This window comes from Spiractinospora alimapuensis, assembly GCF_018437505.1.
Lineage (GTDB): Bacteria > Actinomycetota > Actinomycetes > Streptosporangiales > Streptosporangiaceae > Spiractinospora > Spiractinospora alimapuensis.
Genome location: NZ_CP072467.1, coordinates 2,116,396 through 2,174,066 on the forward strand (window position 1 = coordinate 2,116,396; position 57,671 = coordinate 2,174,066).

Annotated in this window: 47 protein-coding genes; 27 read left to right on the forward strand and 20 right to left on the reverse strand. The window is 69.3% G+C overall.

The window, feature by feature from the left end; all coding sequences use genetic code 11:
* Positions 1 to 47: 47 nt before the first annotated feature.
* From J4H86_RS09690 to J4H86_RS09705, 4 genes are all read left to right on the forward strand, one after another.
* A complete protein-coding gene (locus J4H86_RS09690) occupies positions 48 to 1,475 on the forward strand; it encodes a BNR repeat-containing protein (protein WP_236543176.1) in 1,428 nt (475 codons plus the stop codon).
* A 75-nt stretch (positions 1,476 to 1,550) separates the two neighbouring features.
* The gene (locus J4H86_RS09695) at positions 1,551 to 3,605 is read left to right on the forward strand and encodes a bifunctional aldolase/short-chain dehydrogenase (RefSeq protein WP_236543177.1); all 2,055 of its coding nucleotides are present in this window, start codon (positions 1,551 to 1,553) and stop codon (positions 3,603 to 3,605) included.
* 84 nt (positions 3,606 to 3,689) lie between these two features.
* The gene (locus tag J4H86_RS09700) at positions 3,690 to 5,144 is read left to right on the forward strand and encodes a rhamnulokinase (protein ID WP_236543178.1); all 1,455 of its coding nucleotides are present in this window, start codon (positions 3,690 to 3,692) and stop codon (positions 5,142 to 5,144) included.
* 436 nt (positions 5,145 to 5,580) lie between these two features.
* Positions 5,581 to 8,388, forward strand: coding sequence for a CDP-glycerol glycerophosphotransferase family protein (locus J4H86_RS09705; RefSeq protein ID WP_236543179.1), 2,808 nt, complete (start codon positions 5,581 to 5,583; stop codon positions 8,386 to 8,388).
* 81 nt (positions 8,389 to 8,469) lie between these two features.
* On the opposite strand, the gene J4H86_RS09710 is transcribed toward J4H86_RS09705, so the two are convergent.
* The 3 genes from J4H86_RS09710 to J4H86_RS09720 all read right to left on the reverse strand — a co-directional run bounded on the left by J4H86_RS09710 (position 8,470) and on the right by J4H86_RS09720 (position 13,239).
* Entirely contained in the window at positions 8,470 to 9,720 is a 1,251-nt protein-coding gene (locus tag J4H86_RS09710) for a heparan-alpha-glucosaminide N-acetyltransferase domain-containing protein (RefSeq protein ID WP_236543180.1), read from the reverse strand.
* Between the two features lie 380 nt (positions 9,721 to 10,100).
* Positions 10,101 to 11,234 (reverse strand): CaiB/BaiF CoA transferase family protein, encoded by a 1,134-nt coding sequence (locus J4H86_RS09715; RefSeq protein ID WP_236543181.1) that lies wholly within the window; start codon positions 11,232 to 11,234, stop codon positions 10,101 to 10,103.
* Between the two features lie 52 nt (positions 11,235 to 11,286).
* Entirely contained in the window at positions 11,287 to 13,239 is a 1,953-nt protein-coding gene (locus J4H86_RS09720) for an acetoacetate--CoA ligase (protein ID WP_236543182.1), read from the reverse strand.
* A gap of 360 nt (positions 13,240 to 13,599) precedes the next feature.
* On the opposite strand from J4H86_RS09720, the gene J4H86_RS09725 reads away from it, so the two are divergent.
* The 5 genes from J4H86_RS09725 to thiD all read left to right on the forward strand — a co-directional run bounded on the left by J4H86_RS09725 (position 13,600) and on the right by thiD (position 19,442).
* A complete protein-coding gene (locus J4H86_RS09725) occupies positions 13,600 to 14,712 on the forward strand; it encodes an SGNH/GDSL hydrolase family protein (RefSeq protein WP_236543183.1) in 1,113 nt (370 codons plus the stop codon).
* Positions 14,713 to 14,745: 33 nt separating this feature from the next.
* Positions 14,746 to 16,374: a serine/threonine-protein kinase gene (locus J4H86_RS09730; RefSeq protein WP_236543184.1), complete on the forward strand. Its 1,629-nt coding sequence runs from the start codon at positions 14,746 to 14,748 to the stop codon at positions 16,372 to 16,374.
* Between the two features lie 98 nt (positions 16,375 to 16,472).
* Positions 16,473 to 17,597 (forward strand): serine/threonine-protein kinase, encoded by a 1,125-nt coding sequence (locus tag J4H86_RS09735; RefSeq protein WP_236543185.1) that lies wholly within the window; start codon positions 16,473 to 16,475, stop codon positions 17,595 to 17,597.
* A gap of 13 nt (positions 17,598 to 17,610) precedes the next feature.
* Complete coding sequence (locus J4H86_RS09740; protein WP_236543186.1) at positions 17,611 to 18,561, forward strand: DUF368 domain-containing protein; 951 nt, start codon at positions 17,611 to 17,613, stop codon at positions 18,559 to 18,561.
* 56 nt (positions 18,562 to 18,617) lie between these two features.
* Complete coding sequence (gene thiD, locus J4H86_RS09745) at positions 18,618 to 19,442, forward strand: bifunctional hydroxymethylpyrimidine kinase/phosphomethylpyrimidine kinase (RefSeq protein WP_236543187.1); 825 nt, start codon at positions 18,618 to 18,620, stop codon at positions 19,440 to 19,442.
* A gap of 156 nt (positions 19,443 to 19,598) precedes the next feature.
* On the opposite strand, the gene J4H86_RS09750 is transcribed toward thiD, so the two are convergent.
* The 3 genes from J4H86_RS09750 to J4H86_RS09760 form a co-directional block, all read right to left on the reverse strand.
* Positions 19,599 to 21,092 (reverse strand): alanine/glycine:cation symporter family protein, encoded by a 1,494-nt coding sequence (locus J4H86_RS09750; RefSeq protein ID WP_449451346.1) that lies wholly within the window; start codon positions 21,090 to 21,092, stop codon positions 19,599 to 19,601.
* A gap of 212 nt (positions 21,093 to 21,304) precedes the next feature.
* A complete protein-coding gene (locus tag J4H86_RS09755; RefSeq protein ID WP_236543189.1) occupies positions 21,305 to 21,562 on the reverse strand; it encodes a DUF6457 domain-containing protein in 258 nt (85 codons plus the stop codon).
* Positions 21,563 to 21,827: 265 nt separating this feature from the next.
* Complete coding sequence (locus J4H86_RS09760; protein WP_236543190.1) at positions 21,828 to 23,087, reverse strand: pyridoxal phosphate-dependent aminotransferase; 1,260 nt, start codon at positions 23,085 to 23,087, stop codon at positions 21,828 to 21,830.
* A gap of 127 nt (positions 23,088 to 23,214) precedes the next feature.
* On the opposite strand from J4H86_RS09760, the gene J4H86_RS09765 reads away from it, so the two are divergent.
* Positions 23,215 to 24,147, forward strand: coding sequence for a LysR family transcriptional regulator (locus J4H86_RS09765; protein WP_236543191.1), 933 nt, complete (start codon positions 23,215 to 23,217; stop codon positions 24,145 to 24,147).
* On the opposite strand, the gene J4H86_RS09770 is transcribed toward J4H86_RS09765, so the two are convergent.
* From J4H86_RS09770 to J4H86_RS09780, 3 genes are all read right to left on the reverse strand, one after another.
* Entirely contained in the window at positions 24,137 to 24,442 is a 306-nt protein-coding gene (locus tag J4H86_RS09770) for a hypothetical protein (protein WP_236543192.1), read from the reverse strand. The genes J4H86_RS09765 and J4H86_RS09770 overlap by 11 nt on opposite strands.
* Before the next feature lie 114 nt (positions 24,443 to 24,556).
* On the reverse strand, positions 24,557 to 25,900 hold the full coding sequence (locus tag J4H86_RS09775) for a glycosyltransferase (protein ID WP_236543193.1): 1,344 nt from the start codon (positions 25,898 to 25,900) through the stop codon (positions 24,557 to 24,559).
* A gap of 17 nt (positions 25,901 to 25,917) precedes the next feature.
* Entirely contained in the window at positions 25,918 to 26,841 is a 924-nt protein-coding gene (locus J4H86_RS09780) for a DMT family transporter (RefSeq protein ID WP_236543194.1), read from the reverse strand.
* A gap of 342 nt (positions 26,842 to 27,183) precedes the next feature.
* Here J4H86_RS09780 and J4H86_RS09785 point away from each other — a divergent pair, with 342 nt between their 5' ends.
* On the forward strand, positions 27,184 to 28,581 hold the full coding sequence (locus tag J4H86_RS09785) for a putative sodium/potassium/calcium exchanger (protein ID WP_236543195.1): 1,398 nt from the start codon (positions 27,184 to 27,186) through the stop codon (positions 28,579 to 28,581).
* Positions 28,582 to 29,298: 717 nt separating this feature from the next.
* Here the strand turns inward: J4H86_RS09785 and J4H86_RS09790 are convergent.
* The gene (locus tag J4H86_RS09790) at positions 29,299 to 30,492 is read right to left on the reverse strand and encodes a fumarylacetoacetate hydrolase family protein (RefSeq protein ID WP_236543196.1); all 1,194 of its coding nucleotides are present in this window, start codon (positions 30,490 to 30,492) and stop codon (positions 29,299 to 29,301) included.
* Between the two features lie 287 nt (positions 30,493 to 30,779).
* Between J4H86_RS09790 and J4H86_RS09795 the strand changes: the two genes are divergently transcribed.
* Positions 30,780 to 31,607 (forward strand): ABC transporter ATP-binding protein, encoded by an 828-nt coding sequence (locus tag J4H86_RS09795; protein WP_236543197.1) that lies wholly within the window; start codon positions 30,780 to 30,782, stop codon positions 31,605 to 31,607.
* Between the two features lie 155 nt (positions 31,608 to 31,762).
* Here the strand turns inward: J4H86_RS09795 and J4H86_RS09800 are convergent, their stop codons facing one another.
* A complete protein-coding gene (locus tag J4H86_RS09800; RefSeq protein WP_236543198.1) occupies positions 31,763 to 33,319 on the reverse strand; it encodes an ATP-binding cassette domain-containing protein in 1,557 nt (518 codons plus the stop codon).
* 272 nt (positions 33,320 to 33,591) lie between these two features.
* Here J4H86_RS09800 and J4H86_RS09805 point away from each other — a divergent pair, with 272 nt between their 5' ends.
* The 13 genes from J4H86_RS09805 to J4H86_RS09865 all read left to right on the forward strand — a co-directional run bounded on the left by J4H86_RS09805 (position 33,592) and on the right by J4H86_RS09865 (position 44,652).
* Entirely contained in the window at positions 33,592 to 34,023 is a 432-nt protein-coding gene (locus tag J4H86_RS09805; RefSeq protein WP_236543199.1) for a hypothetical protein, read from the forward strand.
* Positions 34,024 to 34,573: 550 nt separating this feature from the next.
* Positions 34,574 to 35,068 carry an SMI1/KNR4 family protein gene (locus J4H86_RS09810; protein WP_236543200.1) on the forward strand — a complete coding sequence of 165 codons (495 nt, stop codon included), beginning with the start codon at positions 34,574 to 34,576 and terminating at the stop codon, positions 35,066 to 35,068.
* Positions 35,069 to 35,245: 177 nt separating this feature from the next.
* Positions 35,246 to 35,998, forward strand: coding sequence for a CPBP family intramembrane glutamic endopeptidase (locus tag J4H86_RS09815; RefSeq protein ID WP_236543201.1), 753 nt, complete (start codon positions 35,246 to 35,248; stop codon positions 35,996 to 35,998).
* 63 nt (positions 35,999 to 36,061) lie between these two features.
* Positions 36,062 to 36,859 (forward strand): DUF817 domain-containing protein, encoded by a 798-nt coding sequence (locus J4H86_RS09820; RefSeq protein ID WP_236543202.1) that lies wholly within the window; start codon positions 36,062 to 36,064, stop codon positions 36,857 to 36,859.
* Between the two features lie 132 nt (positions 36,860 to 36,991).
* A complete protein-coding gene (locus J4H86_RS09825; RefSeq protein ID WP_236543203.1) occupies positions 36,992 to 37,984 on the forward strand; it encodes an SAM-dependent methyltransferase in 993 nt (330 codons plus the stop codon).
* Positions 37,869 to 38,363, forward strand: coding sequence for a TspO/MBR family protein (locus J4H86_RS09830; RefSeq protein ID WP_236543204.1), 495 nt, complete (start codon positions 37,869 to 37,871; stop codon positions 38,361 to 38,363). The genes J4H86_RS09825 and J4H86_RS09830 overlap by 116 nt, the downstream gene beginning before the upstream one ends.
* A gap of 167 nt (positions 38,364 to 38,530) precedes the next feature.
* Positions 38,531 to 38,803, forward strand: a complete 273-nt coding sequence (locus J4H86_RS09835; protein WP_236543205.1) for an HPr family phosphocarrier protein — start codon at positions 38,531 to 38,533, stop codon at positions 38,801 to 38,803.
* 3 nt (positions 38,804 to 38,806) lie between these two features.
* On the forward strand, positions 38,807 to 39,640 hold the full coding sequence (locus tag J4H86_RS09840; protein WP_236543206.1) for a PTS sugar transporter subunit IIA: 834 nt from the start codon (positions 38,807 to 38,809) through the stop codon (positions 39,638 to 39,640).
* A 12-nt stretch (positions 39,641 to 39,652) separates the two neighbouring features.
* Complete coding sequence (locus J4H86_RS09845; RefSeq protein ID WP_236543207.1) at positions 39,653 to 41,200, forward strand: PTS ascorbate transporter subunit IIC; 1,548 nt, start codon at positions 39,653 to 39,655, stop codon at positions 41,198 to 41,200.
* Positions 41,201 to 41,487: 287 nt separating this feature from the next.
* Complete coding sequence (locus J4H86_RS09850; protein WP_236543208.1) at positions 41,488 to 42,327, forward strand: CPBP family intramembrane glutamic endopeptidase; 840 nt, start codon at positions 41,488 to 41,490, stop codon at positions 42,325 to 42,327.
* Positions 42,324 to 43,478, forward strand: coding sequence for a sensor histidine kinase (locus tag J4H86_RS09855; RefSeq protein WP_236543209.1), 1,155 nt, complete (start codon positions 42,324 to 42,326; stop codon positions 43,476 to 43,478). The genes J4H86_RS09850 and J4H86_RS09855 overlap by 4 nt, the downstream gene beginning before the upstream one ends.
* The gene (locus tag J4H86_RS09860) at positions 43,475 to 44,134 is read left to right on the forward strand and encodes a response regulator (protein WP_236543210.1); all 660 of its coding nucleotides are present in this window, start codon (positions 43,475 to 43,477) and stop codon (positions 44,132 to 44,134) included. The genes J4H86_RS09855 and J4H86_RS09860 overlap by 4 nt, the downstream gene beginning before the upstream one ends.
* A 56-nt stretch (positions 44,135 to 44,190) precedes the next feature.
* Positions 44,191 to 44,652 (forward strand): NUDIX hydrolase, encoded by a 462-nt coding sequence (locus J4H86_RS09865; protein ID WP_236543211.1) that lies wholly within the window; start codon positions 44,191 to 44,193, stop codon positions 44,650 to 44,652.
* Positions 44,653 to 44,703: 51 nt separating this feature from the next.
* Here the strand turns inward: J4H86_RS09865 and J4H86_RS09870 are convergent, their stop codons facing one another.
* Complete coding sequence (locus J4H86_RS09870) at positions 44,704 to 45,516, reverse strand: alpha/beta fold hydrolase (protein WP_236543212.1); 813 nt, start codon at positions 45,514 to 45,516, stop codon at positions 44,704 to 44,706.
* Between the two features lie 92 nt (positions 45,517 to 45,608).
* On the opposite strand from J4H86_RS09870, the gene J4H86_RS09875 reads away from it, so the two are divergent.
* Complete coding sequence (locus tag J4H86_RS09875; protein WP_236543213.1) at positions 45,609 to 46,247, forward strand: TetR/AcrR family transcriptional regulator C-terminal domain-containing protein; 639 nt, start codon at positions 45,609 to 45,611, stop codon at positions 46,245 to 46,247.
* Positions 46,248 to 46,636: 389 nt separating this feature from the next.
* On the opposite strand, the gene J4H86_RS09880 is transcribed toward J4H86_RS09875, so the two are convergent.
* From J4H86_RS09880 to J4H86_RS09910, 7 genes are all read right to left on the reverse strand, one after another.
* On the reverse strand, positions 46,637 to 48,376 hold the full coding sequence (locus J4H86_RS09880) for a pyruvate dehydrogenase (protein WP_236543966.1): 1,740 nt from the start codon (positions 48,374 to 48,376) through the stop codon (positions 46,637 to 46,639).
* 207 nt (positions 48,377 to 48,583) lie between these two features.
* Positions 48,584 to 50,008, reverse strand: a complete 1,425-nt coding sequence (locus J4H86_RS09885) for an aspartate ammonia-lyase (RefSeq protein WP_236543214.1) — start codon at positions 50,006 to 50,008, stop codon at positions 48,584 to 48,586.
* Complete coding sequence (locus J4H86_RS09890; protein ID WP_236543215.1) at positions 50,005 to 51,171, reverse strand: M20 family metallopeptidase; 1,167 nt, start codon at positions 51,169 to 51,171, stop codon at positions 50,005 to 50,007. The genes J4H86_RS09885 and J4H86_RS09890 overlap by 4 nt, the downstream gene beginning before the upstream one ends.
* Positions 51,161 to 51,829: a DUF1028 domain-containing protein gene (locus J4H86_RS09895; protein ID WP_236543216.1), complete on the reverse strand. Its 669-nt coding sequence runs from the start codon at positions 51,827 to 51,829 to the stop codon at positions 51,161 to 51,163. The genes J4H86_RS09890 and J4H86_RS09895 overlap by 11 nt, the downstream gene beginning before the upstream one ends.
* Positions 51,826 to 52,248, reverse strand: coding sequence for a RidA family protein (locus tag J4H86_RS09900; RefSeq protein ID WP_236543217.1), 423 nt, complete (start codon positions 52,246 to 52,248; stop codon positions 51,826 to 51,828). The genes J4H86_RS09895 and J4H86_RS09900 overlap by 4 nt, the downstream gene beginning before the upstream one ends.
* A gap of 75 nt (positions 52,249 to 52,323) precedes the next feature.
* Positions 52,324 to 53,580: a flavin-containing monooxygenase gene (locus tag J4H86_RS09905; protein WP_236543218.1), complete on the reverse strand. Its 1,257-nt coding sequence runs from the start codon at positions 53,578 to 53,580 to the stop codon at positions 52,324 to 52,326.
* Between the two features lie 334 nt (positions 53,581 to 53,914).
* Positions 53,915 to 55,264 (reverse strand): MFS transporter, encoded by a 1,350-nt coding sequence (locus tag J4H86_RS09910; protein WP_236543219.1) that lies wholly within the window; start codon positions 55,262 to 55,264, stop codon positions 53,915 to 53,917.
* A gap of 287 nt (positions 55,265 to 55,551) precedes the next feature.
* Between J4H86_RS09910 and J4H86_RS09915 the strand changes: the two genes are divergently transcribed.
* Positions 55,552 to 56,460 (forward strand): LysR substrate-binding domain-containing protein, encoded by a 909-nt coding sequence (locus tag J4H86_RS09915; RefSeq protein WP_236543220.1) that lies wholly within the window; start codon positions 55,552 to 55,554, stop codon positions 56,458 to 56,460.
* Positions 56,461 to 56,502: 42 nt separating this feature from the next.
* On the opposite strand, the gene J4H86_RS09920 is transcribed toward J4H86_RS09915, so the two are convergent.
* On the reverse strand, positions 56,503 to 57,534 hold the full coding sequence (locus J4H86_RS09920) for an ECF transporter S component (protein WP_236543221.1): 1,032 nt from the start codon (positions 57,532 to 57,534) through the stop codon (positions 56,503 to 56,505).
* Positions 57,535 to 57,671 lie beyond the last annotated feature (137 nt).

The window sequence follows — 57,671 nt, forward strand, 5'->3', positions numbered from 1 at the left end:
CCCATGACCGGCGGCGTCGCCGCCTTCCCGGCCACACGATCGCGGGCGTGCTCGCGGCCGTACTCGGGTTCTTCGCGGCGCCCCCCACGCACGCCGACACCGCACCTGAATCCAGCGGCGCACCGTCCAACGCGGGCGTCCACATCGAACCGCTGGGTACGACCACACTGGATGACAACGCCATCTTCTTCGTGTCCTTCGACGGGCTGGTCAACAACGCGTCGTACCAACAGTCGGGGATTCTCACGCATGAGGGGTACCAGTACGCGGCGTGGTGGACCGAGAACCGGAGCCCCGTTCTCGCGCGCCGCCCAACCTCTGACAACAGTGAAACACGACCGTGGGAGACCCTGGAACTCGACCACGAACTCACCCAGGACAACTCCCACAACACCATCTCCCTGGGGATCTCGGTCAACGATGGGCGCCTGCACGTCGGGATGGACACCCACAACAATCCGATCTTCTACACGCGCTCAGAGGAGAACCTGCTCGACGGCGACACCGCCTGGGACGCCGAGAGCTTCGAGCCCATCACGCGGGACCTCCTCGGACTCGACCTTGGCTCGATGACCTACCCACGATTCGTCCCCACACCCGAGGGAGACCTGCAGTTCAACTTCCGCACCGGCCAATCGGGGAACGGCACGCAGGAACTCGCGGAGTACTCGGATGGTCAGTGGACCCACCTCGGCGGATGGACGTCTCCTGAGGGGGAGTATCGCGCCAACGGCAGTGTCAGTGACTCTCGCAATGCCTACCTGCATGGGCTTCACTACGACCAGGCCGGTCGTCTCCACGCCGCGTTCACGTGGCGGGAGACGGCGGTGGGAGGCGACATCCTCTGTCACCCCGGTGGGTTGAGCAACCACGACACGGGCTACGTGTACTCCGATGATCGGGGACGTACCTGGCACACCGGCGATGGCGCGACCGCCGCCGTGACGGGAACCAGCACCCGGGTATCGGTGGACACCGCGAACCACGTGGTGGATCGGCTGGAACTCGACTACGCCCTGATGAACCAGGAGTCGCAGGCGACCGACTCCCACGGCGACCCCCACGTCATGATCAGCTACCGACCGGGACGGTTCGGCCACTGCTCCACTGACTTCGTGGGCGACCGTGAGGACAACGGTCGTGTCTTTCATCTGTGGCGTGGCCCGGACGACACGTGGCGGAAGACAGAGTTGCCTGAACCCCTGGCCGCGTTCGGACGCAGTCAGCTGGTCATGACTCCCGACGACACGGCCTACGCGGTGTTGCCCTACGGCCGGATCATGGCCGCGACCGCCGATTCGGGATGGTCCGACTGGTCCATGGTCCACGACGGTTCGGACATGAACGCCTTCGGCGAGGTGCTTGTCGACCGGTCCCGCGTCGAGAGCGACGGGGTGCTCAGCGTCATGTATCAGGAGCCCGGAGGCGGCTCGGGGGCATCGCCGCTGCGGGTCGCCGATTTCCGACTGGAGTGACCTCCGAGCCGAGACCCGCCGACACGAGCACTCGGCGGGACCACACTTCACACGGGGAAAGGACGTGACCGATCAATGGCGACCCATCCCGAGGTCCACGCGCTACTGGAACGATCGCACCGCCTGGGCGCCGACCCGCGGAACACGAACTACGCGGGCGGGAACGCGTCGGCGAAGGGGCGGGAGACCGATCCGGTCACGGGTACACCGGTGGAGCTCATGTGGGTCAAGGGTTCGGGGGGAGACCTCGGGACCTTGACCGAATCCGGACTCGCGGTCCTGCGCGTGGATCGGATACGTGCTCTCCAGGACGTCTATCCGGGCGTGGACAGGGAGGACGAGATGGTGGCCGCGTTCGACCACTGCCTGCACGGCAGGGGTGGCGCCGCCCCGTCCATCGACACCGCGATGCACGGCCTCGTGGACGCCAACCATGTCGATCACCTGCACCCGGACTCCGGGATCGCCCTGGCCTGCGCCGCCGACGGCGAGGCTCTGACCCGAGAGTGTTTCGGTGACCGGGTGGCGTGGGTGCCGTGGCGTCGTCCCGGGTTCCAACTCGGGCTGGACATCGCGACGATCCGGCGGGAGCACCCCGACGCCGTCGGCGTCATTCTCGGTGGACACGGAGTCACGGCATGGGGTGACACCTCGGAGGAGTGCGAACGCAACTCGCTGACGATCATCCGTGAGGCCGAACGCTTCATCGCCGACCGCGCGGCCCGCGAGGAGTCCGCGGGCCACCCGCTCGGTGCGGTGGTCCCTGGCTTCGAACCACTCCCCGGACCCGAGCGGCACGCACGGGCCGCGGCGCTCTTCCCCGTCATCCGCGGCCTGGCGTCGACGGACTCCCCTCAGGTCGGGCACTTCACCGACTCCGGCCCGGTGCTGGACTTCCTGAGCCGGAGCGCCCACCCCCGCCTCACCGCGCTGGGCACCTCCTGCCCGGACCACTTCCTGCGCACCAAGGTGCGTCCGCTGGTGATCGACCTTCCCGCCGACGCCGCCCTCGATGACGTGACGGACCGCCTCCGCGCGCTCCACGCCGCCTATCGCGAGGAGTACACGGCCTACTACCAGCGTCACGCCACCGAGGACTCACCCGCGATGCGGGGCGCCGACCCCGCGATCGTGCTGGTTCCGGGGGTCGGCATGTTCTCCTTCGGCAGGAACAAGCAGACGGCACGCGTAGCCGGAGAGTTCTACCTCAACGCCATCAATGTCATGCGCGGAGCCGAGACCGTCTCCACCTACGCGCCCATCGACGAGGCCGAGAAGTTCCGGATCGAGTACTGGTCCCTGGAGGAGGCCAAGCTCCGTCGGATGCCCGCGCCGTCACCGCTCGCGACCCGCGTCGCTGTCGTCACCGGCGGCGGATCGGGGATCGGTCGGGCCACCGCGCGACGCCTCGCTCGCGAGGGTGCCTGTGTCGTCGTCTGCGACAAGGACGGGGACGCGGCCGCCACCGTCGCGGCCGAACTCGGTGGTCCGGACGTCGCCCTGTCCGTCCGGATGGACGTCACGAACGAGGGGGAGATCACCGACGGCCTTCGACGCGCCGTGCTCGCCTTCGGCGGCGTGGACCTCGTCGTCAACAACGCGGGCCTGTCCCTCTCCCACTCCCTCCTCGACACCTCGGCCGCGACCTGGGACCTGCAGCACGACGTGATGGCACGCGGCTCCTTCCTGGTGTCCAGGGAGACGGCCCGGATCATGGTGGCGCAGGGCATGGGAGGCGACATCGTCTACGTCGCGAGCAAGAACGGCGTGTTCGCCGGACCGAGGAACGTGGCCTACGGCGCCGCGAAGGCCGACCAAGCGCACCAGGTCCGGCTTCTCGCGGCGGAGCTGGGGGAACACCAAATCCGTGTGAACGGGGTGAACCCCGACGGAGTCGTACGGGACTCCGGCATCTTCGCCGGCGGGTGGGGAGCACAACGGGCGAAGGTCTACGGCGTCGAGGAGGAACGACTCGGCGAGTTCTACGCACAGAGGACCTTGCTCAAGCGCGAGGTCCTGCCCGAACACGTCGCCAACGCGGTGTTCGTGTTGACGGCCGGGGAGCTCTCGCACACGACGGGACTCAACGTCCCGGTGGACGCCGGCGTCCCCGCCGCCTTCCTGCGCTGACCCGACGAACCCCGCGGCACCGGCACGACGCCCGTGTCAGCGGCATCCCCGTGGAAAGCGGGGTCTCCGAGCGGAAGGGACGCCGTGTCCTCCACCCATTCCTTCGCCGCCGTCGACCTGGGTGCGTCCAGCGGCCGTGTCGTCGTCGGGGAGGTCGGTACGCGGACGTTGACGATGACGCAGCGGCACCGGTTCCCCAACGGGCCCGTCCGGCTGCCGGACGGCCTCTTCTGGGACCTCACCGGGCTCTACCGTTCCGTGCTCCACGGGCTTTCCCGTGCCCGACAGGACGGCCCGGTGTCGATCGGGGTCGACGCCTGGGGCGCCGACTACGGACTGTTGGACGCGCGGGGAGGGCTGCTCGGACTCGTCCACCACCACCGGGATCCCAGAACCGAGGAGGTCGCGTCGGAGGTCGTGCGCCGCGTCGGAGCCGACGAACTCTACGGCGTCAACGGGACCCAGTTCCTCCCGTTCAACACGATCTTCCAGCTCGCGGCGGCGCACGGAACCCCGCAACTCCGGAACGCCGACTCCTTGCTCCTGGTACCGGATCTCGTCGCCTACTGGCTCACCGGCTCGGTCGGAGCGGAGATCACCAACGCCTCCACCACCGGACTGCTGGACGTCGCGGAGCGTCGGTGGAGTCCCTGGCTGGCCGACGTCGCGGCCGTGGAGCCGGAACTCCTGGCACCGCTGCGCGAGCCGGGGACGACCATCGGGCCGCTCCTGCCGGAGGTCAGCGCGGAGACCGGCCTGTGGGAGACGTCCGTGACGTCGGTGGCCTCCCATGACACCGCGTCGGCGGTGGCCGCCGTTCCGGCGTTGTCCCCCGACTTCGCCTACATCTCCTGTGGAACCTGGTCTCTGGTGGGAGTTGAACTCCCGTCGCCGCTCCGAACCGAGGACGCCCGGGCCGCGAACTTCACCAACGAGCTCGGGTTGGACGCGACGACCCGCTTCCTGCGCAACGTGATGGGAATGTGGTTGGTGCAGGAGTGCGCCCGCCACTGGGACCTGGACGAGTCGGAGATTCCGACGCTGGTCCGGGCCGCCGCGGCGGAGCCCCCACGAGTGTCGCTGATCGACGCCGGTGACCCCGGGTTCCTCACTCCAGGGGAGATGCCCGCACGGATCGCCCGCTTCTGCGCGGAGACGGACCAGCCGGTCCCGACCAGCCGAGCCGCCGTGACCCGCTGTGTCCTCGACAGCTTGGCGTTGGCGCACCGGGTGGGGGTGCTGACCGCGATGCGGCTGACGGATCGGGACGTGCGGACGGTGCACATCGTGGGGGGTGGCGCACGCAACACTCTTCTCTGCCAGCTCACCGCGGACGCGCTGGGTCTTCCGGTGCTCGCCGGTCCGGCCGAGGCGACCGCCATCGGCAACGTGCTGGTGCAGGCGCGGGCCAGCGGCGTCCTGGGCGACCTCCCCAGCCTGCGGCGACTGGTGGCGACGACGCAGGAGGTCCGGCGCTTCGAGCCGCGTGGAACCACCACTCCCTGGGTCGACGCCGCACGACGCCTCGGCCTGGAGTGAACGGCGACGGATGCCCACGCGTGCCTTTCCGCCCTTACAGTGATTTCACGGGGCACCGGAAAGGCTGTGTGCGAACGGAACGCGCACAGCGGGGGTGGACGCCGCCGTTAAGCGAACAACACGAACAGGACGCGCGTCGACGTGACGATCCGGGGAGATCGCGACTCGTCGCACACGTGCGCACGCGCTAAGGTACAAGGAACGCCGTCACCTGGGCGAGCCCCCCGGTGCTCCCCCACGGTGTGAGGTGAACCGGCCAGGTGTTCCTGAACACCGTGGCTCGTTCCGGCCCCGGCGGGCCCCTCCCCGCCTCCGTCGGACCGTATCGGGGTCAACGGGACGCTGGTGAGGCTCCAGTAGGCGCGCACACGCCCGTCGCACCGACCCCAGCGGCCCCATGGCGCACGCGATCAGGGAGAAGGAGACGACACCGCCCATGTCACAGCCGAAGGTGGAAATCCCGCGCGATCTCCAGCGCACCATGCGCGAGTTCGTCGAGGCCGACGCGGAGGAACGTGCGCGGTTCTTCGCCGATACCGACGCGTTCCTGGAGACCGCCGGTCCGGATTTCCTCCGCCGGCTGTCGCCCTTGGAGCGGATCAAGTGGCAGCTCGCCCGCGAGCGCCGTACCGACACGCTGATCAAGGTGGTCACGGCGTTGCGTCGCAACGCCGCCGCGTTCGACGTACGGGGGCTGCGCACGCCACGGGCGCGGATTCCGGGAGTGGACGCGTCGGAGCTGCCGCGTGAGGCAGCGACCCTCACCGCGAAGGACCTTCCGCTCGTCACCCGGCTGACCGACATGACGTGGGTGGACGACAAGCTGCGGTTGCGTGGCTACGCCTACATCCGCAACGTCCCGATGTCCCGCCCCCCGCGCCTGTCCCGGTTGGCGTGGTTGCGGGAGCGCGGGTCGCGCCGACGCGTCCCCGTCCGTCTGCACGCGCGGCGGGAGCCACGGGCCACCAGTGACTCCAAGCAGGCGCTGCACAACTACGACTGGGCCGGCTTCGAGATCGAGATCGACCCGAACCGTCTCAAGGAGTCCGGGACGCTGCGGCCGGGCCAGTGGACGCTCACCATCGCGGTCATGGGCCCCGGCGGCCTTCGCAAGGGGGCGCTCACCAAGGGCGAGATCGGGACCAGCGGCCACCCCTGCGCACACCGGCTCTCCCCCGACATGCGCTGGGTCTGCGGGTTCCGCAAGAACACGCTGGACTTCACGCTGGAGCGGGTGAACGCCGAGATCACGTCCGCGGCGACGGACGACTCGGGACTCCGGCTGGAGCTCACGACCGCGCGTCCGCTCAGTTCCGTCTCGGTCGAACACTCCGACGGGGAGGAGTCCCGGAGCGCGGAGTACCCCGCGACGGACGTGCGGGCGTCGGGCGGGCGACACCAAGCCACCGTGCGCATTCCCACCGAGGACCTCGCCGTCGTCACGGAACCGGACGGCAAGACGCGTGACCTGCGGGTGAACGCCACCCTGGAGGACGGCACCTCCAGCGGCGTGGTCACCGCGGACGGCTTCGTTCCGGTGGTCGCTCCCCTCCCCAACGGCCGCGAAATCGCCGTGAACGCGACCCCGGCCCAGGGCCTCCTGCTGCACGACCGGGTCCGCCAGGCGGTGGTCGACACGATGGAGTGGAACAACGGGGTGCTCAGGCTCTGCGGTGACTACACGGGGGAGCCTGAGGAACGCACCCTGATCCTGCGGCACGGTGAGCGGTTCGAGGAGATCGAACTGCCCTTCGAGCACACCGACGGACGGTTCACCCTCACCATCGACCCCGAGGCGATCCAAGTCTACGACGCCCGCCTGCCGCTGCGCCGGGGTCGGTGGTACATGACCCTACGGCCCAGCGCGGCCTGGGGCCGGGAGAGCGACGTCCCGGTGAAGCTCCGCGGCGACAGGATCGCCCAGCTTCCGCTCCCGCACAAGGGCAGCACCCGCACGTTCACCGTGGACCGCCGGTTCGGGGACCGGATCTTCCTGGCGTCGGGGTCTCCCCTGCGTCCGGAGGACCGCGGCTCCTACCACCAGCGGCGCCTGAAGGAGGACTTCGCGCGTGAGCAGCGCCAACTGCCCCTGCGTAACACGGTCTTCTACTACAACTACCACGGCCGCCAGTTCTCGGACTCTCCGCGCGCGATCCACGAGGAGCTGCTGCGTCGGGGTATCGAGATCGACGAGCACCTCTGGGGAGTGGAGGACGGGCAGGTCCAGTTGCCACCCGGCGTCACGCCCGTGGAGTGGAAGAGCCGGGAGTGGTACGAGGCGCTCTGCCGCAGCCGCTACGTCGTGACCAACGTGGCGATGGGCTGGTGGTTCCAGCGCCGCGAGGGCCAGACCGTGGTTCAGACCTGGCACGGAACCCCGTTGAAGAAACTCGGCCGCGACCTACTCGGCACGAAGATGGCCAACCGGGTGTACATCGAGACGCAGCACGAACGCGCGGCGCAGTGGGACTTCTTCGTCTCGCCCAATCCCCTCACCACCGAGGTGATGCGGACCGCGTACGTCGGTGACACCGAGATCCTGGAGTCCGGCTACCCGCGCAACGACGTCTTCCACTCCGAGGAACGCGACGCGATCGCGCGGCGGACCAAGGACCTGTTGGGCATCCCCGCGGACAAGAAGGTGCTGCTCTACGCGCCGACCTGGCGGGACGACCAGCGTCACGCGCGGCGGGTCTTCAAGTTCGACCTCCAGATCGACCTGGAGGCGGCGCAGCGGGAGCTCGGTGAGGACCATGTGCTGCTGGTGCGCAAACACCCCAAGCTCGTCGACACCGTCCCCGGTGCGGGTCAGGGATTCATCTGGGACGTGTCGAAGTACCCGGAGATCGCCGATCTCTACCTGGTCGCCGACGTGTTGATCACGGACTACTCCTCGGCCTCGTTCGACTACGCCCACTCCGGCAAGCCGATGCTGTTCTACACCTACGACCTGGAGCACTACCGCGACACGCTGCGTGGCTTCTACTTCGACTTCACCGAGCGCGCTCCCGGGCCGCTGTTGGAGACGACGGACGAGCTGATCGCCGCGGTCCGGGACGTGGACGCCATCACGGAGAAGTACCGGGACCGATACGCGAGTTTCGTCGCGGACTTCTGCACCCACTCCGACGGCCAGGCGACCCGCCGGGTCGTTGACCGGATGCTCGGGCTCCCGGCCGCGGAGGTGCCGGCGGAGGCCGAGAGCGACAGCGCGATGGAGCCGTCCTCGGCGGGGGACCGCTAGGCATCGGCGGATTCCGCCGTTCCTGTCACGTGAGGGGCTCGACGCCGATGGCGTCGGGCCCCTCCACCGTTCCGGTCCCGGTCAGGCCGCTCCGCGTGACGTCGTTCCGTCCTGCACGGCCGAGGAAACCGTCGCCATCATCCGTTCCAGCGGGCCGCGGCCCAGGAGCATCTTCCACAACCCGGCCGCGATCAGCGAGCCGAGGACGTACCACTCGAGCTCGAACGGGGCGTCGACCCAGGGGTTGGAGCCGAGCACCGCCATCACCACGAGATGCCCCACGTAGACCGACAACGGCATCGACCCGACGGCCACCAGGGGATACAGCCACCGCCCCAGCCAGTCGCCCAGGAACAGGCACAGCGTCAACACCAGGAGTGCCGTGCCCACTGCGCCGAGGACCTCGAAGGTCGTGCCGCTGTGCGGGCTGGCGACGAGGAGCCATGCCGGAGTGTCGACCGGGACCTCCCCGTTCAGACCGTTGGCCTGCTCTACCGCCCACCGGCGCATCTCCGGGTCCACCGTGGGCTCCCACGCGCGGTCCGTTCCGTCCACGCTGTAGTAGGCCTGGTACGCGGCGACGGCCACCCGGTCGATCCCGCCAAACGGGTACAGCGCGAGCCACGAGCCGCCGTACCCCAGCACGGCCAGCCCACCACCGGTGGCGGCCAGCCGTAGGCGATTGATCGTGCTCCACAGGTCGACGCGACCGACGGCCATTCCCGCCAGCACGAAGGCCATGAACGTGAACGCCGGGTAGAAGCCGGTGAAGAAGAGGTCGGCCGGTCCGGGCCACAGTTCGGCGATGCGTTCCCCGCTCTCGCGTTGGCCCAGCGGCGTCGCCCAACGAACAAGGAAGGACACCTGCGGACCGACCACCGCGACCGTCGCGGCCGCCACGGCCAACCCCATCGCCCCCAGCCGGAGGAACGGCAGCGCGAGCACGAAGAACAAGCCGTAGTAGACAAGGATGATCGCGATGGGGGTGCCGAGCATTTCGACGATTCCCCCGAGGAACACCAGAATCGCGGCGCGAACCAACACCCGCAACGCGACCGTCCGTGCCGGCGCACCGCGGATGGGCTCCCCCTTCCCGGAGATGAGCGCCAGGGAGAGCCCCGCGAGGAACGCGAACAGCGCGGACGAGCGTCCTCGGGTGAGATGGTGGAACGTCTCGGCGGCGCCGCCGTCCACCGAAGGATCGCCGCCTCCGAGCAGACCGATACTCCCGACCCCCAGGTGGACGGTGAACATACCGAACACCGCCAGTGCCCGAGCGATGTCCACCCCGGGGATCCGGTCGGTGCGTGTGCCCTCGCGTAGCTCCGTCACGCCGACAAGAGTAGGTGCGTCTCTAGGGGGGTTTGTCCCGGGTGAGGTACGCCCACGCGGACAGGTCTCCCGCCATGCCTCGTCCACCCGCAGGGGTTCCTGATGGGGCGTGGCGGGCGAGGCGACGTCGTGGCGCTGTGGACCGTCGAGGAACCTTCGAGCGTGCCCCACAGGCACGCGACTCGCGTCACTCGCGAGAATCCGTCGGACAGGAAGGGGTGTGCGCGGCGCGACCTTCGGGGGTGGCCGAAAAACAGCGCGCTCGTCCTCCCCCAACGCGCGTGTCCACATTCCTCGCCATGGGGGTCGGCCGTGGGACGGTCGCAGGCGCACCCGCGAACCGAACGGGCGAGAAAGGAAGGGTGGTGGGGTGCCCGGACTCAGCTGATGGCTCCGGCGTCGCGCAGATGGTGGACTTCGTCGCGGCCCAGGCCCCACTCGGCGAGGATCTGGACGAGGTCGGGGTCGCCCTGGTTCGGCGGTGTGGGGGGTGGGGCGGGGGTCCGGGCGAAGCGGGGAGCCGGGGCGGGTTGCGGAACTCCGTCGACTTCGACGTAGGTGGAACGCGCCTGGTTGTGGGGGTGGTCGGCGGCCTCCCAGGGGGACAGCACGGGCGTGACGCAGGCGTCGGCGTCGGCGAAGATCTCGGTCCAGCGCGCACGGGTGTGTTGGGCGAAGGCGGCGGTGACCTGCTCCCGTAGGGCGGACCAGCGCGTGGGGTCCAGGTGTGACCGGTTCCCGGGGTCGTCGTCGATGCCGAGGCGTCGGGCGAACTCCTCGAAGAACCGCGGTTCGATGCACCCCACGGCCATGAACTGCCCATCGGACGTGCGGTAGGTGTCGTAGAAGGGGGCGCCGCCGTCCAGCATGTTGGTTCCCCGCTCCCCGTTCCACAGCCCGTGAGCGTGCATGCCGTGCAGGAAGCTGGTGAGGAGGGCGGACCCGTCCACCATGGCGGCGTCGATCACCTGACCGCGTCCCGAACGTTGGCGTTCGACGAGGGCCGCGAGGACGCCCACGACCAACAGCATCCCTCCTCCCGCGAAGTCGCCGAGGAGGTTGAGTGGTGGGACCGGGCGCTCACCCGGGCGCCCGATCGGTTCGAGGGCGCCCGCGAGGCCGATGTAGTTGATGTCATGGCCGGCGCGTGGGGCCAGCGGCCCGCTCTGTCCCCAGCCGGTCATCCGCGCGTAGATGAGGCGTGAGTGATCCTCACACAGGGTCTCCGGACCGACGCCCAGACGTTCGGCGACGCCTGGGCGAAATCCCTCCACGAACACGTCGGCGCTACGGACGAGGCGCCGCACGGTCGCCGGCCCCTCGGCGTGCTTCAGGTCGAGCCGAACGGTGCGACGGTTTCGGTCCAGTGGCCCAGGGGGCGCGCCGACTCCCCCCGGGGATTCCCGTCGGATCTGCAGCACGTCCGCGCCGAGGTCGGCGAGCATCATGCAGCCGAAGGGGGCCGGCGCGAGTCCCTCCATCTCTATGACGCGAACTCCCGCCAGGGGTCCCATGGGCCAGTCCTCCGCTCCCGGGGCTCCGCCGTCGTGTCCGACGCTGTTCGGCCTACTCTCGCGCCAGACTGGTGAAGAAGTCCAGGGCCTCCGGGTTGGCGAGTGAGTCGCGACTGGCGACCTTCTCCGCGGACTCCCCCATGAGGATGCGTTTCACCGGGACCTCGAGGACCTTCCCGGAGAGGGTGCGGGGTACCTCGGCGATCACTCGCACCGCGTCCGGGACGTGGCGTGGCGAGCAGTCAGAGCGGATCCGGCGGGCGAGGCGTCGGGTGATGTCGTCGTTGAGTTCGTCACCGGCGCGCAGCACCACGAATAGCTCGATCCGGGACCCGCCGTCCTTGGTGGGAACGTCGACGACCAGCGCGTCCACGATCTCCTCGAGAGAGAGGACCGCACGGTAGATCTCACTGGTACCCATCCGGACTCCGCCACGGTTGATGGTGGAGTCCGAACGTCCGTAGATGATCGCCGTTCCGCGTTCGGTGATCTCGATCCAGTCGCCGTGTCGCCAGACCCCGGGATACACGGAGAAATAGGAGTCGGTGTAGCGACTCATGTCGGGGTCGTTCCACAGGCCGATGGGCATGCACGGCGCGGGCTGGGTGACGACGAGCTCGCCCACCTCGCCCACGAGTTCCTTTCCGTCGGGGTCCCAGGCGGCGACGGCCATCCCGAGCGACCGTGCCTGTATCTCCCCGCGGTACACGGGCAACGTGGGTACGCCGCCGACGAGACAACTACAGACGTCCGTGCCACCGCTGGTGGAGAAGAGCCACAGGTCGTCGCCGAACTTCTCGTACAGCCAGGAGAAGGCCTCAGGGGACAGCGGCGACCCGGTCGAGCCGATGGCGCGGATGGTGGTTGATCCCCGAACCGGCTCGACGTCCGCCTTCATGCAGGAGGCGATGAAGCTGGCGCTGGTGCCGAAGACCGTGACCCCGGTGTCCTCGGCCAACGTCCACAACCGGGTGAGGTCGGGGTGGCCGGGGTTCCCGTCGTAGAGGACGATGGACGCCCGCGTCAGCAGGATGCTGACCAGGAAGTTCCACATCATCCACCCCGTGGTGGTGAACCAGAAGACGCGGTCGTCCTCCTGCGCGTCCACGTGCAGGTTCAGGTTCTTGAGCTGCTCCAACAGCATCCCGCCCTGGGAGTGCACGATCGCCTTGGGCAGGCCGGTGGTGCCGGAAGAGTAGAGGACCCACAGCGGGTGCTCGAAGGGCACGGGCGTGAAGGTGAGCTCCGCCCCCGCCCCGGCCGCCTCGAAGTCCGCCCAGGAGGTGGCGCCCTCCACTGGGTCGGACGCGAGATAGTCGAGGACGACGACGTGCTCCAGGCTGGGCATGTGCTCTCGGAGTTCCGCGAGCACGTCGCGCCGGTCGAAGTCCTTGCCGCCGTACCGGTAGCCGTCCACGGCGAGCAGTACCTTCGGCTCGATCTGGGCGAACCGGTCCACCACGCTGCGCACACCGAAGTCGGGCGAGCAGGAGGACCAGACCGCCCCGATGGAGGCGCAGGCGTAGAACGCCGCGACCGCCTCGGGGATGTTGGGGAGGTAGGCGGCGACGCGGTCTCCGGGTCCCACACCGCACCGGCGCAGGGACGCGGCGATCGCGGCCGTCCGGTGACGCAGCTCGCCCCAGGTCCACTCGCCGGTCTCGCGTAGCTCCGACGCGTGTCTAATGGCGACCTGGGCGTCGTCCCGGTCGCGGAACGCGTGTCGGGCGAAGTTGATCTGGGCTCCGGGGAACCACCGCGCCCCCGGCATGGACCGGTCGGGCAGCACCGCCGTCGCGGGTGTGTCCGCCTCCACGCCGAAGTAGTCCCAGATCGCGGTCCAGAATCCCTCGAGGTCGGTAACCGACCACTGCCACAGCGCGTCGTAGTCAGCGCCGATTTCCGTTCGATTCGTCCGCACCCAGTCGGTGAACGCGGTGATCTGCGCTCGCGCTTCGCGCCGTTCGTCGGGCTGCCAGAGCACCGGTGGGGTCGTCGCCGACATCGTCTCGCCTTCCTGACATACGCCTACGGACGCCTTTTGGGACGTTCCGCGGGAGGCCTGCCGTCCTCCGGAAGTGGCCTCCAGCACCCCAGCAAACCACAGCCCCACGGTCGCGGCCACGGTCCGGTGCCTCCATCACACCCCTGGATCGGGTGCGTCCCGTGACGTGGAGTCCTCGGCGTGACCAGCGGACGGAGGCCGCCCGCACGCGCCTATCCGCTCCAGGACGGACGAGGAACCGCCCACCCTCACCCCACCTCCCAGATAAATCACAGCGACTTATCCGGAAACTGGGAGGTTCGGTCAAGGACATCTCGGATACCTTTACCGTGTCGTTACCTTTAGAGGAGGAGGTGGGGCGTGGGGGAAGGCACGCGGATTCGTCGAGGTCGTGTCATCATCGCCGCGGTGGCGGGCACTGTCGCGATCGTCGTCGTACTCGCGGCGGTTCCGGTCACCCGCGGGGCGATCGGGCAGTGGTTGTGTGACCTCACGGGGATCGGTTGCGAACTGCCGACACAGTCGAGCCCCCAGGAACGCGAACCCGACCCCCTGATCCAGGTGGATCCGTCGGAGGCCGCGACCTGGGGACACTACGCCGCCCTGGGTGACTCCTACTCCTCCGGCGACGGCGCCGACGACTACACCTCGGCGACCCCACGCGACGAGGAGTGCTACCGGTCCGCCAACGCCTACCCGCAGCAGCTCGTGGGACGCTACGCCTTCAGCGGCGGGCTGTCCGTCGCCGCGTGCAGCGGGACGCGTGGCAGCACCATCGTCTCCGACCCCGACGCCGAACAGTTCGGCGAGATCACCGAACTGACGTCCCTCGTCACCGTGGGGGTCGGCGGCAACGACCTCGGGTTCACCGACGTGATGACGTCGTGCATGGTGCGCGTCCCCTTCCTGGACCGAGACGCCTGCACTGGTCAGCAGGGGGAGATCGAGCAGCGCCGCGCCGAGTTCTTCGACACGACGTTCGACGGCCTCCTCACCGAAGCGCGCGATCGCGCGCCGGACGCGCGCCTCCTCGTCGTCGGCTACCCGCGCATCTTCCCCAGCGACCCGTCGGGCATGTACTACACGCTCAGCGCCGAGGACCAGGTCTGGCTGAACGACATGGTCGACGTCTTCAACGACGAGCTGCGCGACGCCGTCGCCGAGGCGGACGCGGAACTCGCCGATGACAACGGTGTGGGCAGCGTCGAGTACGTCGAGGTCACGAACGCGTTCCAGGGCCACGAGGTGGGCACCGACTCGGCGTGGGTCAACGGCGTGCTGTTCGAGCGAGGTGACTCCCTCGGTGTCTCGGTCGACCGCAGTACCTTCCACCCCACGGCCGACGGTCAACGCGCCCTGGCCGAGAGCGTGGCCACGCAGATCGGTGAGGGCCCCGACCGGGATCTCTATGTGACGCGGGAGACAATCGACCAACTCGGCCCCGAGGTCATGGCCGCGCTCGATGGTCTGTGACGGCGCTGGGCCACCAGACCTCCCAGAAGCGCTATGGTCAGATTTGTGACTCCCCGACTGCTTGCCGAGCGCTATCGGCTCGTCCAGGCGATAGGCAAGGGCGGTATGGGCACCGTCTGGCTCGGTCACGACGAGACGTTGGACCGGCGTGTCGCGGTGAAAGAGGTCCGCGTCCCCGACGGACTCGATCCGGCCGAGCGTGCCGCGCTGATCGAACGCCAACTGCGGGAGGCGCGGATCTGCGCGCGCCTGAACCATCCGGCGATCGTCACGGTCCACGACGTCATCCAGGAGGATGGCCGCCCGTGGGTCGTGATGGAGCTCATCGACGGGCGTGGGCTCAACTCGGTCGTGTCCGAGGACGGCCCGATGCCCCTGGAGCAGGTGGCCGACATCGGCGTCCAGGCCCTGGACGCGCTGCGCCACGCGCACGCGGCCGGCGTCCTGCATCGGGACATCAAGCCGAGCAACATCATGCTCCGCGCCGACGGCCAGGCGATCCTCACCGACTTCGGGATCGCCACCCTGGAGGGCGACAGTCGGCTGACTCAGGAAGGCGGCCTGATCGGCACGCCGGGCTACCTCGCACCCGAGCAGCTCAGTGAGCGCACCGCCCGCCCGGAGTCCGACCTGTGGGCCCTGGGCGCCACCCTGTACTACATCGCCGAAGGCCGCCCCGCCTACGACCGGGAGACCCCGACCGCGACCGCGCTCGCCCCCGCGACCTCCGACCCCGACGCACCGGACCGGTCGCTACCGTTGTGGCCGCTCCTTTCGGAACTTCTGGACCGTGACCCCTCGGCTCGGCCGAGTTCGGATGAGGCGATGGCGCGGCTGGCGGAGTTCGACCCCACCGCGCGGCACGCCCCACAGCCGGACGCGACCAACGCGATGGCCGCGGGCGGGTATCCCTCTCCCCCGTACGACACCCCCTACCCGGTGGTCACCGGCGGCCCGCCCACACCCCCCGGAGGGTCCTGGCAGGCCGCGCCTCCCCCGCCCCCACCGCCGCCCTCCCGGGGACGTGGCGCACCGTTCGCCTTCATCGTGGGCGGCTCGGCCGTCATCTTCCTCGTTCTGCTCGTGGTGGGGGCCGCCTTCGTCGTGTCCAACCTGGGGGCCGGCGACTCGCCCGAGGAGCCACCCCCGACCGAGACCGACCAGGCCCCCCAGGCGACCGCGCCCGAGGCGCCACCGTGCGAGACGGCCGAGACCTCCGCGATGCGGGATCTGGCCCCCGCCGCCGAACTGGACGAGGACACGGCCAACGAGTACGACACCTGGTCCGAGCGTTACTGCGAGTGGCGAACCACCGCGACCAATGGCGACGTCGACACCTACGTCTCCCTCCAGTTGATCCGCAGTGAGGACACCGGCTGGGACACGGGCGCCGAGGCGGCCGCGCGGGACCTCGACCAGGAAGTCCAGGACTACGGCGGCGAGCCCGTCGACGGGGTGGGTGACGAGGCCGCGTCCTGGTACGACGATCTCAACAGCGTGGGATGTGTGGGCACGCGCAGCGACAACGTGTACCTCCGGGTCTGCTACGACGCGGCGCGCAGCGCGGACACCACCGAGTCGATCCCGGTCAATGAGGCGGTCACCGCCGCGACGGACCTTGCGGCGGCCGCTGTCGACCGGTTGAACGAAGAGGCCGACTAGCCGCCCGGATGGTCCCACCCGGGCGTGGGGCCAGCCGGGCGGGCTCCTTGGGGACCATACGTTTTGCGCGGCACGAACAGCCGCTATGGTCGGTGGATATGGCAACACGTGTCCTCGCTGGGCGCTATGAGCTGATCGAGGCGATCGGCCGAGGCGGCATGGGTACGGTGTGGCGCGCCAACGACACGATGCTCGGTCGGCAGGTGGCCGTGAAGGAGGTCCGTCTCCCCGAGGACGTCACCCCCGAACGACGTGCGGAGCTGCTGGAGCGCACCGTGCGCGAGGGACGCATCTGCGCCGGACTCAGCCATCCCTCCGTGATCCGCCTCCACGACATCGTCCAAGAACACGAACAGCCGTGGCTGGTCATGGAGCTGATCCTCGGCCGTGGACTTGACCGCGTGATCGAGGAGGACGGGCCGCTCGAACCACGCCGGGTCGCGGCCATCGGTGAGCAGTTGGTGTCCGCGCTGGAGGCGGCACACTCGGCGGGTGTCCTGCATCGCGACGTGAAACCGGCGAACGTCCTCCTCGGCCCCCAGGACCACGCGATCCTGACCGACTTCGGGATCGCGACCCGGGAGGGTGAAGCCAAACTCACCATCACCGGCAAGTTGCCCGGCGCCCCCGGGTACGTGGCCCCCGAACGGATGGCCGGGGAACGCATGCGGCCCGAATCCGACCTGTGGTCGCTCGGCGCCACCTTGTACTTTTCCGTCGAGGGCCGCAACCCCTACAACCGTGGCAATCCCGCCGCGCAACTACTGGCCCCGATGTCGGAGGACCCCGATCCGGTCCAGCTCGCCGGGCCACTCGCCCCCGTCCTCGAGGGACTGTTGCGGCGGGATCCGAGCACCCGGCTGCGCGGCCCGGAACTGGTCGACAAGCTGCGCGCCGTGGCGGCGGGCTGGGACACGTCCGACGCCACACCGACGACATTGGACCTTTCCAAACTCACCGGTCCCCGACCCTCGCTAAGCTCTGAGGGTGCGGTGGGATCCACCGCGCGAGCGACGAGTACGGATCCCCCGGCGGAGGTACACCAGTCCCGCATGAGCGGCCCGGTGAACGTCGCGCGGGGAACCGCGGGCCCCACTGAGGCGTCTCAGGGGGGACAGCAGCGCACACCGTGGCGGAGATACGTCGTCGCGTTCCTCGTGGGCGTCGTGACGCTCATCCTCGCGCCACTGCTCGTCGAGTTCCTGTCCAGTCAGTGGTTCTAGAAACCGGAATCCAATGTCCTCATCACCGAAGTCCGTCCTGTCCCACGGATTCAACGCCGTGCGGGGCGCCCTGATCGGCGTCGCGGAAGTTCTTCCCGGCATCAGCGGCGGCACCGTCGCGCTGATCACCGGAGTCTTCGAGTCGCTGGTGACCTCGGCGGGACACGTGATCAGCGGGATCAAGATGGTCGTCGCTGACGTGCCGCGTGGCCGTGGACTGCGACGAGCCGGGCAGGAGTTCGCCAAGGCGAAGTGGGGCGTGATCGTCCCCGTGGCCGTTGGGATGGTCATCGCCGCCCTGGTCGCCGCACGCACGCTGACTCCCATCATCGAGGAGCACGAGGCGGCGTCGTTCGCGGTGTTCTTCGGTCTGGTTCTGGCATCTCTGTGGGTCCCCTACTCCATGTCGGGTCGGCACTGGGGTGTGGGCCAGTTCCTCGCCGCCCTGGCCGCCGGCGCCGTGGGCTTCACCCTGAGCGGCCTGCCCCCCGGTCAGATCGACGACCCACCGGCGGTCCTCATCTTCTTCGCCGCCGCGGTGGCGATCTGCGCACTCGTCATGCCCGGCGCGTCTGGCTCGTTCATCCTGCTGTCCATCGGTCTGTACACGACGACCATGAACGCGTTGAACAACGGCGACCTTGGCTACATCGCCATCTTCGCCGCCGGCGCGGCGGTGGGACTGTCCCTGTTCGTCAAGCTGCTGCAGTGGCTGCTGGAGCACTACCACCGCATCACCCTCGTGGTCATGACCGGCCTTCTCGCCGGTTCCCTGCGCGCGCTGTGGCCCTGGCAGGAGGAGGACCGAACACCACTGATGCCCACACTGGACTCCCTGCCGTTGCTGGGCGGCCTGATCGCCATCGGCTTCGGCGTCGTCGCGCTCATTCTCGTACTGGAACACCAGATGAAGCGTCGCAACGAGCGAGTGGCACACGAGCAGGTCGGTGCGTCCACACGTTAGAGTGCGGGGAAGCGGACATCCGTGAAAGACGCCCCAGGGAGCCGGAAACAGTCACAGTGACCTATAACATCCTCTCAATCGCAGGTAGCGACCCCAGCGGCGGCGCGGGTGTCCAGGCGGATTTGAAGGCTTTCTCTGCTCTGCGCACGTATGGCATGGCCGTGGTCACGGGGCTGACCGCCCAGTCGACCACGGGTGTCACCGGGATCCATCAGGTTCCCGCGTCGTTCGTGGCCGAGCAGTTGGACACCCTGTTCACCGACGTCCGTGTCGACGCCGTGAAGATCGGCATGCTGGTCAACGCCGACGTCGTCACGGCCGTCGCGGAGGCCTTGGAACGATTCGCACCCCCACGCGTGGTGCTGGACCCGGTCATGATCGCCAAGAGCGGCGACCGGCTGCTCGCCCAGGACGCGATCGACGCCGTCCGTGAACTGCTCCTCCCACGGGTCGACCTCCTCACCCCCAACCTTCCCGAGACAGGCGAACTACTCGGAGAACGACCCGGCCAAGACCTCACCACCGCCGCGGAACAAGGACAACGCCTCCTCCAACAAGGCGCGAAACAAGTCCTCGTCAAAGGCGGCCACCTCGGCGGCCAATCCAGCACCGACCTATGGATCCGCCCCAACACCGAACCCATCGCCCTCTCCGCCGAACGCATCTCCACCAAAAACACCCACGGAACCGGCTGCACTCTGTCCTCCGCGATCGCGGCGCTGCTTCCCCAGCATCGCGACACCTACGACGCGTTGCACGCCGCGAAGGACTATCTGACCGAGGCGCTACGGCACGCGGACGAACTCGAGGTGGGGCACGGTAAGGGACCGGTGCACCATTTCTATGCCCTGTGGCCACGCCCGGAGGACGACTCCATCTGACGGTGACCGTGTCCACACAGGCTCCGCCCTCGGGACCGAGGGTCTGGAGGTCGGACACCCCGAACGCCGCGCCGGCTCCGCCGCGTGGCCGTCGCGGCCACAGACTAAGGAGGGTGGAGGCGACGATGGTCGCCCCCACCCTCCTTCTCTCTGGGATCAGTCGGCCGGGCGCCAGCCTCCGTTGCCGCGCACGTCCGTTATGACATGGGCGTTGGGGTCCTTCCAGTTCGGTATCCCCATGTACTTGCTCGTCTCCCGCGCCACCACGCCGGACAGGAGCAACAGTCCGAGCAGGTTGGGCAGTGCCATGAGTCCGTTGGCGATGTCGGAGAACGTCCAGACGAGGTCCGCCTCGACCACCGCCCCCACGAACAGCAAGCCCGCGAAGAGGACCCGGTAGGCGTAGACCACGACGTTGGTGACGATCTCGTCGCGGACTCCGAAGAGGCGCTCCACCAGGTACACGAGGCACCGTTCACCGTAGTAGGACCAACCCAGCATCGTGGTGTAGGCGAAGAGGACCACGCCCACGGCGACGATGAGGGTGCCGGTACCTCCGACGCCCTGTTCGAACGCCCAGCTCGTGAGCACGGCACCGTCGAGGCCGTCCGCGTCGGTAGCGTTGTACGCGCCGGTCACCACGAGCACGAGACCGGTGATCGAGACCACGATGATCGTGTCGATGAACGTCTGCGTCATCTGGACGAGCGCCTGACGCACCGGCTGGTCGGTCTTCGCCGCGGCCGCCGAGATCGCGCCGCTGCCCAGCCCCGCCTCGTTGGAGAACATCCCGCGCGCCATGCCCATCTGGATGGTGAGCAGCAGCGCGGAACCGAACAGGCCGCCCACGGCCGACTCTCCGGTGAAGGCCGCGGAGAAGACCAGCGCGATGGCGTCCGGCAGGTCACCCACGAAGATGATCAGGATGGCGATGCCGGCGAAGACGTAGGCGATGCACATGACGGGGACGATGCCGGCGGTGACGCGGCCGATCGACTTGATCCCACCGATGATGACGACGCCGACCAGGACGACCAGGACGGCGCCGGTGATCCAGGTGTCCACACCCCAGGTGCGCTCGACGACACCGGCGACCTCGTGCGACTGTACGCCGTTGCCGATGCCGAACGCGGCGATCGCGCCGAAGAGGGCGAACAAGGTACCCAGCAGGAGGCCGAAGGCGCCGCCAACCCCGTTGGTGAGGTAGAACATGGGTCCGCCGACCTGCTGGCCTCGGGCGTCGCGTTCGCGGTACTTCACGCCGAGCAACGCCTCGGAGTACTTGGTCGCCATCCCCAGCAGGCCGGTGACCCACATCCAGAAGAGCGCCCCGGGCCCACCGATCCCGATGGCGGTCGCCACACCCGCGATGTTGCCGACCCCGACCGTCGCCGCCAGCGACGTGCTCAACGCCTGGTAATGACTGATGTCGCCTTCCGCGCCCTTCTCGGTGCGGCGGAAGAACGCGAGCCACAACGCGTGCGGCAGGGTCCGGATCTGTAGGACCTTCAGCCGCGCGGTGAGGTAGAGCCCGGTGAGCAACAGCAGGGGGATGAGAACGAACGGTCCCCAGACGATGTCGGAGAGCACGCCCAGGATGCTCGATAACCGGTCGAGGCCGGACTCGGGAACGACTGTCGCGGAGAACATTGTGGCACCCGATGTCTGATCCATGTAACGCGCTCCTCTGTGGACAGCGACCCGTTCCTAACCCAAAAACAGGGCCTCCGCCCGGGGAAAGCGGAGAATGTGGCCGAGGTATCTCTGCGACGCTGCGCAATAGGGTGACAGGACGCAGTAACTAGGTCATTACGTTTACCCGTCGCCCCGGTTTCAACCCTTTCCGAATCCCGCGCCGTCGATTAGCGGGTCGAGGAGTCCGGCGACTCGTCCTTCTGTGCCAACGCCAGGCGTTGCAAGAGCTCCGCGGTCTCCACCGGGTCCGCTCCCCGACCGACCGCGACGCCCAACAGATAGGTCGTCAGGGGCGCGGCTGGTCGCGCGACCGAATGCGCGGCGTCACGGGCGACCGCCAACAATCGATCAATGTCGTCCTTGGCGAGTTCATCCGCCATTCCGAGTTCGGCGTTGACCCGCTGGGTCCACTCCTGCAGCGTCATTGGTTCTCCCTCGACATAGGAAAAAGTCCCAGATGGTGGGGTACGACCGGCGGATCGCGCGTCAACGATAGACCAGCGTGTCCCCGACTTCGAGCATCGTGACCATCCGCGTCGAGGGATGCGGGGACCTCCACCACGACAGGGAAGGGACGACGGAGCCCACACACACGTGTCGGGGGCGTCCTCCGCGGACGCCCCCGACACGGTGCCCCTGCTCCGGGACCGGTTCACGTGGATGGACCCACGTTGGATCAGCTGCTCGTGGTCATTCTTCGTTCAGGTCGTCGAGGGCCTCACTGAGGCGGTCCAGGTGGGTTCGGATCCAAGGAAGCGCCGTGGGGTCGTCCGACCACAGGGCCGCGGTGCGCTCTTCCTGGGTGTCGCCGTAGAGCAGGCTGACCGCGGCCCGCGTACGCAGGGCACCGTCCTCCTCGCCGAACGCCGACGCCGGCAGCAGGCCCAGGCCGTATGTGTCCATGAGGAATCGGCAGAGCTCGGTCCCCGTGGTGACGCCGTGCTTCAACTCCAGGCGCTCCCGCCACACCTCGAAGTCGGGGTAGAGGTAGAACGCGGCCTGCGGGGGAACGACGAGCGCCCCGGCCGCGGCGAACCGGTCGGCCGCCGCGCGGGCGACGTTGCCGTGCAGGCGCCGGCCGCGTGCGATGTAGTCGGTGATCTCGACCGGCTCGTCCAGCGCGTAGGCGGCGGCCTGTTGGATCGGGCCGGCGGGGCTGGACCAGATCTCGCTGGCGATACCCAGGATCCCGGTCCGCAGTTCCCACCCGAGGTCGGAGTCGGGGAAACGCATGACGCCCAGGCGCCACCCACCGAGAGCGAGGTTCTTGCTGAGTCCCGTGCTGACGACCGTGCGTTCGGGAGCGTAGGTGGCGGGGCTGACGAGTCGCGTCGCGTCGTCGTGGACGAGGTCGCGGTAGATCTCGTCGGAGATGATGACCAGGTCGAGCTCACGGGCGACGCGCGCCAGCCGCCGCACTGTCTCCGGCTCGGGCAGCGTGCCGGTCGGGTTGTCCGGCAGGGTGACGATCACCGCGCTGATCTCGCGTCCGTCCGCCCTCGCCTGGGTCACCGCGGTGGCCAGCATGTCGGGCTCGGGGACGCCACCCTGTGCGGGCGGGGTGGGGACGAACAGTGGGTTCTGCCCGGCGAGACGGTTCTGCGCGGCATAGCTGACCCAGCTTGGACTCGCCATGGCGACGTCGCCGCCGAGCGTCAGCATCAGGGCGTACAGGAGCGGCTTGCTGCCGGGGCCCGCGACGACCAGGTCCGGGTCCGTGCTCAGTCCACGCCGCTCCCAGTACCCGGCCGCCGCGGTGCGAAGCTGGGCGGTTCCCGCGACCGGACCGTAGGCGTTGTGGTCACCTCCCGCGGCCAGCGCGGCACACATGGTGCTGTGCACGGGCAGTCCGGCTTCGCCGAAGGCCATGGGGATGACCGGCAGTCCCTGACGACGACGTTGTGCGAGCGCTTCGTTGGCGGCGAGGGTCGCGGACACGGTCACTGGCATCAAGGGGTCTCACTCCACTCGGGTGGCTTCGTTGCTCACTGGCGCCATAACCAGCCACTTTCAAGCCTGCCCGGGAACACCCATCAGTACAAGCGCGTCTTTTCGATGGTGAGGGTAAGCTGAGCTTATGCTCGACCTTCGGCGGCTCCGCATTCTGTACGAGTTCAGCATTCGTCGCACCATCGCCGGCACGGCGGATGCCCTGGGATACACCGCGTCCGCCGTCTCCCAACAGTTGGCGACGCTCGAACGCGAGGCCGGAACGCCGCTGCTGGATCGAACGGCACGCAGCGCGGAACTCACCGACGCCGGAAAGATGCTGGTGGGACACGCCGAGCAGATTCTCGCGATGGTTGAGGCGGCGGAGTCGGTACTCCAGGAACAGGCCGACCTTCCGCTGGGGCGGGTCGTGGTCACCGGTTTCCCGACCGCGGCCGTGGCCTTCGCACCCACCCTGGCCCACAACCTGCGCCAGCACCCCACCCTGGAGCTGATCCTGCGCCAGACCCGAGGGGCTAACGGCGCGCGTCAGGTCACCCGCGCCGAGGTCGACATCGCCCTGGTCGACGACTGGTCAGGCCGAACTCCGGACGACCAGTCCGGCGTGCTGCGCTTCTACCACCTGTTCCACGACCCGATGGTGCTCGTCGTCCCGGCGGACCACGCCCTGGCGGACCTCGAACGCCCCCTCGACGTTCCCCAGCTCCGCGCCGCGCCGTGGTTGACCACGCCGAGCGGTGAACCGTCCCGATCCGCCACCGACCGCATCCTGGCCGAGATCGACGCGACGCCGTCGGCCACCATGGAGTTCGAAGGGCTCAGCACCATCCTGAGCCTGGTCGCCCGGGGCACCGGCATCGCCGCGGTGCCGTCCCTCGTCCTGAGCACGGACTCCTCCGACGTGGTGTGTCGACCGCTGCCGGGACTCGTGCCTCGGCGCGACGTGTACGCGGTCGCGCGCGCCACGAGCATCCGTCGTCCCTCGATCGACATCACACTGCGCGCCGTCCACACCGCCGCTCGCGAGCTGCGGGAGTCGCTGGCGCACGTCACGTCGTAGCCGACGGTCCCCCGAACTCGACCGGTCCGTCCTCCTCGAGGACCCCCAACCGCCGGCGTTGCTGCCACCGTTCCAGTCGACGCCGGAACCGGGTCGCCAGATGCAGGCAACGGTTGTGATCCTCCCGGGCCCGCCACCAGCGGTTGTAGGCTTCGAGTCGTTCCTGTCGGGCGACCCCGAGCTCGCTCTCCAGCTTCTCCACCTGGCGATCGAGCTCAGCGTGTAACCCCCGGTAGGTGTCCATGATCTCGGAATGGGAACGGGCGTCGGCCTCGAGCCGACTGACGCGTGTCATGAGTGCCTGGATTCGTGTACCTCCAGCACCCATCCCCCCAAAAAACCGCACACTTTGGATGTATCCAGTTGCGGACCGTGATAATTCGGCGATACCTGCAAAGAATCGGTCAACTCATCGGCTGTGTGTCCCCCGCAACCGCCCCGTCAACGCGCTGAACATGCTGTACAGCGCGGCACCCGGTTGTGCCGGATCGCCGCCCGAGCCGTGGCTCTGACCGTCTCCCCCGGAGTCGCCCGCGCGCAGCATGGCGGCTCCGCCGGGCGTTGGCCGCGTCCCGGTGTAGATCTCCACGAACCGGTCCAGTGACGCGGAGAGGTCGTGTTGTCCGGCCATGCGCCGGCTCGCCGCCCCCATCGAGGCCTGGCGCTCGGGGTCGCCGAGAATCTCGCTCAGGGAGAGTGTCAGGCTCTCCACGTCGCCCGGAGGGTAGAGGAAACCGTTGTGGCCTGGGTGCACGAGATGTCCCAGCGCCATGGCTTCGGCCGCGACGATCGGTAGACCTGTGGCCATGGCCTCCAGGGTGGCGATGCTCTGTAGCTCCGCGACGCTCGCGATGGCGAACGCGTCCGCGGCGCTGTAGGCGAACGGCAGCTCCTCGTCGGGCACGAAGCCCAGGAACCGGACCCGGTCGGTCACCCCCAGCGACTGGGCGAGCGCGGCCAGGCTGGCCCGGCACTGCCCCGTACCCACGAGGGCGAGTTGGGCGTCGTGATGCTCGGCGAGGAAGGGCAGGGCACGGATGATCTCGTCGATGCGCTTCTCCGGGTCGAGCCGCCCGACGAAGACGATCGTGGGGCGGTCCGGCAGGCGCAGCCGGCGCCGCGCCCATGCCCGCTGCCCCTCCCGGGGATGGAATCGGCTGAGGTCGATCCCGCAGGACACGGCCTCCACCTCGCCGGCGAAGCCCTGCTCCTTGAGGAGCTGCGCCGCGCGCATCGTGGGTGTGGTGACGTGGTCGGCGAGCTCCGCCACCCCCATCATGTCGCGCCACGCCAGACGGCCGACGGTGCCCTGAAGCCGTTTGGGCACCGAGGTGTAGGAGTACAGGTTGTCCGGCATGAAGTGGTTGGTGAGGACCACGGGAAGACCGGCACGCCGTCCCTCGTACACCATGGCGCGCTCCAGCGGGAAGTGTCCCTGGACGTGGAGGGCGTGCGGCGCGACCCGTTCGATGATGAGGTCGAGGGTGCCCCGTAGCCCCAACGGGAGCACCGCGCGCATGCTGGGGTGCATCGGAAGGCGGACGGACCGCATCCGGTGGACGTGGACCCCGGCGGATTGACTACTTCCTGGAGGCCCGGTGTCCGAGGGACACACCACGTGTACTTCGGCACCCCGTCCGACCAATCCCTCGGCGAGGCGTCGCGTGAAGTAGGACGCGCCGTTGACGTCGGGTGGATAGGTGTCGGCACCGATCAGGACCCGGACAAGACGGCCTGGGCGTTGGGCACCCACTGTGTTGGACTGTAGCGTCACGGTCTACTGTCACCCCCGGTGCCAGTTTGCTCTCCGTTCGTGTTCGCGTCGCTGCCGGCACGCCGTGCGGCGGGGTTCCGGTAGATCGCGCGCGTGAGGAGGATCGTCCCCACGACCGCGAGCACCGCGGCGGCGGCCCCGCCGACCCGCTCCAGCGGGTTCTGTGGAATCTGCTCCCCCAGCACAGCGATGCCAATGGTCGCGGCGGTGACGGGGTCGGTAAGCAGGAGGGTCGAGTAGGCGGCGGAGAAGTGACCGGTCCGGTAGGCGTTCTGGAGCAGGAGTCCTCCGATCGCGGCAAGGAGGATGGCGGGGACGACGAGCCAGTCCAGCACCGCCCGGAAGTCCTGCAGGGTCTGACTCGCCACCACTCTTGCGAACGCGGAGGTGGCCCCGAGGCACGTTCCGGCGGCGGCGGCCAACAACAGCGCACGGGGTGCGGGCGGTACGTGCGACGCACCCAGGAGGACGGCCACGGCGACCGCGCCGATCACGAGTGACAGGACCGTGGCGAGGACCGGCGACATCTCCGGGGTCCGGGTCTCGGCGGGAAACACCGAGACGAGGCCAACGAGACCGACGGTGACGGCGCCGCCCGCGGCGATCTCGCTCCAGCGCACGCGGTGGCGGTTGAGGGCGGCGGCGACGAAGATCGCGAAGACCAGCCCCGACACACCGATCGGCTGCACGATGGTCAGCGGTGCGCCTCCCAACGCCAACAGATGCAACGTGACACCGACGGCGATCGACGCCGATCCGAGCAGCCACTGGGGTCGGCGCCACAGGTGCAGCAGGATGGAGATCCGGGAGACCGCACGGCCGGGGGCACGCACCGCGTCCCGTTCCTGCAGCGCCGCGCCCAGGGCGATGAAGAACGCCCCCAGCACCGCGAAGCCGATGAACAACCACTCTCCGCCCACGAGGCCTCCGCCGTGTGTGACTGTGTGTGTCGCTCCTTGAGTCTGGTCGCTTCGTCTCCGTCCACGGGGGATCCCTCAGTCCGTGTCGCCTTCGCGGCGCGCCGTGCGCGACGGTCGCCGGCGAGGGACCCCATCCCCTGCGCGCCCGAATTCCGCCCCCTACGCGCGTTCCGCACGGCTCGATGCCCTTTCGCCACTTAGGGAGGTATGGGCGAATCACGACACGTCGGGCAAGTTGTAAGCAATTGATTACCCAGTGTGAGATTTTGAGAGAGACGGCCCATGGCGTGCCGCTCATGGGTGATTGAGAAGAGCGACAACCCGTCGCATGAAAGGTCGGAAATGGGTAGATCGCATCAGCGGTGGGCGGCCCTCGCCGGTGCCGCGTCGGTTTCTGTGGTGGGCTTTGGACTACTGGCGTCCACCGCCGCCGCCGAGGAGCCGCAGGCCTGGCCGGTCGTGAGCCAGAAGTCTCAGGACGCCTACTCCCTGGACGGCTACGAACTGGGGCAACTGCCCCAGGGACTGTCCGAACTGGACGTACGGGCGTCCTCGAGCACGGACAACCAGGGCAACCGGTCCTCCCAGATCTCCTGGGAACGGGGATCGGCGGTGTATGGACAGGTCACGAGCTTGCGCTCCGACTCCATCACCGATCTGGAGGACCTCCGGGCCTCGCAGTACGCCCACCTCGACGACGCCTCGCTGGAGCGGGTCACCGTCGGGGAGCAGGAGGCGTACCACTCCGCCGAGACCGGAGACCTGTTCTGGGTCGAGGAGCCGGGGTCCGCGGTGACGGTGTTCCTGCTGCCTGAGCGCTGGGACTCGGCCGAACTTCGCGAGTTCTCCTCGTCGATCGTGGGGGCGGACGCCATCGACGCGGCCGTCCAGGACGCCGAGGAGAGCGGCGCCACGGAGGAGGGCGCGGAAGAGGGCGCCGAGGAAGGTACCGAAGCTGGGGAGGCCGAGGCGGGCGCTGAGGCGGAGGACGGTTCCGCCGAGGAAGGCGCGACCCAGGAGTCCGAGGCCACGGAGTCCGACGCCGAGCAGACCGAGGAAGGAACCGTCGGCGAGACCGAGGGAACCGAGGGCGCGGAGTCTGAGGGCACCGAGGAAGGTACCGAAGCCGGCGAGGCCGGCGAGGCCGCCGAAGGCGCTGAGGGAGCGGAGGCCGCTGAGGGAGACGCGGCCACCGAGTCGACCGAATCCGCCCAGGACGCCGAGGCCGAGGCGGGCGAGACCGAGTCGCAGGAGCACCAGACCGACCCGGTCTCCAACGTCGGCCAGGAGGAGTCCGACTCGGACGCGGTGACCGAGACCGAGGAGTCGGTCGAGGGCGCGACCGAGGAGGCGACGGAAACCGACGCCGGGGAGGCTCTCGAGGAGGGCGTCCAGGACGCGGAGACCGGTGTTGACGCCGAAGGCGTGACCGAGGGTGTGACCGAGGACGGGACGGAGACCGAGCTCTCCGACCTGGGCCTGGATCAGCTCCCGGAGCTGGATGAGGAGCTGGAGGCCTCCTTCCTGACCTGTGTGGACCAGGTACTCCAAGAGGAGGCCGACGCGGCGCAGACCGAGGAGCAGGCCACGCAGGAAGCCCTGGAGAACGCCGCCGGGGTCTGCGCGGAGGAGCTCGGCATCGCGTCCGAGACGGAGGCGGAGTCCACCGAGGCTGACGCCGCCGAGGGTGAGAACGAGGACGCGCGTCCCTCGTTCTGGCAGCTTCTTCCCTGGGCCTGATCCGGCCCGTCACTGAGCCCGCCACCGCTTGCGGTGGCGGGCCGGTTCATGTCCCGACGCGAAGTCCCGGGCCTTCGGCGCGCGGCCCCCTGGTCTCGCGGATCACCCAACCGGCCGGCGGTGATACCTCCCGGGTCGATCACGACCCGCGCACCCGCGCCCCGGCCGGGCACCGCTCCTCAGGACGACGGTCCGGGCGACGACCCTCCCTCGAGGAACCTCTGGCGCGCTCGCCACCACTGCCCCGCTGAGTACCGACGGACCGGCCGCCGCGATCGCGGATGAGCACCGGGACACTACGCCCGAAAGACCGACGGGGCCATGCCCACGAACCCACGTGGCTCCCGGGCGTCGCCCGCTACCTCGGGCCTCCACGCTTGCGGAAGGCCTGCTCCGAGAGCCGGTCCGGCCCGCCGGACCACCCCCACAACGCTCACGCCGTGAAACTCGGCGGCTCCGGGCCGCGACGGAACGGTCGGCGTGCCGACAGGGGGCACGTGGTCCAACGCGGATCCAGAACGGCACCCGGCACGACCTCCCCGTCGGCCCCTCTGGTGCTCGAGGCCCGGGACTCAAACGGCGCCGAGTCGGCCAACGAAGGCGACGGTGGGCTCCACGCGGGGAAGGTGGGCACTCCACCGGTCTGGGCGACACCGCACCCCACGACGGGTCCCCCGCGGACGGTCCGCCCGAACACCCCTCATCTCCGCTGGGAACTCACCCGGCCGCGATCCGCTGGCCACCGGACGTCGAGACAGGTTCGGTGACCGTAGCGGTGACTTCCCCGAAATTGATGATTCCTCCCGCCAGCCCCTTCGCCTGGGCCGTGATGGTCACCGTGTCCCCGTCGCGGAGGAAGCGACCCGCCGGGTCATCGGCGCGGCCGTGGGTGAGTTCCAGAAGGGAGGCCTGTCGCCCTTCGCCCGGTCCGGACACCGGCCCCGAGGTGTAGAGGTCGCCGGTACGCAGCGGGGCGCCGTTGCTCGTCAGATGGGCGAGCATCTGGTCCCCGGTCCAGTACAGGGACGCCGCCGAGGGGTGGGCGACGGACGCGCCGTTGACCCGCATATCCATGGTGACGTCCAGACCCCAGTCCGCGACGCGGCGCAGGTATCGAGGGACGGGCGGGTCCTGGCCCCGTCCGGGGACTCGGGCGGCGCCCAGGGCGTCCAGGGGAACCACCCACGGACTGATCGACGTGGCGACGGTCGGAGTGCGAACGGTGCCGGACGGCGCGGCGTCCTGCACGAGGTCGTGTGCCGTCCACTCACCGACGAGCACGACGCCGAACACGTGTTGGGCGAAGTCCCCCGTGCTCACCTGCCGCCCCATCTCGGACCCGGCTCCGACGACGAAGCCGAGGCACGCCCCGATGTCGAGCTGCGTGGTGGTGGTCAGGCGGGACGGGGCCACCGTTTCCCGCGTGATTCCGAGCGGACGGTTGACGGGCTGGCCGGACAGGGCCACGGTCGCGGAGCAGCCGTGCGCGCCCTGGGGCGCGAAACACGGGTCCGTGACGCCACCGCGCGGGGCCCCGGTAGCCGTCGCCCGCAGGTAGTCCAGGGATCCGCGGAAGCTGAAGAGGTCCGCGACGTCGAACGGTGCGTAGAGACACACTTGGTCGAGTGGGTGGAGGTGCGGCTCGAGTACCTGGCGCTTCTCCGCGGTCGAGAACCGTCCGCCGATCTTGGAGCGCGCGGCGCGCCACGCGGTGGAACCGCGGGCCATGAAGGCGTTCAGTGAGGGTCGCACGAACTCGGGGTCGGGCAGGATCGCGGACACGTCCAGCACACGGCCCCCGACGCGCACCCCGACGCGGGGCGTCCCACCGGGAGGCGCGAAGATTCCGAAGGGGAGATTGTCCGGTCCGAAGCCCTGTGTCTCAGCGTCACGTAACCAGCGTCGCGTCAAGGGATTCCTCAGTTGTTCCCGGGATTCCGCGCCACCTTCCCGCCGGGGCCGCTGTCTCAAGTTCTAGCGCAGGATCCGCCTCCGCCCAAGACCCGGTTCGCCCCAATCTCCGTTGGGACGCGAGTTTCCTCCGCGGATCGCGGGCGGCGACCGGTGAGCCCATCCGCGACGCAAGCCAGCACGTGGGGCTGGTGGGGTGGGAGCCGGGCGTGGCTACCCTGGTCTGTGGTGTCGCGGCCCCCGCCGCCCACTTCTCCCACCCACACCGAGGATCAGGCAGGACCACCGTGAGCAGCTCCCATCCCCTGGACACCGCGACCGTCGTTCGTGTCGACGAGGTCGACGTCGTACGTGACGGGAACCACCTGCTGCGCTCGGTCTCCCTGACGGTGGGCCGTGGGGAGCACTGGGCCGTGTTGGGCGCGAACGGGGCGGGCAAGAGCACCCTCCTCGGACTGCTGGGCGCGCACACCCACCCCTCGCGTGGCAGCGTCGAGGTGCTCGGGCACCGCCTAGGGCGGGTCGACATGCGCGAACTGCGCTCCTTCATCGGACACGTCAACCCCAGGCACACCCTCCAGTCCCCGCTGCGGGTACGCGACGTGGTTCTCACCGGTCTCACCAACACCCCCGAGCTCGTTCCCCGGTGGTCGCCTTCGGCCGAGGAGGAGCACCGGGCGGACGGGCTGCTCGCCATGCTGGGGATGAGCCGGAAGACGGATGCCGCGTGGTCGACCCTGTCCCAGGGAGAACGCGGCCGAACCCTGATCGCGCGCGCCCTGATGCCGCTGCCCCGTCTGCTGTTGCTGGACGAGCCCGCGACCGGACTGGACGTCGCGGCGCGGGAGCAGCTACTGAGCAGTCTGGACACCCTCCGCGCCGACCACCCCGACCTGGCGACCGTCCTGGTCACCCACCATCTGGAGGAGCTGCCGACCAGCACCACCCACGCCCTCCTCATTCGCGACGGTGAGACCGTCGTCCAGGGGGCCGCCGACGACGTGCTCACGACCGACCACGTGAGCAAGTGCTTCGACCACCCCGTCGAGATCTCCCGCCTCGCCGGCCGCTGGAGCGCCCGCGCCGATCGAGCACCCGGCGTCGCCGGCGTCTAGGCACGAGGTCCGAGCGCACACGTCTCGTGGCGGGGGCCGCACCCGCGATCCCCGGCATCGCTCGAGGGAGGGACTCAGGGAGGTCTCCGCCGCCGCCCCGCACCGGGGCGGGAGGCGCTCGACGAACAGGCCTCCCGCCCCTGGTCGGGGCCGATCTAGCTTCCGAGGTGGATCCGCGTCCAGTCCCCGAGTTCGCGGAGCATGGTGCGGTCGTGCGTGGCGCACACCACCGCGGCCTGGGTTTCGCGCAGGACCTCCGTGAGGTCGTCCACCATCGCCGCGGCGAGGTGGTTGGTCGGTTCGTCGATGAGGAGCACGTTGGGCTCCTCGGCGAAGACCCGCGCGATGTGCTTCCGTCGGCGTTGCCCCTCGGAGAGCCGGCGCACCGCGGGGTCGTCGGGACTCTCCTGTGCGAGCAGGGCCACGCGGGCGTCCGGCGCCTGAACCCGGTGCCCCACCGTTGGCTCCAGGATCCCCGCGAGGATTCCGAGAAGCGTCGACTTTCCGGCTCCGTTGGCCCCTGTGACCACGATCTTGGCGCCACCGGTCAGGTCGAGGTCGACGGGTTCGTCCAGCCGTCCCGGAAGGTGCACTCCGAACACCCGGAGCAGCGGCCGCCCCGGGCGCGCTGACAACTCCGGCAGCCGGAGTCGCGCCGGCGGAACGGGCGCGGTGACGGAGTGAGCCTCCAGCTCCTCCTGTTTGCGGTTCACCGCCCGGACCACCCCCGGTGCTCGGGACTGCCGTTGGTGTTTGCCGGTTCCCTTCTCCGGTCGCCACCCGGTCGACAGGCGGGCACGCGCGGCGTCCGCGGCCTCGCTGAGGCGCCGGTGTTCCGTGGTCTGCTCGACGAATCGCGCCTCCCACGCCGTGCGGGCACGAGCGCGGCCGGTGCGCCAGGCGTCGTAGCCGCCCGAGTACAGCGCCGGACGCCCGTCCTCGGTGGGGTCCAGGTCGAGGAACTCCCGGGCCACCTCCCGGAGCAACGTCCGGTCGTGGCTGACGAGCGCTACTCCCCCCGGATGCTCCCTGATACCGCGGGTGAGGAAGTCGAGTCCGTTCGCGTCGAGGTGGTTGGTGGGTTCGTCGAGCAGCAGGATGTCGTGCCGGGCCGCGAGAAGGCAGGCGAGCCGGACGCGGTACCTCTGCCCGACCGACAGCGATCCCAGGGACCGTTCCCGGTCGGTACACGCGTCCAACGACGCGAGTGCCACGTCGAGCCGCCGTTCCGCGTCCCAGGCGTCCAAGGCCTCGGCGCGTTCCAGCGCCGTGGTGTAGGCGGCGAGGACCTCGGTGCTCTCGCCCGCCGCGTCACTGGCGAGAGCGGCCGCGGCCGTGTCGAACGCGGCGAGCGCGTCACGCGCCGTACCGATCGCCTCGTCGGTGAGCTCCCCGACGGTCGTCGTCGTCCGCACGTCGAGCTCCTGTCGGGCCACCCCCCAGGTACCGATCGTGTGGACGGTCCCGGCGTCCGGGGTGAGTGAGTGGGTGAGCACCGAGAACAACGAGGACTTCCCTCGGCCGTTCTCTCCGACGATCGCGAGGCGGGAACGCGCGGTGATGGTCAGGTCCAGGCCGGTGAAGAGAGTGCGCTCGCCGCGTGCGAGCGCGAGCCCCTCGGCTCGGATCGCGGCGTGCGCGCCTACCGGCAGGGTTCCCCCCGACACAGGTGCGTATGAGGTCGACGATGCCGGTTCGATCGAGGTGTGCATGAAAACTCCGTGGTCCAGTGGAAACGGACCCGGACAGGCCAAACGCGCGACGGCGCGACCACCCGAAGAACGGTGTGCGCGGCGCGGAAGAACTCAGATGACCGCCCGGGCTCAGGGCCTCAGGACGGCGAAGCGAAAGAAGAGAGCGTTCGCCGTCAGGCGGCGGAACGGGGGCGAGCCACCACCTGGAGTGCGCTCGCGGTATGTACGTGCATGACGCCGAGGCTACCAGCATACGAACCCACGGCCACGCTCCCGCGGGCCATGGCCCTATGGACAACTCCACCGGTGGGCGCGAGACTCGGATCATCATGCGTCCCGCACGGGCCGCGGCGGCGGCCAGTATGGTCCTCCTCACGTCCTGCGCGGCCTCGACCCCCGGCTACGTCGAGGTGGAGACGTGGTCGTCGCCCCGGCACATCGTCGACGCGGCGTGGCGGACCGAGCTGCTCGTCGGCGAAACCGTTGGCAACCAGGCCTGTTTCTGGACCGGTGCACACCCGGGCGAGGGCTTCTACGTGCTCTGGCCCGAGGGCTCCCGTGCGCTGGAGGACCCTCTGCGAGTGATCGACGCCCACGGCGACCTCATCGCCACGGTCGGTGACACGATCTCCCCCCACGGGGCCCCGCTCAGGGTCGAAGGCACCTGCGGCGACACCTACTCCCGCGCCTACGCCATGGGACCAACCACCGTCGAGTTCTGAAAGCCCCACAGCCCAGTCTCCTGAAGGGACCGCGAATGCGCCAGAGGGTGCCCGTGGGGGGTGTGACGACGACCTTGGATGGCCGCGCCCTGGCTCCGTCCGGACGACCCTGCGGCGACCTCCCGCCACCCGCGCCCCGAACGGGCCGGGCACGGGCTGTTCACCGAGGTGAGCTCGAGTGTCTGGCCAGCAACCCGGGCGTTTGTGGGCAGCGATTCCAACGCCGCTGGCCGCGCCGGGCGCGACCCGGGATCGGACACCTCGTCCCTCGCCTGCCCGGCCAGCCGGAGTACAGCGGCCGCCCGCCGCGAGGCGGGTTCCGCCTCGCGGCGGGCGGCTCTGAGCAAGATCGCTTGGTACGGGATGGACATGTGCCCCCACCCCTTCTCCTGGGGTGCCACGCCCACGCTGACCATCACCGCCGAGGGACAGTCACCGCGTTGAGCCCGGCCCACCCAACCGAAGGACTCTGGACACGGTATGTCAGAGGAAGCGATCATTGATCTCCTCCGACGACCAACAAGTACACCGACCGCTCTAGGGTCGCGGTATGACTGAACTGACGTTCCCTCCGGCCCTGGCGGACCTCGCGGCGCACGGGCGTTTCGCGGCCGACTTCGAGATGTACGAGCACTTCGAAGCCGGCGAGGAAACAGCGTGGTGGTTCCGGCTGTGGACCGGAAACGACGAGGTCGACGGCTCCGAGTTCCGGATCTTCGGCATGGAGGGCGCCGGCGGGTACGTCGGACTGTGGCTCCTTCGCCCCGAGGTGCCACTGGAGGCACAGCCCGTGGTGTACCTGGGCTCGGAGGGCGAGACCGCGGTCCTGGCGGTCGACCTGGGCTCCTTCCTCTGGCTCCTCGCACAGGGGGTGGGTCCGATCGAGGCCACGGGTCGCAGGGAGGCGGGCGCCGACGACCCCGAGTTGGTCACGATCGCCCAGCGCCACGCACCCGCCTCCCGTCTCTCCCCCACGGAGATCCTCGAGCGGGCACGACGGGAGTTCCCACACTTCGAGTCCACCATCGATGCCATGTGCCGGTGAGGAGCGCGTTCGGGGGGTCATCGGCCCCATGCAATCCTGCGGGGTGGCGTCAGGGGGTGCGGTACTAGGCTGCCCGCGGCACGGGATCACCATGCCCGATTCCACGTCACCGCCTCGGAGAGCCATGCCTACGTCCAGTCACCCCGCCCTGAACCACCGCGTCGACCGCCCGGGCATGTGGCCCAACGTCGCGTTGTTCCTCGTCGTCGCGTCCTGACCGCCGGGCTGCTGAACGGCGTCCAGGAGGCGGCCGGGATTCCCGGTGTCGTCATCCAGATCGTGCAGTTCTCCCCCGCTCTGGGCGTGGTCGCGGTCCTGCTGCTGCGGATCCGAAGTCCCACGCGGCGGGCGGCGGTGAACCTCTCGGTGGTTCCCTCCAGACGCGGGTGGACGAACCTCGTGGCGGCGCTCGTCATTCCGCTCGTGGTCCTCGCCGCCGCCCTGGCCTGCTACGCGGCTCTCGGCGGGACGGTCGTCGCCGCTGACCCGAGCGGCTTCGGGTACCCGATCGCGGTGATTCTCGTGGCGCAGTTCGTCGGGGCCTGCGGCGAGGAGTTCGGCTGGCGTTGCTACCTCCAGCCCGAGCTCGAGGGGCGGTTCGGCCTGCTGCCCGCCGCGGTGGCCGTCGGCCTCCTGTGGGGGGTGTGGCACGTTCACGTGTTGTTCCAGGAGCCCCTGGCGATCCTCGGGTTCATGACGATGACCGTGTCGATGTCCGTGCTGCTCGCCGTGATGTTGCGCCGCTCCGCCAAGGGAGGCCTCCTCGTGGCGGGACTGTTCCACGCGGTCGTCAACGTCGGTCTGCTGTTCTTCCTGCCCGACGCGATCGAGAACGGTGTCCAGATCATGTCCTTCGCCGCGCCCGCCTCGGTCCTCGCGATCGCCGCCGCGCTCCTGCATGGACGAGCCGGACGACGACCCCACGTGTGAGGGGGCTCCGTGTTCATCCGCCACGGGCCGAAACCGGACGCGGTGGAGCCACGTCGGACCACTATGACCCTCCCTCCAAGACTGCGGTGGAAGTGCGCGCAGTTGCTCCGGTTCGCCTGGTTGGAAGCACAAGCGTGCGCTTTCGCGGTCGCCCTGTTCGTGGGGCTGGCCCTGTCCTCCGTCCTCCCACTCCCCATCCCGCGCTACGACGCCCTGCTCGTCTACGGCCTGGCCCTGACGTTCACGTTCTGGGCGCTGCGGATGGAGACCGGACGCGATCTGGTGACCATCGCCGGTTTCCATGTCGTGGGGTTGGTGTTCGAGCTGTTCAAGGTGCGGATGGGGTCATGGAGCTATCCGGAAGCCGCGTGGAGCACCATCGCCGGGGTCCCGTTGTACAGCGGCTTCATGTACGCCGCCGTGGGCAGCTACGTAGTGCGGGCCTGGCGGCTGCTCGACCTCACGCTGGTGGGGTATCGCCCGATGGTCACCGCGGCGCTCGCCTCGTTGATCTACGCCAACTTCTTCGCCCATCACTGGCTGCCGGACCTCAGGTTCGTGCTCGCTGTGGCCATGCTGGCGGTCACCTGGGGGACGTGGGTCCACTTCACCGTCGGTACGACGCGATATCGGATGCCGCTGTCGTTGGCGTTCGTGTTGATCGGATTCTTTTTGTGGGTCGCGGAGAACGCGTTCACCGTGCTCGGCGCGTTTCGCTACCCCCACCAGATCGACGCGTGGGCGATGGTGCATCCGGCGAAGTTCGGCGCCTGGGCGCTCCTGGTCACGGTCTCGTTCGTGCTGGTCGCGACGTGGAAACCGCGGGACGCCGCGCCCGCCGAGGTGGTCGCCCGTCAGTGAGAGGACGCGCGAAGGTTCGCTTCCCGAGTGTCATGGTGGGGTATGACGCCCATGGTCCGGTTTCCCGGTGTGGGGCGCTGGAGCCGGTAGGGTGTGCGACGTTCGGCCGACGGGATGTGTGGGGCACAGGCGATGAACGACACCGAGCATGAACCGCAGTGGCCGCCGCCGGGCGTCGACTTTTCCAAGCCGAGCATGGCCCGCGCCTACGACGCTCTGCTTGGCGGCAAGGACAACGTCGCGATCGACCGGGAGCTGGCCGACCGGGCCGCGACGCAGATCCCCGGGCTCCGGGAGGCGGCGCTGGAGCAGCGCCGCGTGTTGGTGCGGGGCGTGCGTTTCCTGGCGCGGGACGCGGGGATCGCGCAGTTCCTGGACCTGGGGAGCGGACTACCGGCCGCACAGAACACGCACCAGGTGGCCCAGGAGTACAACCCGCGGGCGCGTGTCGCCTATGTGGACAACGACCCGGTGGTGCTCGCCCACGGCCGGGCGCTACTCGCGGACAGCGGCAACACCACCGTATCCACCGCGGACGTCCGTGACGCCCGGCAGGTGCTCCGACAGCCAGCGGTGCGCGGTCTTCTCGACTTCGGTCAGCCGACCGCGCTGATGCTGGTGGGGATGATGCACTACCTCTCCCCCGAGGTCGTCGACGACGTCATGTCCACCCTGCGCGACGCTCTCGCCCCCGGCAGCTACCTGTTCTTCACGTCGATGGTGGACACCGGGATCCCCGAGCAGCTCGAACTGGCGCGCGTCAACCGCGAGAACATGGGTGTGGGCTGGGCCCGCACTCCCGAGGAACTCACTCGGCTGATGGGCGACTTCGTGCTGGTCGAACCGGGAATGGTCCCACCCGTGCTCTGGCGCCCGGACACCCCGGTCGACGCCGAGACCCTTCCGACCGACAAATTGCTCACGGTCGCCGCCGTCGCACGCAAGCCCCGGTCGTCGCCGACGAGATCGACGGCACGTACGCAGCTCGCTGGGAAGGACGGTATCCAGGATGGACGAGAACCCCGGTCGGGACGGACGCCGATCATTCGTCGGGCTCGCCGTGTTCGCTGTGTTGGTCGCCTGTGCCGCCGTGGTGGGCGGGAGCGCCAGTCAGCGCGCTGGTGAGGTCTACGCGGGCTTGGAGCAACCGGTGTGGGCGCCTCCGGCGTGGGTCTTCGGCCCCGTGTGGCTGTGCCTGTACGTACTCATCGCCGTCGCGGGCTGGCTGGTGTGGCGGGCGGCGGGATGGCGGGGGGCCACGACCGCGTTGTCGCTCTTCCTCGTGCAACTGATCCTGAACGCGGGCTGGACCCCTCTCTTCTTCGCGGCCGAGTGGAGGGGTGTCGCCCTGGTCGACATCGTGCTGCTCCTGGCCGCGATCACCGTGCTGGTCCCGCTGTTCGCCCGGCACTCCCGGCTCGCGGCCTCTCTCCTGCTGCCCTACTGGGTGTGGGTGGCCTTCGCGACCGCGCTCAACCTGTCGATATGGCGCCTCAACATGTGACGGGGCTCCCCGATGACCTGTGGTCACGCGTGGTGTGATCGTTCACGGGCCGCGTCCGCGTATCATCCGATCTTGTCCTGGTTTGCGCAGAACGGTCTGGTCGAGGGCGTCGCCCTCCCCTGCCCGAACGCTCAGCCGCACGCACTACACAGCCTCAGGAGGCCAACGTGGCATCGAGGACCGCCACCATCGGCTCGAAAGCCGGACTGCACGCCCGCCCGGCCGCGGTGTTCGCCGAAGCGGCCGCCGCGCAGCCGGTGGAGGTCACCATCGCCAAGGCCGAATCACCGGAGGACTCGTTCGAGGCCGGCAGCATCCTGGGCCTCCTCGGGCTCGGCGCGCAGTACGGCCAGAAGGTCGTGCTCACCGCGGAAGGGGACGGCGCGGAAGCCGTTCTGGAGACGCTGGTCACGGTGCTCGAGACCGAGCAGGACACCTGAGCGATGTCGTCCTCACTACTCACCCTGATCGGTGACGAGTCGGTCGTGCTCGACGTGGAGGCCGCGGACTGGGAGTCGGCGGTGCGCCGCGCGGGCGCGCTGCTCGAGGCCGAGGGAGTCGCCACCGAGGCCTACACCCAGGCGATGGTCGACAACGTCACCGACAACGGCCCCTACATCGTCATCGCGCCGGGCTTCGCCTTCGCGCACGCCCGCCCGTCTGAGGCCGTTCTCCGAACCGGCATGTCCTGGATCCGGTTGGCCGAACCGGTGCCCTTCGGACACGAGAAGCACGATCCGGTGGACCTCGTGGTCGCCCTCGCCGCCACGGACACCAACGCCCATACCCAGGCGATGGCGGAGCTGGCGAAGGTGCTCGGCAAGAAGGACCGGCGAGCCGCGCTGGACGCCGCCCGGTCCCCCGAGGAGATCCGGGCGATCCTCTCCGGTCGGGCCCCCGACGGGGACTCCGCGAAGGCCGAGACCGGTGCCGAGGAGGCCCCCGCGGAACCGGACGCTCCGGCGGCCGCGTCCCCCGAGGCCGGCCGAGACCAACACCTCGTGCTGACCGTGTGCGGCAACGGATTGGGGACGTCACTGTTCCTGAAGAACACGCTGGAGCAGGTCCTGGACACCTGGGGCTGGTCGCCGTACGTCCAGGTGGAGGCGACGGACACCATCTCCGCCCGCGGACGCGCCAACGAGGCCACGGCGATCCTGACCTCGGGCGAGATCGCCCGGACCCTTGGCGACGTCGGCGTCCCCGTCCGTGTCGTTGAGAACTTCACCAGTACCGACGAGCTCGACGCGGCGTTGCGCGACCTCTACGACGTCTGAAAGTGAGCGGAAATGAGCTGGCTCGTCGCCATCGCCGAGTTCCTCGTCAATGAGATCCTCTCCGTCCCCGCCTTCCTGATCGGCCTGATCACGGCGGTCGGCCTCATCGCCCTGCGCAAGTCCAGTGGCCAGGTCATCGGCGGCGCGGTCAAGGCCACGTTGGGCTTCCTCCTCATCGGCGTCGGCGCGGGACTCGTCGTCGCCTCGCTGGACCCCTTGGGGGTGATGATCCAGGGTGCGACCGGGGCACACGGCGTGATTCCCACCAACGAGGCCATCGTCGGCATCGCGCAGGAGGAGTACGGCGCGCAGGTCGCCTGGCTGATGATCCTCGGCTTCGCGGTCTCCTTGGTACTGGCCCGGTTGACCCCGCTCAACTACGTCTTCCTAACGGGGCACCACATCCTCTTCATGGCGACGTTGCTCACCATCGTGCTCGCCACGGCCGGCCACTCCGCGGCGGTCACGGTCTCCGTGGGCGGTGTGCTGCTGGGCATCCTGATGGTCGCGCTGCCGGCGTTCTCCCAACCCTGGACCAAGCGGATCACCGGCGACGACAGCATCGCCATGGGCCACTTCGGCACGGCCGGGTACGTGGCGGCCGGCGCGGTCGGTCGTCTGGTCGGCGGGAGGTCCAGCCGCTCCACCGAGGACCTGAAGCTCCCGGAGTCCCTGCGCTTCCTGCGCGACTCCATGGTGGCCACCGCCCTGTCGATGGTGCTGATGTACGTGGCCGTCGCGCTGATCTACTTCGCCCGTGAGGGGGACGCGGCCTACGACGCGTTCGAGGGTGGAGCGGACAACCTGGGCAACTTCCTCATGCAGGCGCTCACCCAGGGGCTGCAGTTCGGTATCGCCGTGGCGGTGATCCTCTTCGGTGTGCGCACCATCCTCGGCGAGATCGTGCCCGCCTTCCAGGGCATCGCGGCGAAGATCGTGCCCGGGGCCAAGCCCGCGCTGGACGCTCCCATCGTCTTCCCCTACGCGCAGAACGCGGTGCTGATCGGGTTCATCTCCAGCTTCGTCGCTGGCCTGATCGGCCTCGCTGTTCTGTCCCAATGGCTGAACCCGGCGTTCGGTCTGGCGTTGATCCTGCCCGGGCTGGTGCCCCACTTCTTCACCGGCGGCGCCGCCGGCGTGTACGGCAACGCCACCGGCGGCCGACGGGGCGCGATCGCCGGAGGGTTCGTCAACGGCCTGCTGATCACCTTCCTGCCCGCCGTGCTCCTGCTGGTGTTGGGCGACTTCGGCGCGGCGAACACCACGTTCGGGGACACGGACTTCGGGTGGTTCGGAATCCTGATCGGCTACGGCGCGGGCCTGGGCACGGTGGGCGGCCTCGTCGTCGTGTGCCTGCTCGGACTACTGATCCTGGTCGCGGCGATCCTGGTACAGCGCCGCGTCGTCGACCGCGGCTGGGATCCGTCCCCGCATCGGCCCGTTCCCGCGGGCTCGGGCGGGAGCGACGACGCCTCCGGCTCGACCTCCGCCACGACGGCGACGTCGCACCCGAAGATCGCCCCGCCTCGCGGGGCACCCGCCCCGCCGCCCCGGGGCTGAGGCCACGCGGATCGTTGTGGGGAGGGCCCCGCCCGCCGTGTCGGTTGGGGCCCTCCACATGTCGGCGGCCGCCGCCTCTCCCGCCGGCCGCCGCGCGGTCCATGATCCCCTCGGGTGGCGCGGGCGTTCCCCGGGGGCCCGCCACCCTTCGGACGGATCCGCCAGGGACGTCCCCCGTGGGAGCTACACGCGGGTGTCCACGCCACGGGGATGTGGCCACACCGTCCGGCTCCGTAACGTTCTGCGCAGCCGCGGCACCTGGCCGTGCGGAGCGCGATGGAGTGGTCATGCGGGTGGTCTGGCAGTTGGCGGCGGTCGTTGCCGTCGGTGTGCTTGGTGGGCAGGGCGTCCTCGCGGTACAGGACGATCCGTGGCTCACGCTGGGGGTGGGCGTCGCGGTCGCGGTGCTCGCGCTGGTCGCGTACCGGCTGGTGGTCCAGTGGACCGAGCGTCGCCCCGTCACCGAGGTGGCCCGTCGCGGGATCGGACCTGGGCTCGTCGGAGGAGCTCTCCTCGGGACGCTGCTGTTCGGTCTGGTCATCGTCAACATCGCGTTTCTCGGCGGCTACCAGGTCCACGGCCGTGGCACGTTGCTCGGCGTCGTGGGACTGTTCGGTTTCATGGCGGCGGCCGCGGTCACGGAGGAGGTACTGTTCCGCGGCGTCCTGCTGCGGCTCATCGAGGAACGCGTGGGGACCTGGATCGCCCTGCTCACCACCGCCGTGCTCTTCGGCGCGTGGCACCTGCCCAATCCGAACGCCAGCCTCTGGGGCGCGCTCGTGGTCACGCTCGGCGGTGGCACCATGCTCGCCGCCGCCTACGTCGCCACTCGGAGCCTGTGGCTGCCGATCGGCCTGCACTTCGGCTGGAACTTCGCCGCCGCGGCCATTTTCAGCACCGAGGTCTCGGGCAACGACACCGCACAGGGACTGCTGGACGCCTCCACCTCCGGACCAACGCTGGTCAGCGGCGGTGAGTTCGGTCCCGAGGCGAGCGCGTACTCCATCGTCTGTCCAATGATCGCGACCGTGGCGCTGTTGTGGTGGGCGCGGCGCCGTGGCCACTGGATGCCGCTCCGTGCCCCGCGGCACGCCCAGGCCCCCTCCACCGCTAAACTCCCCCGGTGACCGTTCTACGCCGGTCTCGGGATCTTTGGCGCCGTCTCGACGTTACTGTCCGTGACCTCCCTCTCGGCCTGATTCTCATCGTCGCGTCGTTCCTGCCCGCGCTCGAGGGGCAGGAGACGCAGGTCGGTGACCTTCCGGCCCGCCCCTTCGACGCGCTCGCGGCCGGGGTGCTGCTCCTGATGTGCCTGCCACTGGCCGGCCGGCGCAAATGGCCCGCGATCTCCCTCGCGCTGGTGTCGATCGGGTTCCTGCTCTCCATGCTCGGCAGCTACCACGTGGTGGCGGGTTCGGCGATCGGCGTGGCGCTGCTAAGCGCGGGCGCCCACCTGGGACAGCACCGACGCGCCGCGATCGCGCTCCTCACCGGAACGTACGTGGTGCTGGCTTTCACGCTCCACGCCATGGGGTCGACGGAGGGGCTGGACGGTTTCGTCATCTTCTACGTGATGCTGGCGGCGACGTGGATGATCGGGGCGTGGCTGCGGTCGACCCGCGCCACGGAGGCCGAACTGCGCCACCGGATCGCCGAGGACACCCGCACCGCCGAGCGCACCCGCATCGCGCGCGAACTCCACGACGTGGTGACCCACCACGTGACGGCGATGGTGGTTCAGACCGAGGCCGCACGGTACCTCACCGAGGCCCCCGACCGCCTCGACCAGACCCTGTCCAACGTCAGTGACACCGGGCGACGCGCCATCACCGACCTCCGGCACCTGCTCGACCTTCTCAACCCGGAACACCGCAGAGACGACAAGGCGCCACCGGTGGGCCGGGTGCTCACGTTGGTGGAGCAGGCGCGCCGGGCCGGACAGCCGGTGGAGTTCGTGGAGGAGGGCACCCCTGCGGAGTCGACGGGCAGCGGGGACCTGGTGGCCTACCGGGTCGTCCAGGAGGCGCTGACGAACGCCCTCAAGTACGCCAACGGGAGCCCGACCTCGGTCACGGTGCACCACGGCGGGCGGGACATCAGGGTCGAGGTCGGAACGGACGGTTCCGCGGTGAAGCCCGGCCTTCCCGACGGTAGCGGACGGGGCCTCTCGGGCCTCCGGGAACGGGTTGACGTGTTGGGCGGCGACTTCAGCGCCGACAGGAGATCGGACGGGGGATTCGTCGTGCGGGCACGGATACCAACCGGGAGTGCGTCGTGAGTGCCCCCATCAGGGTCCTGGTGTGTGACGATCAGGTGCTGGTCCGCACCGGACTGGTGACGGTCATCGACGCCCAACCCGACTTGGAGGTGGTGGGCGAGTGCGGGGACGGGAGGGCCGCGGTCGACCACGCCGCCCAACTGCGCCCTGACGTCGTGGTCATGGACCTGCGGATGCCGGTACTCGACGGCATCGAGGCCACGCGCCTGTTGGCGGGCGCCGGAGTCGTCGACCCCGTCAAAGTGCTCGTGGTGACGACGTTCAACCTGGACGAGTACGTCTACGAGGCGCTGCGCGCGGGCGCCAGCGGTTTCCTGCTGAAGGACGCCCCGCCGACACAGCTCCTGCACGGGATCCGCACGGTGGCGAGCGGGGCCGCCCTGCTGGATCCCGAGGTGACACGCCAGTTGGTCGGCCGGTTCGCCGCCCGCGTCCGCCCACCCGACGCCAGCTCGGAGGGCACCCCCTTGACACCCCGCGAACTGGAGGTGCTGCGCCTCGTCGCCGACGGGCTCTCCAACAGTGAGATCGCCGCGGCCCTCGTGCTCAGTCAGGAAACCGTCAAGACGTTCGTGTCCCGCATCCTCACCAAGCTCGGTCTCCGCGACCGGGTACAGGCCGTCGTCTACGCCTACCGTCACGGCCTGGTGACCTGACGGGACCGCACGTCCGGGTCTGGCGCGGACTGTGAGGCACTGTCATGCTCGAGGGCATGCCGATCCCCAGGGCTGTCGCAGTGGTCGTCGACTGCGGTCACGTCCTGGTCATCAAGCGCTTCCGTCGACAGCCACACCCCAACACGTGCCGCCTGTGCGCCGTGGGAGGAGTGAGTGACGCGGCCTGTCCAGGGCATCGCTACGCCGTACTTCCCGGGGGTCACGTCGAGGACGGCGAGACATTCGAGCAGGCCGCGCTCCGCGAGCTGCGCGAAGAGACCTCCCTCCACGCGCGGATCGACCGGCTGTTGTGGCGAGGGGCGCACAACGGCCGCCCCGCCCGGTACTTCCTCATGGCCGACGTCACCGGCGTCCCATTCCTCGCCGAGCGGGCGAGTCGGGCGCACGATCCCGCCGACACCCATGAACTCCTGTGGGCGACCCCAGACGATCTTTCGCCCCTGAACATGCAACCTGTGGACGTTCGCGCTTCCCTGGTGGAGTTGCTGCGCTCCTGATCGCCGTCGAACAGCCCCGCCCCACACGTCCCACGCACGTCAACCCGCGGCTCAGAACACCTCGTCGGCGAGGCGCTCGATCACGGCCGCGACCGCCGCTGGGGCGTGGCGGTTGGCGCTGTGGCCCTGTTTGGGGATGGTGACCCGCGGGGGGTCTCGCATCCTCTCCTCCAAGGCGGCCAAGCGCTCGTGGAGATCCCCCGCACCACGTTCGCCGGTCAGTAGGACGCTGGGGACGTCGATGGTGGCGTAGGCGTCCAGCCGGTTTCCCAGGGCCTCGATCGCTGCCGCGTCCTCGATCTGGGCGGGAACGAGGCGGCGGACACGGGGCAGGGTCGCCGCGAGAAACATGGACAGCCAGACGACGGGTGGGGGCAGGCGGAGAACCTCCCGGGCGAAGGTGCCGAACGCCCGGCCGGGGTGCCCCGAGGCCAGCGCTGACCGCGCCCTGTCGATCGTCCCTGGCTGGTCGGGGGTGGACGCTGTGGCGAAGGGCAAGGTGTCCGCGACCAGCGGTGGGTCGTAGAGGACCGCGCCGACGAAGGCGGACGGCATGTCCACGAGGGCTTCCAGCGCCGCCACGGCTCCGGACGAGTGCCCCACCACCAGCATCGGTTCGCCGACCGCCCGAACGATCGCCCGCGTGTGCTCGAGTTCGGTGGCCGCCGAGCTCGAGGCGGGGAGGTCCAGGCGGTAGGGACGTCGGTGGGGTATGACGACTCGGAACCGCGTGGCCAGGTGAGCGCCAACCCTCCGCCACGTCGATCCGTCGTCCATTCCGGGGTGCAGGACGAGGATCGGTTTGCCTCGGCCCACGTCGTACGCCTGTGCTCGCGTCCCGTCCTCCGCCAGCGCGGTCAGCATGGGCTCCCCCTCCGGTTCGGTCGCACGATCCCACCTCTTTAACACCGTTAAATCACCACGACGCTATCCTTAACGGTGTTAACCTGTCAATCATGAGTGAGCGCAGGACCGCCGACCTGAACCGGGACAGGATCACCACCACCGCCCTCCGTTTCCTCGACGAGGTGGGCCTGGAGGGAATGACCATGCGGCGCCTCGCGAGCGAACTGGACGTGAAGCCCCCGGCCCTCTACTGGCACTTCCGGGACAAACGGCAACTCCTCGACCACATGGCGGACACGATCGTCCGATCCGCGGGAATGGGACCGCCCCAGGAGGGGGAGCCCTGGCAGGACTGGCTCCTCCGACGCGGCCGGGAGTACCGCGCCGCCCTGCTCCGCCACCGTGACGGCGCACGGGTCGTGTCCACCGCCCACACCCTCACCCCGGACACGCTCACGCGCTTCGACGAGGAACTCGCCGCACTGGTCGCCGCCGGGTTCAGCCCCTCCTCGGCACTGCGCACCATCACTGTGCTCAGCCAGTTCGTCACCGGACACGTCCTCCAGGAACAGGCGGAACGCCCCGAAGACAGCGCCGCCCGAGCACTCGAGCGCCAGAGCCCCGACGACCCACTGGCGACCCTGGCCGCCGCACTGCGTGACAGTGGTGGGACGGCGGGAAAGAACGCCTTCGAACACGGCCTCCGCGTCCTCGTCGCCGGAACGGCGGCGGTCGTCGACGTTGCCTGAACCGAGGTGGTCTCTTTGCGGTGACAAAAGCCGAATGTTGCCGCCTGGGTCTTTCCCAGCGCCAGTCGAATCGTGTGGAATGAGGGTTCCCACGGGAGGGGAAAGAAACGGGGCGCGTCCACCATCGTGTGGACGCGCCCTGTTGTCTACGTCTGAGGGGGTTGCGCACCCGGGAGGGGGCCGACGCGCAACCCCCGGCTCTGCGGGGCCTCTAGATCTACCTAGGGTGTATACAAGAATGCAAGGGGTCATGTGGCCGAGACCGGCCAGACGACCCCTTGACGTACCTCCCCGCATTGGAGCGCCCAGGTCATGAAGGTTCCCGTCTGCCGACAGCACCCCGACCGCATTGGGATTCAACACCCCGGCCCTCGCGCTCGGCGGAACGCTCAGGGGCGGGGGATGTTCCTCAGGTTGGAGCGTGCCATCTCGATCATCTGGCCGACGCCGCCCTGGAGCACTGTGCGACCGGCCGACAACGCGAAACCGGCGACCTGCTCGGCGGTGATGCTCGACGGTATGGAGAGCGCGTTGGGGTCAGTGATGACGTCGACGAGGAAGGGCTCGTCGGCGGCGAGCGCCTGGCGCAGCGCCTCGTGGACGTCACGGGGCTCCTCCACTCGCACCGACCGCATACCGATCGCCCGCGCGACCGCGGCGTAGTCCACCGGCGGATGGTCAGTCTGGAAGGACGGCATCCCGTCCACCATCATCTCCAGCTTCACCATCCCGAGCGAGGAGTTGTTGAACACCACGGTGGTGATGGGAAGGCCCTGCTGTCGCACGGTGATGAGCTCGCCGAGCAGCATGCTCAGCCCACCGTCGCCGGACAACGAGACCACCGTCCGGTCGGGCGCCGCGTAGGCGGCGCCGATCGCGTGTGGGAGCGCGTTGGCCATCGACCCGTGGCTGAACGACCCGATGACGCGCCGGCGTCCGTTCGGAGTGAGGTACCGGGCGGCCCACACGTTGTTCATCCCGGTGTCGACCGTGAATATCGCGGAGTCGTCGGCGACCTCGTCGAGGCAGTTGGCCACGTACTCCGGATGGATGGGCGTGTGGTGCTCGATGTCGCGCGTGTAGGCGTCCACGACGCGGGTCAGGGCACGCTCGTGCTTGCGCAGCGTCTCGTAGAGGTAGGAGGAGTCGGGCTTGTTCTCAACCAGCGGCAGCGCCGCACGCAGTGTCGCGCCGACGTCACCGTGTACGGCCAGTTCGAGCGGTACACGACGACCGAGCCGACGAGGGTCGTGGTCGATCTGCACGACTCCCTTCTTCGGCAGGAAGTCGTCGTAGGGGAAGTCTGTGCCGAGCAGGAGGGTGAGGTCGGCCGCCTCCAGCGCGTCGTGGCAGGCGCCGTAGCCGAGCAGTCCGATCATGCCGACGTCGTAGGGATTGTCGTACTGGATCCACTCCTTGCCGCGCAATGAGTGGCCGACGGGGGCGTTGACGCGGTCGGCCAGCCGCATCACGTCCTGGTGGGCGTGGCGCACGCCGGCACCGCAGAACAGCGCGACCTTGCTGGCCGCGTTGATCCGGGCCGCGAGCTCGCGCACCTCCGACTCGTGGGGCGTCACCGTGGCTCGTCCCCCGGTGACCGGTGAGGAGTCCGCCGGCCCGGTGGAGCGCCGCCCCGCGATGTCCCCGGGAAGCACGAGCACCGCCACGCCCGGCGAGCCCAGGGCGTGCTGGATCGCCGCCCGTGCCAGACGTGGCATCTGGTCGGGGTGGGAGACGAGCTCCCGGAAGTCGGTGACGTCCCCGAACAGGCGCTCCGGGTGGGTCTCCTGGAAGAACTGGGTGCCGATCTGCCGCGAGGGGATGTGCGAGGCCAGCGCCAACACCGGAGCTCCGCTGCGCTGCGCGTCGTACAGCCCCTGCACCAGGTGGGTGTTCCCCGGGCCGCAGGAGCCGGCGCACACCGCGATCGACCCGTCGACCTGGGCCTGTGCCGCGGCCGCGAAGGCGGCAGTCTCCTCGTTGCGCACGTGCACCCAGTCGATGCCGTCGGTCTCACGGACGGCATCGACGACCGGGTTGAGGCTGTCCCCCACGACGCCGTAGATCCGCGTCACTCCGGCCGAGACCAGCGTACGGACCAACTGTTCTGCGACGGTGTTCCTGGCCACGGCGATGTTCCCCCCGACGGTCGACACGACGACGCTGCCGTCTCCACCCTAGGAGCGCGCTGGTCCGGCACCTGGGAGCGAAACACACCCGGCCCGCCAGGGGCGCCGCGGGGGCCTGAGGAACCCGTCGTGGACCACACCGCCAGGCGAGGCCCGGTCCCCGACTCGGGTCCCTGTCCCTCGAGGGACGTCGAGCCGGGGAGGTGCTCAGGTGTCGGCCCGTGCCGGCCGGGCGCCGGTGAGGTTGGCGGGAGCCAGGGCCGCGTCGAGCTGCTCCTCGTCGAGGAGTCCCCGCTCGAGAATGAGCTCGCCGAGAGTACGGTGACCGCTCAGCACCTCCTTCACGAGTTCGGCGGTGCGGGCGTAGCCGAGCAGCGGGGTGAGGCTCGTGGCCACGGCCAGGCTGCCTCGGGTGCGCGCGGTGATGCGCTCGCCGTTGGCGCGGATGCCCCGGACGCACCGCTCGGTCAGGAGGTCGGCGGCGCGCGTCAGCAGCCCCGCCGAGTCCAGCAGTGACGACGCGATGACCGGTTCGAACGCGTTGAGCTGAAGCTGTCCGGCCTCCGCCGCCATGGTCACGCTCGCGTCCGCGCCGACGACGGTGAACGCCACCTGGTTCACGGCCTCCGGAAGGACGGGGTTGACCTTGCCCGGCATGATCGAGGACCCCGCCTGAAGCGCGGGCAGCACGATCTCCTGGAGCCCCGCCTGAGGGCCGGAGGAGAGCAGCCGAAGGTCGTTGCTGATCTTCGAGAGCTTGACCGCGCAGCGCTTCAGCAGTCCCGAGGAGAGGACGAAGACCCCCGTGTCGGAGGTGGCTTCGATGAGGTCGCCGGCGGAGACCAACCGAAGCCCGGTGATCTCGCTGAGGGCGGCCACCGCGCTCGCCCGGTATCCCGTGGGCGCCGTGATCCCGGTGCCGATCGCGGTGGCACCGAGGTTGATCTCCCGTAGGTGCGGCAGCAGCTCTTCGAGGCGGGCGGCGTCCTCCCGCACCGTCTCCGCGAAGGCCGCGAACTCCTGGCCGAGCGTCATGGGCACGGCGTCCTGCAACTGTGTCCGGCCGATCTTGACGATGTCGGCGAAGTCGGCGGCGCGGGCGTCGAACTCGACGGCGAGTCGTCCGAGCGCCGGGATGAGCCTCTCGACGGCGCGGTGGATCGCCAGCCGGACCGCGGTGGGGTAGGTGTCGTTGGTGCTTTGGCTGCGGTTCACGTGGTCGAGCGGGTCGATCACGTCGTAGGTGCCGGGCTGGTGACCGAGGAAACGCAGCGCGCGGTTGGCCACAACCTCGTTCACGTTCATGTTGGTGCTGGTCCCGGCACCGCCCTGGACGCGGTCGACGACGATCCACTCGTCGAGTGAGCCTTCCATGAGCTCCCGGCAGGCTTCCTCGATCGCCTGCCGCTTCGCCTCCGGTAGTAGCCCCTGTTCCGCGTTGGCCCGGCAGGCCGCCAGCTTGACCGCGCCGAACGCCCACACGAGGTCCCGCAGGTCACCGCACGGGCGCCCGGTGAGGGCGAAGTTCTCCTCCGCCCGTGCGGTGTTGATCCCCCAGAGCGCATCGGCGGGGATCCGCTTCTCCCCCAGGGAGTCGGTCTCCGTCCGCCACGCTCCGGCGTCGGTGCTCATTCCCGCTCAGCCTCCGATACCGCGTCGGCGGGCGCGCCGGCGCCGCCGAAGTACTCGTGCGCCGTGCGGGCGAGCAGCGTCGCGCCGTCGGCGAGGACCCGGTTGGCGACGTCCCCCACGCAGTGGGCGGCGAACTCCGGCTGGTGGTTGCTCACCGGGAAGCTGCCGAGCCCGATGTAGGGGTGGATCGCCGGGATGTGCTGGGACACGTTGCCCATATCCGTGGACGCGCGGTTCATGGTCTGGTGCTCCACGGGCGCGTCGAAACGGCGTCCCATCCGCAGGGCGTGGCGCGTGTAGATGTCCAGCGCCCGCTCGTTGGTGCGGAACTCGGAGTACGGCTGCGACTCTGGCGTGAACTCCAACGCGGTGTCCGTCGCCAACGCACCGGCCTCGAAACACTGCCGCACCCGACGACGTAGCGGCTCCAGGTCGGCGAGGGTCTCGGCCCGGGTGTACCAGCGGCCTTCCGTCGTGCCCGGGATCGCGTTGGGGGCCTCCCCGCCCACGGTCTGGATGCCGTGCACCCGCGTGTTGGGCGGGAGTTGCTGTCGCAGGAGCCCGATCGCGACCTGGGAGATCACGAAGGCGTCGTTGGCGTTGCGCCCCTCCTGTGGGTAGGCGGCGGCGTGCGCCGAGTGTCCGGTGAACCGCACGTGGTCGTGGGCGACGGCGTAGGGCTCCGCCCAGGGCGCGTCGACGGGACCGGGGTGGGCCATCAGGGCGAGGTCGAGGTCGGTGAAGGCCCCGGCGTCGAGCAGCTCGATCTTTCCTCCGCCGCCCTCCTCCGCGGGCGTACCGATCACGTCGATCCGCAGGTCGAGCTCCCGCGCCCACGGCCGGAGCGCGGCGGCCGCGCCCACCGACATCGCGGCGATCAGGTTGTGGCCACAGGCGTGTCCGAGCCCGGGCAGGGCGTCGTACTCCACGACGAAGCCGACGCGCCGGGACCCCGAACCGTAGGTGGCGTGCACCGCGGTCGGGAATCCCAGATAGTTCGGGGTCACGTCGAAGCCGTACTCACCGAGCAGGTCGGCCGTCCACTGGGCCGCGCGGAACTCCTGCCACGCGGTCTCCGGATGGGCGTGCAGCGTCTCGGAGTACTCCACGAGACGCTCGATCAGGGGAGCGGCGCTGGGCAGCGCCTCCTGTTCAGCGCTCATCGCCGGGGACTCCGTAGCCGGGCGAGGCGGCCGGGTCCAGGCCGCGCTGGACGTAGTCGTCGCGCTGGGGCATCCAGACCTCCAGCAGCCGTCCCAGTTCCTCGATCGGGTTCTCGTGCCAGTCGACGCGGAGGTCGGTGTCGCGCCATCCGACGGTCGAGACGGTCGACAGTCCGGCGGAGTACACGGGGCCGGCTTCGCCCCCCGCCGCCAGCCCCGCCGAGAGGGCCGCGAACAGGCGCTCCTCCAGTTCACCCCGCGCGGAGACGAATGCCTCGCACAGGATGTCGGGGATGTCGGGCCGGGAGAGCATGTTGCCGGCGGCGGCGCAGTGGGCGCCGGTCGCCTCGCCGTGCACGCCGAGCGTGCGCTGGCCGCTGTAGGTGGCCGCGGCGCCCGAGGAGTCGACGACGGTGAGCTGCCGGAAGGCGATGTTCGGCTCGGTCGCGGTGACCGAGGCGAGCGCCGCTTCGGGGCTCAGGCCCGAGGCGAGCGCGTCCAGCAGCGCGGTGCCCAGCCGCGGGTCGGTGATGTTCTGCGAGGAGACGGCGCCGACGGAGTCGCGCAGGTGGACGACCCGGGCGGCGACCGCCGGTGAGGACGATGTGGCGGCGATCCCGAAGCGTCCGTCCTGGTGGCCCGCGATGGAGAATGTCATGCCTGGCCCTCCGAAATCACGGCCGTGGCGTCGATCTCGACGAGCCACTCGGGGCGGGCGAGGGCGTGGACGACGATTCCGGTGGAGACGGGATAGACACCCTTCAGCCACCGCCCGACCTCGCGGTACACCTCTTCGCGGTATCGCGGATCGATGATGTAGATCGTGACCTTGACGATGTCCCGCAGGCTGCTGCCGGCCTCCTTCAGGAGCATGTCGATGTTCGCCATCGCCTTCTCGGTCTGCGCCCGGACATCACCGATGCCCACCGACTCCCGGGTGTCCAGGTCCTGGCCGATCTGACCGCGCAGGTACACGACTCCCCCGGCGACGACGGCCTGGCACAGGTCGTTGTCGAGGTTCTGCTCGGGGTAGGTGTCCTTGGTGTTGAACTTCCGAATGCGGGTGTGTGTCGTCATTGTGTGCTCACTGCCTTCTCGACGGCTTCCTCGGCGTTGCCTGAGCGCTCCGGGTGACCTCGGCGCTCGGAGTCCCTAGACGCTCCGCCCGTGATACCCCATGTATCCGCGCTGGATCGAGATCTGGTCGGTCACGTACTTGGCGTCGTGCCACGCTCCCCAGATGAAGCTCGAGCCACGACGGGACTGCCAGGGCAGGCCCATGAAGTAGACCCCGGGCTCGGTGGACACACCACGCTGGTGTCGCGGCTTGCCGTCCTCGTCGAGCGCGTCGACCCGGAGCCAGTCGTAGTCGACGGTGAAGCCGGTCGCCCAGACGATCGAGGTGATCCCGGCCTTGGCGAGGTCGAGCTCCAACACGGGGGTGGTCACGCACTCGGGATCGGGGGCGAGGCGGCGCGCCTCCGGCTCCTCTGGGAGGTCGAGTCCGTTGCGCTCGACGTAGGCGTCGGCCTCGTCGAGGAGGGAAAGGTAGTTCGCGTCCCCACGCTCGATGTTGTCCCGGAGGTCGGGCGCGAAGCGCAGCACCCCTCCGTCGTAGGAATCGGTACGGCCGACGAGGGTGATTCCGTTGTGGGCCAGCGTGCGGAAGTCCACGGTGTGGCCGCCGTGCGCGCCGCTGACGGCGATGGTGACGTGTTCGGCGCCCTGTGGCGGGGTGGTCGCCTCCCACTTGCCGAGGACCCCGAGCCACCAGACGAAGTCGCGGTCCCGGTAGCTCCGCGGCGGCCGGTCGTGCGGGCCGACGGAGAGATGCACGTCGCGGCCGGAGGCGCGGAGTTCGTCGGCGATCTGAACTCCGGAGGAACCGGAGCCGACCACAAGTACACCGCCGTCGGGAAGCTGCTCGGGGTTGCGGTAACCGCTGGAGTGGATCTGGACCAGGTCCGGGGTCTCGGGAACGATCGGTGGGATGACCGGGTGCTGGAACGGGCCGGTGGCGGCGACCACGTAGCGGGCCTGGATGACACCCTCGGAGGTCTCCACCCGGAAGCCCAGCCCTCCGGTGTTCTTCCGAACGGATTTCACCTCGACGCCACAGCGAATTGGCGCCCCGATTTTCTCCGCGTAGGCCACGAAATAGTCGGCGACTTCTTCTTTGGTAGGGAACTCGTCCGGGGTGCGCCCGGTGAATTCGAGACCGGGGAAACGGTCGTGCCACGCCGGACCGTTGGCGACAAGGGAGTCCCATCGCTCCGAGCGCCACCGTTCGGCGATGCGGTGCCGCTCCAGGACGACGTGCGGCACCTCGCGCTCACTCAGGTGCTCGCTCATCGCGATCCCGGCCTGCCCCGCTCCGACGACGACGACCTCGATCTCTTCTTCCGCCATTCGTTCCTCCAACCCCGTGGTCCTACGTCGCGACTCGCAGATGTGCGCGTGCACACCGGAGACACGGTGCGCCACAGTCAATCTTGGACCAGTCAAACGCACCGGAGGCACGTGTGGCCAATACACATTTCTGGAGTCAGCTATCGATTACACCGATGGACTTCAATGTTGTCATCGCCAGAACACATGGACCGTGCCGGATCGGCGCCCCGACGCGGCCTCCCGCCTCTCGCCCGCCGCCCCCACGTACGCCCAGCCGGAGCGTGCGGAGGGAGGCCCAGGCGACGCCGAGGGGCGCGGCCTGGGCCTCCGGTCGGTCAGAGACCCGCGGCGTCTAGGCGCTCTTGCCCTCGACGACGACGCTCTTGCTCTGGTGGGCACGGTCGCTGTCGTGCAGCAGATCCGAGCCCTTGGTCTCGGCCATCGTCCGCAGCGTCACCGCGCCGATGGTTCCGATCACGATCATCGCGAAGCCCGGGACCATGGAGCTGCCGGTCAGGGCGATGAGCCAGGTGAGCACATAGGGCAGAGTCCCGGCGAAGAACGCTCCGGCCACGCTGTAGGCCATCGACAGTCCGCTCTGGCGGGTGCGCGTCGGGAACAGCTCGGCCACCGCGGAGGCGTGGGTGCCCAGGATGAGGGCCAGGATCACGGCCAGCCCGAAGGTGGCGGCGAACGCCGACAGAGACGTGTTCATCTGCATCAACAGGAACAGCGGAATCGCGCAGACGATCATCAGTCCGGCGGCGGTGTACAGCACCGGCTTGCGCCCGTAGCGGTCAGACATCATGCCCGACAGCGGGATCACACCCATCGCGATGACGGAGGCCGCCGCGGAGAGCAGGGCCGCCCGGTCCGCGGGGATGCCGACGATCTCCTCCTGGTAGGTGATCAGGTACACGAGGACGATGTAGAACGTGGAGTTCATGAAGGTCTCGATACCGACGGTCTGCAGGAACTGCTTCCAGTTCGAGCGGAAGACCTCGACCACCGGCTGGCTGGGGACGTTGTTCATCTCCTCCAGCGCGCGGTACTCGGGGGTGTCCTCGATGCGCAGCCGGATGTAGAGACCGACCGCCGCCAGCGGAACCGTCAGCAGGAAGGGAAGCCGCCACGCCCAGTCGAGCACGACGTCCGCCGGGAAGATCGAGTGCAGCGCCCAGACGACGATCGAGGCGAACAGGAACCCGCCGACCGAACCGAACTCGATCCAGGAGCAGCCGAAGCCGCGGCGCTTCGGCGGCGAGAACTCCGCCAGGAAGGACGCGGCGGACCCGAACTCACCCCCCGCGGCCAGACCCTGGATGATGCGGGCGACCACGAGCAGGATCGGCGCCAGAACACCGACGGACTCGTAGGAGGGCAGCAGACCCAGCATGAGCGTTCCCGCCGCCATCGCGATGATGACGATGGACAACGTCGTCTTGCGCCCGAACCGGTCCCCCAGGTGGCCGAACAGCACCGAACCGATCGGGCGAACGAAGAACGCGATGGCGAAGACCGCGAACACCGACAGGAGGCCCGTGACGCCTTCCTGCTCGGGGAAGAAGACCGCGGCCATGGTCGTGGCCAGGTAGGCGTAGACCGCCCAGTCGAACCAGTGCACGAAGACGCCAACCGCGCCCGCGAACACGCTTCGCCGTAGATCTTCCTTCTTCACTTCTGTCGGTGCGCTGCTCGTCATTCGCTCTCCTCGATTCTCGTTCGCACACCCCGGGACGACTCAGCAAGCCACGGAAGACCTCTGACGCACCATGAAGGTCCCGCGTTGGACCAGGAGGATGTGTCGGTGTCCCAAGGGTGCCGAGCGAGCACGGCACGGTGCTCGGCACGGTCGTCGCGCCGATGCACTTCACGCAGGTGAGGCCTGTGCTCTGCCTCATAATGATCAAGGCACGGCATATGATCTGTACAACACATAGATGCGAAGCCCCCCTTCGGAAATTCCGATAGCGCGGAGAGGCCGGACCGATGGCGGATGTCAGCCTGCGACAACTGGAGTACCTGATGGCCGTGGCACGGCTCGGGTCGGTGACGGCGGCGTCACGCGAGCTCTTCGTGTCACAGTCCGTGGTGTCCACGGCGCTGGCCGACCTCGAGGCGGCGCTCGGGATCACCCTCTTCGTCCGCTCCCAGAAGGGTATGCGGCTCACGGCGTCGGGGCAGCGCGCCGTCACCGCGGCCGACAACGTGCTGGTCAGCCTCGACCAACTCCGGGAGTCAGCCCATCAGGAACGGGAGGAGGTCGAGGGGCCGCTCACCGTGGGGTGCTACGCGACGATCGCGCCCATCCTGCTACCGAACGTGATCGCGGAGTTCTCCCGTCGGTACCCGCGAGTGCAACTCTCCATCGTCGAGGCGGCACATGAGAAGCTGCTCGAGGACCTGCTGGACACCCGGATCGATCTCGCGATCACCTACCACTACGAGATCCCCTCACTGCGCGCGACCAGCGGAGTGACCGCGCGGCTACTAAGGTCCGATCCTCCGTACGTGCTCACACCAGTGGACGGGGAGCTGGGACAACGCGAGGAGTTGACCCTGGCCGACCTGGTCTCGGAACCGTTGATCCTCTTCGATCTGCCGCCCGCCGGCGAGTACTTCCTCGGCCTGTTCGCGCAGTCCGGTCTCACGCCGAACGTGCGGTTCCGCACCGCGAGCTTCGAGATGGTGCGCGCCCTGGTCGCACGTGGCCTGGGCAGCGCTCTGCTCACCCAGCGCACCGTGCTCGAGCGGAGCTACGAGGACCTGCCGTATCTGACGCGGGATCTCGACATCCAACCCGAGGGACTCGGCGTGGAGATCATCCACCTGACCGACCGGATCCCGGTACGTCGGATGCAGGCCTTCATCGACGTCTGCCAGGAGCTCGTGGTCTGACCGTCCGCGGGCCAGCAACATACGACCCCTGGCCGCCGCGTCCTAGACGCGGTCCAGGACGGTGGACAACGGCGGGAACCGCCAGTAGGAGAGCATGTGCTCGAGCATCTGGCGTTGGACGACCTGTTCCTCCTCGGCCGTGGCGGGACGGATCCGCTCGGCGAGTTCCGCGAGGTCGATGTCCACCGTTTCCAGGTCCGCCGCGTCGTCGGTGGCATATCTGAGGTCGAGCTCGTACATCGCGCCGTCGATCTCGACGAAGGCGTTCGTCGGGTCGGCCGCCCGATCGGTCGTCCGCACCAGGAGATCTCCCTCTTCGGTGCAGTCGCAGGAAAGGTAGTACTCGCGGCGGTCGTCGGGATGGCTGGAGAGTCGGACCTCCCACCCGGTGTCCGGGACACGGTAGGTGACCCGCACCCCACCGCCCTGACCGGCGTGATCGCGTGGAGCGGGGCCGCCGACCCGGTTGAGGATGTTCACCTGCTCGATCTCCCAGTCCTCGTCGTAGACGCCCAGAGTGAGCGCGTCGATGTCGGCGGCCGTGGCGCGCTCCAGTTCGCGGAGCTCCACGAACGCCTGCCCTAACGCGATCGCGAGGACGAGGCCGAAGCTCCCGACCACAGCGAGAGGTGCCCGCCATAGCAGTCGTGTTCCGGTCAACCTCCACCACAGCACCAGGAAGGTGAGGGTCGCCGTGCCCACGACGAAGGCGAGGGTGTCGAACGAGCCGACCTGGGGGTGCCACAGCGAGCTGACCGGCAGGAACAGTACGACGCACCCGAGGACGAGGACCGCCGCGACCACGAGTGGACGGGGTTCCCCGAGGGCGCGCAGCAGCCGGGAGTACAGCCAGATCGCGAGGCAGGTCAAGCCCCACGCCGGCAACGTGAAGACACCGACGTGCGGAAACGAGATGGACTGGGTGGAATCTCCCAACTGCTCGAGCCCGTGTGCGAGGTTGTTGAGACCGATGGCCACCCACGCGACCACGACGGCGAGCGTGGCGCCCACGACCGCTCGACCGGCGGGAGATCCGACACGCGCGGGCGTCTCCTCTGGGGTGTGGGTGACCAATCCTGCTCCAACGTGGGCGTCGACGGCGGCGCGGCGGCTCCCGGCGCGCACGCTGGTGGAGAGCGTCACACGTCCCCTGACCAGGCTCTCCACAGTCTCTCAGTCGACTCTTCCCCATCAGGGATCGCCCCCGCCCG

Coding starts and splice junctions, on each gene's coding strand:
- J4H86_RS09840 (WP_236543206.1), top strand. CDS start 38,807: ATGTCGTCCTCACTACTCACCCTGATCGGTGACGAGTCGGTCGTGCTC.
- J4H86_RS09900 (WP_236543217.1), bottom strand. CDS start 52,248: ATGACGACACACACCCGCATTCGGAAGTTCAACACCAAGGACACCTAC.
- J4H86_RS09740 (WP_236543186.1), top strand. CDS start 17,611: ATGTCCTCATCACCGAAGTCCGTCCTGTCCCACGGATTCAACGCCGTG.
- J4H86_RS09735 (WP_236543185.1), top strand. CDS start 16,473: ATGGCAACACGTGTCCTCGCTGGGCGCTATGAGCTGATCGAGGCGATC.
- J4H86_RS09810 (WP_236543200.1), top strand. CDS start 34,574: ATGACTGAACTGACGTTCCCTCCGGCCCTGGCGGACCTCGCGGCGCAC.
- J4H86_RS09890 (WP_236543215.1), bottom strand. CDS start 51,171: ATGAGCGCTGAACAGGAGGCGCTGCCCAGCGCCGCTCCCCTGATCGAG.
- J4H86_RS09870 (WP_236543212.1), bottom strand. CDS start 45,516: ATGCTGACCGCGCTGGCGGAGGACGGGACGCGAGCACAGGCGTACGAC.
- J4H86_RS09765 (WP_236543191.1), top strand. CDS start 23,215: ATGCTCGACCTTCGGCGGCTCCGCATTCTGTACGAGTTCAGCATTCGT.
- J4H86_RS09895 (WP_236543216.1), bottom strand. CDS start 51,829: ATGACATTCTCCATCGCGGGCCACCAGGACGGACGCTTCGGGATCGCC.
- J4H86_RS09720 (WP_236543182.1), bottom strand. CDS start 13,239: ATGTCGGCGACGACCCCACCGGTGCTCTGGCAGCCCGACGAACGGCGC.
- J4H86_RS09825 (WP_236543203.1), top strand. CDS start 36,992: ATGAACGACACCGAGCATGAACCGCAGTGGCCGCCGCCGGGCGTCGAC.
- J4H86_RS09845 (WP_236543207.1), top strand. CDS start 39,653: ATGAGCTGGCTCGTCGCCATCGCCGAGTTCCTCGTCAATGAGATCCTC.
- J4H86_RS09695 (WP_236543177.1), top strand. CDS start 1,551: ATGGCGACCCATCCCGAGGTCCACGCGCTACTGGAACGATCGCACCGC.
- J4H86_RS09885 (WP_236543214.1), bottom strand. CDS start 50,008: ATGAGCACCGACGCCGGAGCGTGGCGGACGGAGACCGACTCCCTGGGG.
- J4H86_RS09910 (WP_236543219.1), bottom strand. CDS start 55,264: ATGACGAGCAGCGCACCGACAGAAGTGAAGAAGGAAGATCTACGGCGA.
- J4H86_RS09805 (WP_236543199.1), top strand. CDS start 33,592: ATGGACAACTCCACCGGTGGGCGCGAGACTCGGATCATCATGCGTCCC.
- J4H86_RS09865 (WP_236543211.1), top strand. CDS start 44,191: ATGCCGATCCCCAGGGCTGTCGCAGTGGTCGTCGACTGCGGTCACGTC.
- J4H86_RS09705 (WP_236543179.1), top strand. CDS start 5,581: ATGTCACAGCCGAAGGTGGAAATCCCGCGCGATCTCCAGCGCACCATG.
- J4H86_RS09905 (WP_236543218.1), bottom strand. CDS start 53,580: ATGGCGGAAGAAGAGATCGAGGTCGTCGTCGTCGGAGCGGGGCAGGCC.
- J4H86_RS09760 (WP_236543190.1), bottom strand. CDS start 23,087: ATGCCAGTGACCGTGTCCGCGACCCTCGCCGCCAACGAAGCGCTCGCA.
- J4H86_RS09875 (WP_236543213.1), top strand. CDS start 45,609: ATGAGTGAGCGCAGGACCGCCGACCTGAACCGGGACAGGATCACCACC.
- J4H86_RS09750 (WP_449451346.1), bottom strand. CDS start 21,092: ATGTTCTCCGCGACAGTCGTTCCCGAGTCCGGCCTCGACCGGTTATCG.
- J4H86_RS09820 (WP_236543202.1), top strand. CDS start 36,062: ATGACCCTCCCTCCAAGACTGCGGTGGAAGTGCGCGCAGTTGCTCCGG.
- J4H86_RS09730 (WP_236543184.1), top strand. CDS start 14,746: ATGGTCAGATTTGTGACTCCCCGACTGCTTGCCGAGCGCTATCGGCTC.
- J4H86_RS09785 (WP_236543195.1), top strand. CDS start 27,184: ATGGGTAGATCGCATCAGCGGTGGGCGGCCCTCGCCGGTGCCGCGTCG.
- J4H86_RS09755 (WP_236543189.1), bottom strand. CDS start 21,562: ATGACGCTGCAGGAGTGGACCCAGCGGGTCAACGCCGAACTCGGAATG.
- J4H86_RS09915 (WP_236543220.1), top strand. CDS start 55,552: ATGGCGGATGTCAGCCTGCGACAACTGGAGTACCTGATGGCCGTGGCA.
- J4H86_RS09850 (WP_236543208.1), top strand. CDS start 41,488: ATGCGGGTGGTCTGGCAGTTGGCGGCGGTCGTTGCCGTCGGTGTGCTT.
- J4H86_RS09800 (WP_236543198.1), bottom strand. CDS start 33,319: ATGCACACCTCGATCGAACCGGCATCGTCGACCTCATACGCACCTGTG.
- J4H86_RS09830 (WP_236543204.1), top strand. CDS start 37,869: ATGGACGAGAACCCCGGTCGGGACGGACGCCGATCATTCGTCGGGCTC.
- J4H86_RS09770 (WP_236543192.1), bottom strand. CDS start 24,442: ATGACACGCGTCAGTCGGCTCGAGGCCGACGCCCGTTCCCATTCCGAG.
- J4H86_RS09715 (WP_236543181.1), bottom strand. CDS start 11,234: ATGGGACCCCTGGCGGGAGTTCGCGTCATAGAGATGGAGGGACTCGCG.